The sequence below is a fragment of the Idiomarina sp. 017G genome, from assembly GCF_004362265.1.
GTDB classification, from domain to species: domain Bacteria; phylum Pseudomonadota; class Gammaproteobacteria; order Enterobacterales; family Alteromonadaceae; genus Idiomarina; species Idiomarina loihiensis.
The window spans coordinates 1-57671 of the sequence record NZ_SNWT01000003.1 but is presented as its reverse complement, the minus strand read 5'-3'; the positions used below and the strand labels follow the sequence as shown (position 1 = coordinate 57671).

Annotated in this window: 56 protein-coding genes (1 of these 56 running past the window's edge); 34 read left to right on the top strand and 22 right to left on the bottom strand. The window is 47.1% G+C overall.

The features are described from left to right. The 4 genes from cysE to DEU30_RS06315 form a co-directional block, all read right to left on the bottom strand. Nucleotides 1–535, bottom strand: partial view of a serine O-acetyltransferase gene (gene cysE / locus DEU30_RS06330; protein WP_110012866.1) — the 5' portion only. 293 nt of this gene lie to the left of the window's left edge; 535 of the gene's 828 nt are visible here — the first part of the coding sequence; the start codon lies at nucleotides 533–535; the stop codon falls past the left edge of the window. A gap of 9 nt (nucleotides 536–544) precedes the next feature. Beyond that, the gene (locus DEU30_RS06325; RefSeq protein ID WP_110012865.1) at nucleotides 545–1003 is read right to left on the bottom strand and encodes a DUF2489 domain-containing protein; all 459 of its coding nucleotides are present in this window, start codon (nucleotides 1001–1003) and stop codon (nucleotides 545–547) included. Beyond that, entirely contained in the window at nucleotides 1003–1416 is a 414-nt protein-coding gene (locus tag DEU30_RS06320; RefSeq protein ID WP_034819346.1) for a GTPase-activating protein, read from the bottom strand. Before DEU30_RS06320 ends, DEU30_RS06325 begins: the two co-directional genes overlap by 1 nt. 611 nt (nucleotides 1417–2027) lie before the next feature. Then, entirely contained in the window at nucleotides 2028–2654 is a 627-nt protein-coding gene (locus DEU30_RS06315) for a c-type cytochrome (protein WP_114981816.1), read from the bottom strand. A gap of 195 nt (nucleotides 2655–2849) precedes the next feature. Here DEU30_RS06315 and yihA point away from each other — a divergent pair, with 195 nt between their 5' ends. Both yihA and DEU30_RS06305 read left to right on the top strand, forming a co-directional pair. Then, nucleotides 2850–3470 carry a ribosome biogenesis GTP-binding protein YihA/YsxC gene (gene yihA, locus DEU30_RS06310; protein WP_011233291.1) on the top strand — a complete coding sequence of 207 codons (621 nt, stop codon included), beginning with the start codon at nucleotides 2850–2852 and terminating at the stop codon, nucleotides 3468–3470. Continuing rightward, entirely contained in the window at nucleotides 3457–4368 is a 912-nt protein-coding gene (locus DEU30_RS06305) for a DMT family transporter (RefSeq protein WP_114981817.1), read from the top strand. Before yihA ends, DEU30_RS06305 begins: the two co-directional genes overlap by 14 nt. A 127-nt stretch (nucleotides 4369–4495) precedes the next feature. Here the strand turns inward: DEU30_RS06305 and polA are convergent, their stop codons facing one another. From polA to dprA, 7 genes are all read right to left on the bottom strand, one after another. Then, nucleotides 4496–7261: a DNA polymerase I gene (polA, locus tag DEU30_RS06300; RefSeq protein WP_114981818.1), complete on the bottom strand. Its 2766-nt coding sequence runs from the start codon at nucleotides 7259–7261 to the stop codon at nucleotides 4496–4498. Between the two features lie 399 nt (nucleotides 7262–7660). Then, nucleotides 7661–8500: a shikimate dehydrogenase gene (gene aroE, locus DEU30_RS06295; protein ID WP_114981819.1), complete on the bottom strand. Its 840-nt coding sequence runs from the start codon at nucleotides 8498–8500 to the stop codon at nucleotides 7661–7663. After that, nucleotides 8497–9411 carry an oxygen-dependent coproporphyrinogen oxidase gene (hemF, locus tag DEU30_RS06290; protein WP_114981820.1) on the bottom strand — a complete coding sequence of 305 codons (915 nt, stop codon included), beginning with the start codon at nucleotides 9409–9411 and terminating at the stop codon, nucleotides 8497–8499. Before hemF ends, aroE begins: the two co-directional genes overlap by 4 nt. Beyond that, the gene (locus DEU30_RS06285) at nucleotides 9404–9964 is read right to left on the bottom strand and encodes an L-threonylcarbamoyladenylate synthase (protein WP_110012860.1); all 561 of its coding nucleotides are present in this window, start codon (nucleotides 9962–9964) and stop codon (nucleotides 9404–9406) included. Before DEU30_RS06285 ends, hemF begins: the two co-directional genes overlap by 8 nt. A gap of 27 nt (nucleotides 9965–9991) precedes the next feature. Continuing rightward, a complete protein-coding gene (locus tag DEU30_RS06280) occupies nucleotides 9992–10504 on the bottom strand; it encodes a type I DNA topoisomerase (protein ID WP_114981821.1) in 513 nt (170 codons plus the stop codon). After that, complete coding sequence (locus DEU30_RS06275; protein WP_011233284.1) at nucleotides 10504–10977, bottom strand: DUF494 family protein; 474 nt, start codon at nucleotides 10975–10977, stop codon at nucleotides 10504–10506. Before DEU30_RS06275 ends, DEU30_RS06280 begins: the two co-directional genes overlap by 1 nt. Before the next feature lie 3 nt (nucleotides 10978–10980). Next, a complete protein-coding gene (dprA, locus tag DEU30_RS06270) occupies nucleotides 10981–12018 on the bottom strand; it encodes a DNA-processing protein DprA (protein ID WP_227016336.1) in 1038 nt (345 codons plus the stop codon). Between the two features lie 62 nt (nucleotides 12019–12080). Between dprA and def the strand changes: the two genes are divergently transcribed. Genes def through trkA form a run of 4 tightly spaced genes read left to right on the top strand, consistent with a single transcriptional unit; the run spans nucleotide 12081 to nucleotide 16253 of the window. Beyond that, a complete protein-coding gene (def, locus tag DEU30_RS06265) occupies nucleotides 12081–12605 on the top strand; it encodes a peptide deformylase (RefSeq protein WP_011233282.1) in 525 nt (174 codons plus the stop codon). Further along, a complete protein-coding gene (fmt, locus tag DEU30_RS06260; protein ID WP_114981823.1) occupies nucleotides 12605–13555 on the top strand; it encodes a methionyl-tRNA formyltransferase in 951 nt (316 codons plus the stop codon). The genes def and fmt overlap by 1 nt, the downstream gene beginning before the upstream one ends. Next, entirely contained in the window at nucleotides 13552–14880 is a 1329-nt protein-coding gene (gene rsmB, locus DEU30_RS06255) for a 16S rRNA (cytosine(967)-C(5))-methyltransferase RsmB (protein WP_114981824.1), read from the top strand. Before fmt ends, rsmB begins: the two co-directional genes overlap by 4 nt. After that, on the top strand, nucleotides 14877–16253 hold the full coding sequence (gene trkA / locus DEU30_RS06250; protein WP_011233279.1) for a Trk system potassium transporter TrkA: 1377 nt from the start codon (nucleotides 14877–14879) through the stop codon (nucleotides 16251–16253). Before rsmB ends, trkA begins: the two co-directional genes overlap by 4 nt. On the opposite strand, the gene DEU30_RS06245 is transcribed toward trkA, so the two are convergent. From DEU30_RS06245 to DEU30_RS06235, 3 genes are read right to left on the bottom strand one after another with little or no spacing between them, the layout of a single operon-like run. Then, nucleotides 16250–16867 (bottom strand): YigZ family protein, encoded by a 618-nt coding sequence (locus DEU30_RS06245; protein WP_114981825.1) that lies wholly within the window; start codon nucleotides 16865–16867, stop codon nucleotides 16250–16252. The two genes, trkA and DEU30_RS06245, sit on opposite strands and share 4 nt — an antisense overlap. Next, nucleotides 16860–18218, bottom strand: coding sequence for a Xaa-Pro dipeptidase (gene pepQ / locus DEU30_RS06240; protein ID WP_110012854.1), 1359 nt, complete (start codon nucleotides 18216–18218; stop codon nucleotides 16860–16862). The genes DEU30_RS06245 and pepQ overlap by 8 nt, the downstream gene beginning before the upstream one ends. An 11-nt stretch (nucleotides 18219–18229) precedes the next feature. Next, the gene (locus DEU30_RS06235; protein ID WP_110012853.1) at nucleotides 18230–20179 is read right to left on the bottom strand and encodes a transglycosylase SLT domain-containing protein; all 1950 of its coding nucleotides are present in this window, start codon (nucleotides 20177–20179) and stop codon (nucleotides 18230–18232) included. A 135-nt stretch (nucleotides 20180–20314) separates the two neighbouring features. Here DEU30_RS06235 and fadB point away from each other — a divergent pair, with 135 nt between their 5' ends. The 3 genes from fadB (at nucleotide 20315) to tusA (ending at nucleotide 24164) form a co-directional block, all read left to right on the top strand. Continuing rightward, complete coding sequence (gene fadB, locus DEU30_RS06230) at nucleotides 20315–22471, top strand: fatty acid oxidation complex subunit alpha FadB (RefSeq protein ID WP_114981826.1); 2157 nt, start codon at nucleotides 20315–20317, stop codon at nucleotides 22469–22471. 20 nt (nucleotides 22472–22491) lie between these two features. Beyond that, entirely contained in the window at nucleotides 22492–23655 is a 1164-nt protein-coding gene (fadA, locus tag DEU30_RS06225; protein WP_011233274.1) for an acetyl-CoA C-acyltransferase FadA, read from the top strand. 269 nt (nucleotides 23656–23924) lie between these two features. Further along, nucleotides 23925–24164 (top strand): sulfurtransferase TusA, encoded by a 240-nt coding sequence (gene tusA, locus DEU30_RS06220; protein WP_011233273.1) that lies wholly within the window; start codon nucleotides 23925–23927, stop codon nucleotides 24162–24164. Between the two features lie 18 nt (nucleotides 24165–24182). On the opposite strand, the gene DEU30_RS06215 is transcribed toward tusA, so the two are convergent. Both DEU30_RS06215 and DEU30_RS06210 read right to left on the bottom strand, forming a co-directional pair. After that, complete coding sequence (locus tag DEU30_RS06215; protein WP_114981827.1) at nucleotides 24183–24674, bottom strand: GNAT family N-acetyltransferase; 492 nt, start codon at nucleotides 24672–24674, stop codon at nucleotides 24183–24185. A 16-nt stretch (nucleotides 24675–24690) separates the two neighbouring features. Continuing rightward, the gene (locus DEU30_RS06210) at nucleotides 24691–25290 is read right to left on the bottom strand and encodes a DNA-3-methyladenine glycosylase I (RefSeq protein ID WP_114981828.1); all 600 of its coding nucleotides are present in this window, start codon (nucleotides 25288–25290) and stop codon (nucleotides 24691–24693) included. 93 nt (nucleotides 25291–25383) lie between these two features. On the opposite strand from DEU30_RS06210, the gene glyQ reads away from it, so the two are divergent. Together glyQ and glyS are read left to right on the top strand one after the other, a co-directional pair. Then, complete coding sequence (gene glyQ, locus DEU30_RS06205) at nucleotides 25384–26304, top strand: glycine--tRNA ligase subunit alpha (RefSeq protein ID WP_016341241.1); 921 nt, start codon at nucleotides 25384–25386, stop codon at nucleotides 26302–26304. A gap of 12 nt (nucleotides 26305–26316) precedes the next feature. After that, entirely contained in the window at nucleotides 26317–28383 is a 2067-nt protein-coding gene (glyS, locus tag DEU30_RS06200; protein ID WP_114981829.1) for a glycine--tRNA ligase subunit beta, read from the top strand. A gap of 89 nt (nucleotides 28384–28472) precedes the next feature. On the opposite strand, the gene gyrB is transcribed toward glyS, so the two are convergent. The 4 genes from gyrB to dnaA are packed head-to-tail and all read right to left on the bottom strand — an operon-like array spanning nucleotide 28473 to nucleotide 34483. Then, entirely contained in the window at nucleotides 28473–30890 is a 2418-nt protein-coding gene (gene gyrB / locus DEU30_RS06195) for a DNA topoisomerase (ATP-hydrolyzing) subunit B (protein WP_114981830.1), read from the bottom strand. 15 nt (nucleotides 30891–30905) lie between these two features. Further along, nucleotides 30906–31970 (bottom strand): DNA replication/repair protein RecF, encoded by a 1065-nt coding sequence (recF, locus tag DEU30_RS06190; protein ID WP_114981831.1) that lies wholly within the window; start codon nucleotides 31968–31970, stop codon nucleotides 30906–30908. Nucleotides 31971–31983: 13 nt separating this feature from the next. Then, nucleotides 31984–33087 carry a DNA polymerase III subunit beta gene (gene dnaN / locus DEU30_RS06185; protein WP_011233266.1) on the bottom strand — a complete coding sequence of 368 codons (1104 nt, stop codon included), beginning with the start codon at nucleotides 33085–33087 and terminating at the stop codon, nucleotides 31984–31986. A 31-nt stretch (nucleotides 33088–33118) separates the two neighbouring features. Next, a complete protein-coding gene (gene dnaA / locus DEU30_RS06180; RefSeq protein WP_114981832.1) occupies nucleotides 33119–34483 on the bottom strand; it encodes a chromosomal replication initiator protein DnaA in 1365 nt (454 codons plus the stop codon). A 405-nt stretch (nucleotides 34484–34888) separates the two neighbouring features. Between dnaA and rpmH the strand changes: the two genes are divergently transcribed. From rpmH to DEU30_RS06150, 6 genes are read left to right on the top strand one after another with little or no spacing between them, the layout of a single operon-like run. Beyond that, complete coding sequence (rpmH, locus tag DEU30_RS06175; protein WP_011235863.1) at nucleotides 34889–35023, top strand: 50S ribosomal protein L34; 135 nt, start codon at nucleotides 34889–34891, stop codon at nucleotides 35021–35023. Further along, complete coding sequence (gene rnpA, locus DEU30_RS06170) at nucleotides 35016–35393, top strand: ribonuclease P protein component (RefSeq protein ID WP_110012843.1); 378 nt, start codon at nucleotides 35016–35018, stop codon at nucleotides 35391–35393. Before rpmH ends, rnpA begins: the two co-directional genes overlap by 8 nt. Next, nucleotides 35345–35656: a membrane protein insertion efficiency factor YidD gene (gene yidD, locus DEU30_RS06165; RefSeq protein WP_011235861.1), complete on the top strand. Its 312-nt coding sequence runs from the start codon at nucleotides 35345–35347 to the stop codon at nucleotides 35654–35656. Before rnpA ends, yidD begins: the two co-directional genes overlap by 49 nt. Next, nucleotides 35653–37314, top strand: coding sequence for a membrane protein insertase YidC (gene yidC / locus DEU30_RS06160; protein ID WP_114981833.1), 1662 nt, complete (start codon nucleotides 35653–35655; stop codon nucleotides 37312–37314). Before yidD ends, yidC begins: the two co-directional genes overlap by 4 nt. A gap of 55 nt (nucleotides 37315–37369) precedes the next feature. After that, a complete protein-coding gene (mnmE, locus tag DEU30_RS06155) occupies nucleotides 37370–38746 on the top strand; it encodes a tRNA uridine-5-carboxymethylaminomethyl(34) synthesis GTPase MnmE (RefSeq protein WP_114981834.1) in 1377 nt (458 codons plus the stop codon). A 34-nt stretch (nucleotides 38747–38780) separates the two neighbouring features. Next, the gene (locus DEU30_RS06150; protein ID WP_114981835.1) at nucleotides 38781–40460 is read left to right on the top strand and encodes an FUSC family protein; all 1680 of its coding nucleotides are present in this window, start codon (nucleotides 38781–38783) and stop codon (nucleotides 40458–40460) included. Here the strand turns inward: DEU30_RS06150 and DEU30_RS06145 are convergent. Further along, the gene (locus DEU30_RS06145; protein WP_114981836.1) at nucleotides 40443–40694 is read right to left on the bottom strand and encodes a GIY-YIG nuclease family protein; all 252 of its coding nucleotides are present in this window, start codon (nucleotides 40692–40694) and stop codon (nucleotides 40443–40445) included. The genes DEU30_RS06150 and DEU30_RS06145 overlap by 18 nt on opposite strands. 76 nt (nucleotides 40695–40770) lie before the next feature. On the opposite strand from DEU30_RS06145, the gene gloA reads away from it, so the two are divergent. Next, complete coding sequence (gloA, locus tag DEU30_RS06140; RefSeq protein WP_114981837.1) at nucleotides 40771–41325, top strand: lactoylglutathione lyase; 555 nt, start codon at nucleotides 40771–40773, stop codon at nucleotides 41323–41325. Nucleotides 41326–41372: 47 nt separating this feature from the next. On the opposite strand, the gene DEU30_RS06135 is transcribed toward gloA, so the two are convergent. Beyond that, nucleotides 41373–41867, bottom strand: a complete 495-nt coding sequence (locus tag DEU30_RS06135; RefSeq protein ID WP_114981838.1) for a sulfur transferase domain-containing protein — start codon at nucleotides 41865–41867, stop codon at nucleotides 41373–41375. A 58-nt stretch (nucleotides 41868–41925) separates the two neighbouring features. Here DEU30_RS06135 and DEU30_RS06130 point away from each other — a divergent pair, with 58 nt between their 5' ends. The 16 genes from DEU30_RS06130 (at nucleotide 41926) to glmS (ending at nucleotide 57468) form a co-directional block, all read left to right on the top strand. Continuing rightward, complete coding sequence (locus DEU30_RS06130; protein WP_110012835.1) at nucleotides 41926–42375, top strand: flavodoxin domain-containing protein; 450 nt, start codon at nucleotides 41926–41928, stop codon at nucleotides 42373–42375. Between the two features lie 393 nt (nucleotides 42376–42768). Further along, nucleotides 42769–44664, top strand: coding sequence for a tRNA uridine-5-carboxymethylaminomethyl(34) synthesis enzyme MnmG (mnmG, locus tag DEU30_RS06125; RefSeq protein ID WP_110012834.1), 1896 nt, complete (start codon nucleotides 42769–42771; stop codon nucleotides 44662–44664). 9 nt (nucleotides 44665–44673) lie between these two features. Further along, nucleotides 44674–45294, top strand: coding sequence for a 16S rRNA (guanine(527)-N(7))-methyltransferase RsmG (rsmG, locus tag DEU30_RS06120; RefSeq protein ID WP_034819462.1), 621 nt, complete (start codon nucleotides 44674–44676; stop codon nucleotides 45292–45294). Nucleotides 45295–45342: 48 nt separating this feature from the next. Then, nucleotides 45343–46134, top strand: coding sequence for a ParA family protein (locus tag DEU30_RS06115; protein WP_011235851.1), 792 nt, complete (start codon nucleotides 45343–45345; stop codon nucleotides 46132–46134). A 19-nt stretch (nucleotides 46135–46153) separates the two neighbouring features. Beyond that, nucleotides 46154–47029: a ParB/RepB/Spo0J family partition protein gene (locus DEU30_RS06110; RefSeq protein ID WP_011235850.1), complete on the top strand. Its 876-nt coding sequence runs from the start codon at nucleotides 46154–46156 to the stop codon at nucleotides 47027–47029. A 169-nt stretch (nucleotides 47030–47198) separates the two neighbouring features. Beyond that, nucleotides 47199–47585 (top strand): ATP synthase subunit I, encoded by a 387-nt coding sequence (locus DEU30_RS06105; RefSeq protein WP_114981839.1) that lies wholly within the window; start codon nucleotides 47199–47201, stop codon nucleotides 47583–47585. Between the two features lie 12 nt (nucleotides 47586–47597). Then, nucleotides 47598–48395, top strand: a complete 798-nt coding sequence (gene atpB, locus DEU30_RS06100) for a F0F1 ATP synthase subunit A (RefSeq protein WP_114981840.1) — start codon at nucleotides 47598–47600, stop codon at nucleotides 48393–48395. A gap of 64 nt (nucleotides 48396–48459) precedes the next feature. After that, a complete protein-coding gene (gene atpE / locus DEU30_RS06095; RefSeq protein WP_114981841.1) occupies nucleotides 48460–48747 on the top strand; it encodes a F0F1 ATP synthase subunit C in 288 nt (95 codons plus the stop codon). Between the two features lie 37 nt (nucleotides 48748–48784). After that, on the top strand, nucleotides 48785–49255 hold the full coding sequence (atpF, locus tag DEU30_RS06090; protein WP_011235846.1) for a F0F1 ATP synthase subunit B: 471 nt from the start codon (nucleotides 48785–48787) through the stop codon (nucleotides 49253–49255). A 17-nt stretch (nucleotides 49256–49272) separates the two neighbouring features. Continuing rightward, nucleotides 49273–49806 carry a F0F1 ATP synthase subunit delta gene (gene atpH / locus DEU30_RS06085; protein WP_114981842.1) on the top strand — a complete coding sequence of 178 codons (534 nt, stop codon included), beginning with the start codon at nucleotides 49273–49275 and terminating at the stop codon, nucleotides 49804–49806. Nucleotides 49807–49820: 14 nt separating this feature from the next. Continuing rightward, nucleotides 49821–51362, top strand: coding sequence for a F0F1 ATP synthase subunit alpha (gene atpA, locus DEU30_RS06080; protein ID WP_011235844.1), 1542 nt, complete (start codon nucleotides 49821–49823; stop codon nucleotides 51360–51362). Nucleotides 51363–51416: 54 nt separating this feature from the next. Continuing rightward, entirely contained in the window at nucleotides 51417–52280 is an 864-nt protein-coding gene (gene atpG, locus DEU30_RS06075) for a F0F1 ATP synthase subunit gamma (RefSeq protein ID WP_011235843.1), read from the top strand. Between the two features lie 42 nt (nucleotides 52281–52322). After that, a complete protein-coding gene (gene atpD / locus DEU30_RS06070; RefSeq protein ID WP_011235842.1) occupies nucleotides 52323–53708 on the top strand; it encodes a F0F1 ATP synthase subunit beta in 1386 nt (461 codons plus the stop codon). Nucleotides 53709–53725: 17 nt separating this feature from the next. Continuing rightward, nucleotides 53726–54142 (top strand): F0F1 ATP synthase subunit epsilon, encoded by a 417-nt coding sequence (locus DEU30_RS06065; protein WP_011235841.1) that lies wholly within the window; start codon nucleotides 53726–53728, stop codon nucleotides 54140–54142. Nucleotides 54143–54261: 119 nt separating this feature from the next. Continuing rightward, a complete protein-coding gene (gene glmU / locus DEU30_RS06060) occupies nucleotides 54262–55632 on the top strand; it encodes a bifunctional UDP-N-acetylglucosamine diphosphorylase/glucosamine-1-phosphate N-acetyltransferase GlmU (protein ID WP_114981843.1) in 1371 nt (456 codons plus the stop codon). A 3-nt stretch (nucleotides 55633–55635) separates the two neighbouring features. Continuing rightward, the gene (gene glmS, locus DEU30_RS06055; RefSeq protein ID WP_114981844.1) at nucleotides 55636–57468 is read left to right on the top strand and encodes a glutamine--fructose-6-phosphate transaminase (isomerizing); all 1833 of its coding nucleotides are present in this window, start codon (nucleotides 55636–55638) and stop codon (nucleotides 57466–57468) included. The last annotated feature ends 203 nt before the right edge of the window (nucleotides 57469–57671 follow it).

Genomic DNA, 57671 nt, shown 5'->3' with positions numbered 1-57671 from the left:
TCGTTTCTTTATCAACACCAGACTGAGCCACACGAGCCGGAATGCCTACAACCGTTGTTAACTCAGGTACGTCGCGGACAACAACAGCGTTAGAACCAATGCGGGCAGACTTTCCAACCGTAATGGGACCCAGTACTTTAGCGCCGGCACCAATAACCACACCGTCCTTTAATGTCGGGTGTCGCTTACCTTTATGCCAGCTTGTACCACCAAGAGTGACACCATGGTAAAGAGTAACATCGTCACCAATTTCCGCAGTTTCACCAATAACCACACCCATACCATGATCGATAAAGAATCGACGGCCAATTTTAGCCCCGGGATGGATCTCAATACCGGTAAGCCAGCGTGAAATATTAGAGACAAAACGGGCAAGCCAGTACAGTTTCCAGCCCCAAAGCTTATGGCTTACGCGATGAAACCAGGTAGCATGAAGCCCGGGATAGTGAAATAACACTTCCATGGTATTGCGCGCAGCCGGGTCTCTTGCAAAAACGCTGGCTATATCTTCTTTTACACCTTTAAAAAACGCCATGCCGCCTCCTCAGGCCGCCGGAAATTGCTTTAATAGCTTATCAACGTCAGCAAGAATAATATCGCGCATGGACTTCTCATAGCCTTCTCGCTCGTCGTCCATTTCCTTCACTTTCTTCTTAGGAAACTTCTTACGCGATTCATGCGTTGGCATATGTTTAATTTTCTCATACATACCGTGCATTGCAGGGTAGTCATTAGAGTAATCGTAATCGACCGCTTCGGGTCGATGATCAAGCAATACCACGATTCTCAGGCATCCTTCAGACAGCGGACATTGCTCCTGCTGCATTGCTTTAGCTATGGTAATAATGCTTTCATCAATACGGTCAACGCGCTTTTGCACCGCTGCTTCGCGAACTTGAGTCTGAGTACGCAGGCGCAACAGTAAAGTCGAAGCGTACCAGCCCAGAGCTACAATAATCAATACGCCTACAATGGCGATAATCCAATAGAATCCGCTGGACATTAGCTCTCCTCGTCGTCCCATTCTTCATCGAGTTCATAACCCAGTTTGGCAATCAGCTGCTCGTAACGCTCAGATTTCTCGTCCAGGTAGCTTTGCTCTTCTGCTGTCAGAGACTCATCGTTTTCAAAGCGTTCAGCCAGTAGCTGCAGTTTGGTATCTTCCTGCAACTGCTTCAGCTCCTGCTCAGGTGTCATCACCAAAGCTATTTTACGACGACTTCCATGGCGGGGATCTTTCTCATCTCCTTTTGTTTTGCTTTGTTGCAGAACTTTAGCCGATGAATGTCGCTGACCAGGCGCTTGTCCCTTTCCTTTTTTCTTACCCTTGGATGCCGCATCTGTTGCGCGTGCGTCTCTCGGAGTTTTAGGCTGTGCCAATGGTCCGGCCTTACGTGTCTTTTTCTGGCGAGTCATGGTCGCTCCTGAATAACAACTAATGTGGTCTATTGTAACGCAATAACGTGGATTACGTCAGTGGGGAGCAACGAATTACAAGTCTGAGATGATTTTTAGGCAAGAAAAAAGGCGATGCTTTCACATCGCCTGATTCTCTCATAACATTGGCAGCGCACTGCAACTATGAGAATGGTTGTCACTGTTTCCGAGTTTTTATTGCGGTTTTCCGTAACCTGTTTGCTTTTTATTATTGTTATTATTAAGTGGAGCAACCGCGAGCCTGTTGGCTTTACTCCCTGGATTATCGAGAAATAAGATAACATCTGACTTTTCGATAACCTCTCGACCTCTTGTTATTTTTTTGTGTCGAGTCAGCTGTATTTTTACAGTCTTTTTATTATTTTCTCAAGGGCTTTTAACATCTTTTTTTTATTTTTTTCTGTCTGGAAGCTCCCCGAGCGTTGTTAAGACTACTTGAACCAAATATTAATTCAATGATTTTATTGATCTAAAAAACCACTTTTTTATTACTTTTTATTAACAAGGCACAAAAAGGCATATTCCTCATAACATTTTTCATACCCATAAAAAAAGCGACCGAAGTCGCTTTTCTATTCGCAAATACAAATTTAATACAGGCCACTCAAGAACTTAGACAGCAACTCAATTTCTTCATCTGTCATTTTCTCTGTAACGCCCTGCATCATTCCATTCGGGTCGTTTGCGCGCTCACCGCTACGGAACATTTCTAGCTGAGACTTGGTGTATGCGGCATGCTGACCTGAAATGTCAGGAAAAGCAGCTAACCCCATACCGTTTCCACGAGGGCCGTGACAACCCGCACATGAAGGCATATTGGTTTCAGGGTTTCCACGGCGGAACAAGTCTTCACCTTTGGCAATAAGATCTTTAGGTGTTTCGCCTTTCGGTGAGTCCTTCGATGCATAAAACGCGGCAAGATCGGCCATGTCTTGTTTTGACAATGAAGCGACCTGCCCCATCATAATCGGGTTATTACGGCCTTCTTCACCGCCTGTTTCGGAGGCCCGTTTGAAATCTTTCAGCTGTTTCAACAAATATTTTTCGTGCTGACCGGCCAAATGCGGGTACATATCGGTCGGAGATTCACCATTGGGTCCATGGCAAGCCGCACAAACTTGCGATTTCTCTTTTCCGGCTTCAGCGTCGCCGCTTTGTGCTACTGCGATACCGGCGGTACCGAAGAAAAGTCCCAAAAAGATTGCGAATTTTTTCATGTTTGCTTCTCTTCTGTTCTGGATGGCGCCACGCGCCCCAATAAATCACCTTAAGCAGGTTGCTATTTTACACAAAACTTGTGTGGATTAAATGATTAAAACCGAATCAATTGCTAAATGATCATTGGAGATACTGTCCGGATACTTCATAATGCGCGTAGATGTTCCGTTTTTTCAATAAAAGTGACCTTAATAGTGGCAGATCAGCAATTAGATTACGCATCGGCAAAATTTGTGACCAGTGCACCAGATATCAGCAAACTGCCGCCGGACTCAGGCATTGAAGTTGCTTTCGCCGGCCGTTCTAACGCAGGGAAATCCAGTGCGTTAAACACTCTGACGCGTCAAAAAGCGTTGGCCCGCACCAGTAAAACGCCCGGACGGACTCAGTTAATTAACGTTTTTGAACTTACCACAGGTCAGCGACTGATAGATTTACCCGGCTACGGATTCGCTAAGGTTCCATTAGCTGTCAAAGAAAAGTGGCAACGCTCTTTAAGCGAGTACCTTCAGCAAAGGGACAGTTTAAAAGGCATCGTGGTATTAATGGATATTCGTCACCCTTTCCGCGAAACCGATCAGGAATTAATTTACTGGGCTGTAGACTGCGACCTGCCGGTACTGGCTTTATTAACTAAGGCTGACAAGCTCAAACAAGGCGCACGCAAATCAACCGTTTTGAAAGCCAAGCAAGCGGCAATAGCCTTCAACGGCGACGTCCAGGTTGAAGCCTTTTCCTCATTGAAGCGCATAGGTGTCGAGCAAGTCGAAGAGAAACTCAACCAGTGGTATAGCAAAGAGTATGACGACGAATAACACGCCACCGCTTAGTGCCTGGTTATTATTAGGGTTACTCGCATTAATTTGGGGTAGCTCTTTTTTGTTGATTAAAAAAGGCTTACTGGCCTTTGGTCCAATGGAAGTTGGCGCGCTACGCATTAGCTCAGCAGGGCTTGTACTTGCCCCTTTCATTGCCCGCCGACTGAATAAAATTACCCGCAAACATTGGTTAAAGCTTGCCAGTGTCGGACTGGTTGGCAGTCTTATTCCGGCTTTTATGTTTGCCATTGCCCAAACACAGCTGGCAAGCGGCGTTACCGGAGTTCTAAATGCGTTAACCCCTATCGCAACACTGGTTATCGGTGCGCTGTTCTTTCATCAGAAAGCGCGCATAGCACAGGTTATTGGCGTAGCCATTGGCTTGTTTGGTACTTTGCTTCTGGTTACGGCTTCGGCTAATGGCAGCTGGGACTTTAATCTGTACGCCTTGTTAGTCCTGGCCGCAACAGTTTGTTATGGCCTCAACCTGAACCTCATTAAACACAAAATCAGCGACTTATCGCCGTTAACCATTACCGGCATATCGTTGCTTATGGCTGCCGTTCCGGCAACAATCTACTTGTTTGCAGGAACGGAGTTTATTACTCAGGTTCAGCAGCCAGGCGCAATGTTGTCGCTGCTTTCTGTTCTGGCTCTGGGTATTGCAGGAACGGCAGGCGCCTTGGTTATTTTTAACCATGTCGTGCAGCTCACCAATACCGTTTTTACCAGTTCGGTCACCTACCTCATTCCCATTGTCGCTCTTATACTAGGGATACTTGATGGCGAAGAGTTTTGGTTGCAACAGGGAGTTGGAATGCTCGCCATTTTAGTTGGGGTTTGGTTCGCTAACCGCAGAGGCCGCTCCGGTATGGCTGGCATACCACAGAAATAGACAGAAAAAAGCCCGACTAAAAAGCCGGGCGAAAAGTAATCCAGGGAGAACAATTTTTTGAGGGAGGATTAATGCCCTCACTTGTTGTGACTAGACCCTTTATAAAAAGTTCAGACAATTCTTAAAATTAATGAGCTTCGTCCCAGTTATTACCTTTACCAGCTTCCGCTATTAAAGGCACATCAAGGCTTGCAGCCTTTTCCATTACTTCAGTTAATTGTTCAATATAATCCGTTAATTTCGACTCTTTTATTTCAAACACCAGTTCATCGTGAACTTGCATTAGCATGCGCACATCATCCTGACAGTTATTACGGTCAATCCAGTCGGCAACCTGCAGCATGGCTTTCTTAATGATGTCGGCTGCAGTGCCCTGCATTGGTGCATTGATAGCCGCACGTTCCGCCCCTTTTCTACGGGAGCCATTACTGGCTTTTATATCCGGCAAGGGTAAACGACGTCCAAACAAGGTTTTAACGTAGCCCTGCTCTTTTGCCTGCTTGCGAGTGTCTTCCATGTAACGCAAAACTCCAGGGAAGCGTTCAAAATACTTGTCCATATAGTGCTGAGCTTCATGACGGGCAATACCCAGTTGCCGCGCAAGCCCAAAGGCTGACATACCGTAAATTAGCCCGAAGTTCACCGCTTTTGCCTGACGCCTCTGGTCATTAGTGACTTCATCAGCCTTACAGCCAAACACTTCAGCCGCTGTCGCACGGTGAATATCCAGGCCTTCGGCAAAGGCTTTAAGCAAAGACTCATCTTGCGACAAGTGGGCCATAATACGCAGCTCAATCTGGCTGTAGTCGATAGCGACAATCTTGTAGCCTTGCTCGGGAATAAAAGCCTGACGCACTCTGCGCCCTTCAGCGGTGCGGATAGGGATATTCTGCAGGTTAGGGTCTGTTGAGGACAAGCGCCCGGTTGCAGTAACCGCCTGCTGATACGAGGTGTGTACTCGTCCCGTATCGGGGTTAATCATCTTAGGTAACTTGTCGGTATAGGTTGATTTGAGCTTCGACAAGCCACGGTGCTGCAGGATCACATCCGGCAAAGGATAGTCATGAGCCAGTTCGTGCAAAACTTCCTCAGCCGTTGACGGCGCGCCTTTTGGTGTTTTCTTCACAATTGGCAACTCAAGCTTTTCAAAGAATATGCGTTGCAGTTGTTTCGGCGAGCCCAGGTTGAACTCCTCGCCTGCAATCTCAAACGCCTTTTTCTCCAGCGCATCAAGCTTTTCCGCAATTTCCTGGCTTTGCTTACCCAGCAAGTTTGCGTCAATACGCACGCCGTATTGTTCCATATCGCACAAGACAGGCACTAACGGCACTTCAATGTCGGTAAGAACACTTTGCAGCTCGCTGCCGGTTTCTTTTACTTTATTCCAGAGCACATCATGCAATCGGTAGGTAATGTCGGCATCTTCAGCCGCGTAGGGCCCGGCCTGCTCTAAAGCAATCTGATTAAACGTTAGTTGCTTCGCGCCCTTACCTGCAATGTCTTCAAAGCTAATGGTTTTATGGTTCAGGTAATGAAGGCTTAAGGTATCCATATCGTGTCGCGATCCAACGCTGTTAAACACGTAGGAGGCAAGCATGGTGTCATTTAAAATTCCCGCCAGGCGAATTTTATAGCGACGCAGAATATGCGAGTCGTATTTCAGGTTTTGCCCCACTTTTTGGGGCTTTTCAGCTTCCAGTAAAGGCTTTAACTGCTCCAGTAACCAGTCCCGGCCCACCTGCTCCGGCGCTTCCATATAATCATGCCCGACAGGTATATACACAGCCTCGCCCGGCGCCATTGCTAAAGACACTCCAACCAGTTCAGCCTCCATATAATTAAGGCTGGTTGTTTCGGTATCAAAAGCAAAGTAATCGCATTTTTTCAGTTGCGTTATGTAATCGCTGACGTCTTTTTCAGTCATCAATACACGGTACGCGTCTCTGTTGATATCGCTGGTCGGCTTTTCGCCATCGGTTTCGCCCAGCGCCTGATCCGTTGCCGCCCCAGTTTCCATCAGCTCACCAAGCCACCGGCGGAATTCACAACGACTGTAGAGCTCCTGCAGTTTTTCGCTGTCTGCCGTCTGTATTTTCAACTCTTCCGGTTGTAAGTCCATTGCCACATCGAGCTTAATGGTCGCCAGCTCACGCGACATCAGCAGCTGTTCTTTATATTCATTAAGCTTAGCCGGCATAGACTTCGCACCACGAAAAGAGAGCTCAGTTACTGCATTCACATTTTCGTAAATAGCGTCAATGCTGGGAATACTTTGCAGCAGAGCCTGTGCCGTCTTTTCACCCACTTTGGGCAGCCCGGGAATGTTGTCCGAGCTGTCACCCATAAGCGCTAAATAATCGATAATCTGATTCGGTTTAACCCCGAACTTTTTCTCAACCCCTTCAGGGTCCATTAAAGTATCGGTCATGGTGTTAATGAGCATGACATGTTCATTGACCAGCTGAGCCATGTCTTTATCGCCGGTACTAATCAGCGTAAAGCGACCTTTGTCGCCGGCCTGCCGCGCCAGCGTGCCAATAACATCATCGGCTTCAACATCGTCAATACACAGCAGCGGTAAGCCCATAGCCTGGACAATGTCATGCAAAGGTTTGATCTGACTTCGCAGATCGTCTGGCATAGGTGGACGGTTTGCTTTGTAGTCCTGGTAAATGTCGCTACGAAAGGTTTTGCCTTTGGCATCAAAAACTACCGCCATATGGCTGGGTTTATAGCGCTTTAACAGGCTTCGAAGCATATTAACGACGCCATAAATAGCTCCGGTCGGTTCACCTTTTGAGTTGGTTAAATGCGGCGGCGCATGAAAAGCGCGGAACAAATAAGAAGAACCATCGACAAGGATAAAAGGATTTTCTGGAACAGATGTGGCCATAGTTAAGAACCTAAATTAAGCGTTACCTATAGGATGCCACAGAACGGCAATTCAGGCCACTGAACAGAGTGTGCATAACCTGTTAATAACTCTGTTAACAACGGTTCATGCCACAGCCGGAAGTTTAAATTTCCCCGTGTCCAAAATTTACTTAAGTTATTGATAGTATGGGATTTAAAACGGCAGGTTTCCCGAAATACCTAGTACTTTTTATTATTATGTTTCACTGTGGAAACTATTCTGCTCTTGTCCTTAAATGGAAGGAAATGCCTCAAAAGCAGGTCAGACAGATTACCATAAAATCAGCAATGATCTACTGACAAATTCAGTTTTTTTATAACCTTTTGTTCCTCATTTTTCTTTACTTATAAAAAGCAAAGAAAACCCCTTTTCAATCAATCAACTAGGAGTTCGCATTTCAGCCATAACAAATGCAGTATCGGGGCGTTCGCCTCCCATCCAAAGTTGGTAAGAGGACGCTGCCTGCTCAATCAACATGCCAAATCCATCGCTGACATTTTTACAGCCGGCCTGCGTCAGTTGCTCCATAAATACCGTTGGTTGGTCGGCATACATTAAGTCATAGCCAGAGGCATTTTCGGATAGCAGCGGAGGGAGCGTTAAACGCTGTCCATTCAAACTGCTGCTGGTGGCGTTAATTAACAGATCTATGGGTTCGTCAATTTCAGACGCAGAGGAACGTACCTGAATTCGGTTCGCTGCAACCAGCCCCAGTGTCTCTAGCTGAGATTTAAGTATTTCAGCTTTCTTTGCCGTTCGATTAACCAAATACAGACATCGCGGGTTTTGCTCCAGCAGAAGAGGTATTATTCCCCGCGCGGAGCCTCCGGCACCAAAAACAACAAGTGAGTGCTCACTTACTTCAAGGCCTTTATTTTTAAGGTCAATAATTAAACCTTCGCCATCAGTATTATCACCTAGTAGCTGACCATTGCCATAAGGAATTAAGGTGTTCACCGCCCCCGCTAACCGCGCACGATCGGACAGTTTAGTAACCAAGGATGCAGCCTGCTGTTTGAATGGCAAGGTGACATTGGCACCCTGCCCGCCGTGGCGGAAAAATTCAGCAACCCGGCGGGGAAAATGCCCAGGCGTGGATAAATAGCGTTGATAGTTAATTGAGTCTTGCCGAGTCTGCGCAAACAACGCATGAATACGCGGAGACAGGCTATGCGCTATGGGGTTCCCGAATACGCCCAGGCTGGTCACGGATTTCATACTGACAGCCAGTCTCTGGGTTTTAAATAATACTCGGTAAGCAGCTCTTCCGCAGAACCCGGCTGAGCTTGCCAGTCGTATTCCCAACGCGCCAGCGGCGGCATCGACATTAAAATAGACTCCGTTCTGCCACCGGTTTGCAGACCAAACAAAGTTCCCCGATCCCAGACCAGATTAAATTCCACATAACGCCCGCGGCGATATAACTGGAAGTCTCTTTGTTGCTGAGTATAAGCTAGGTTTTTGCGGCGTTCGACAATAGGCAGATAAGCTTTGGTGAAAGCATCACCGACCGCTTTTATCACCGAAAAGCACTCGTCAAATGAACGGTCGTTAAGGTCATCAAAAAATATACCACCTACACCGCGCGCTTCGTCGCGATGCTTAAGGAAAAAGTAATCGTCGCACCAGGCTTTATACTCCGGATAGAGCTTTTCATCGACGCTATCGAGCGCGTTTTTCGCCTGTTGATGCCATTCAATAATGTCTTGATCAAAAGGATAAAACGGCGTTAAATCGAAGCCACCGCCAAACCACCAAACCGGTTCTTCACCTTCTTTTTGCGCAATAAAAAAACGCACATTCATATGGACCGTCGGTACCATAGGATTTTCCGGGTGCATTACCAGAGAAACACCACAGGCATTGAAGTCGCGACCTTCCAGCTCTGGTCGGTGTGCCGTTGCCGAGGCAGGCATTTTCTCACCGTACACGTGCGAAAAGCCCACACCACCCTGTTCAAAAACCGCACCGTTTTTTATGATCCTCGAGCGACCACCGCCGCCTCCCGGCCGGTCCCAGCTGTCTTCCTGAAAGATCTGCTCACCGTCCGCCTGCGCCAGCTGCTGACAAATAGCATCCTGCAACGACATCAGGTAGCTTTTTACCTGCTTCAAGTAATCATTATGCATCGTCTCTGAGAACCTGATTATTTAATGGGTTTATGATTCGAGTCGGGTTCGCAGCTCCACCGGTGCTTTCATCCATTATCCAGTCCACACTGTCACCAAATTGCTGACGAACTTCTGCCGCAGTTCGGGCGGGTTCCTGCCCGGTTAAATTGGCGCTGGTAGAGACTAACGCGTGGCCCAGTTCGCGGCACAACGCTCTGGCAGGTTCATGTGCAGTCACTCGCACAGCAATGGTATCGCGGCCGCCCGTCAATAAGGTTGATACGCCCTTTCTTACCGGCAGAATCAATGTAACCGGCCCCGGCCAATGTGACAAAACGCTGAATCGTTTGTCCTGCGCAATAGCGGAGTCTTCAACATAGGGAAGTAACTGACTGTAATCGGCGGCAATTAATATAAGACCTTTCTCGGCAGGTCGCTGTTTCAGGCTTAATAGCCTCTGAACAGCAACCTCATTGCGGGGGTCGCATCCCAGTCCAAATACCGCCTCGGTCGGATAGGCAATAATGCCCGTTTTTATAGCGCTGTGCGCTGCTTCCCATGTATCTGCCATAATCACTCCTCAACTCAATGAGTCGGATTATAACGCGTCCGACTTATAGTCGCATTGCTTTTGCGGGCAGACTTTGCGAATTCCGGCGGCGGTTTTCTTTTTCACCAGCAGCGGGTACTGGCATTTGGGGCAGACTTCATCGACCGGGGGCTGATTCACGGTAAATTCACATTTCGGGTATTGGTCGCAAGCGTAGAATACGGTACCGCGCCGCGATGTTTTTTGGTGTAACTGGCCTTTGCCGCATTCCGGGCAGCGAATCGTCTCTTCTTCCTCAACGTTAGGTTCAGTAACGAACTCGCATTCAGGAAAACCGCTACAGCCAACAAATAAGCCATAACGACCACTCTTTAACTGCAGTTCCTGGCCACACTCAGGACAGGGAACGCCGAGATCTTCGGGCTCAATTTCAGATTGCTCCCGAAGGCCTCGCTTATAATCGCAGTCCGGGTAACCGGTACAGCCTAAAAAGCTGTTATGCCCAACATGTTTAATAACCAGTGGTCGCTCACAACGGGGGCAGCGCTCATCTGATGACATTAATGCAGGGGTCCTTCAGCTTCCTCAAACAGCAAACCTTCCATTTGGTCGTACGCAGCTTCCTGACCCGGAACATTAAACAGCACCATAAGTACAACCCATTTCAGGTCATCCAGAGTAAAGTTCGGCGTTTCCAGTTCCATCACACGGTCAATGACTACTTCTCGTGTAGCAAAATCAAGCACACCCAGGTTTTCCAGGTACATCAGAAAACCCCGGCTCTGGCTGTCCAAACGAGTCATCTCTGCCGCGGTATAAATACGGGTAGACTGCTGCGGAGCAACATCCAGATAAGACTTGGTTTCCATTTGCTGCAAATCGGCCAGGCGTTCTAACCACGCCAAAGCCTTCTGGATTTCCTGATGACGGAAACCAGCCCGGGTAAGTTCATTGGTTAACTCATCGTGATCAACTACAACTTCCATTTCCGAATGAATGTAGTTTTCAAACAAGTACATGAGGATATCAAACATACTTTAGCGCCTCCCCACTTTGATATAACCGCCTGGTACGGCTGCCACTAGCCCTTCTAATTCGAGTAACACTACTTTCTCCATGACTTCAGCAACCTCGAGTCCGGACAATTGTACCATGTCATCAATTGTTCGTGGCTCTGAACTCAGACTAGCGAACAATCGATTGTTTGCCAAGCTTTCATCGCGACATTCGGTATCACCTTCTATGGCAACCTCAGTATCGTCAACCGAGAACCAGTCAAGAATGTCCTGCGGCGTATTAATTAACTTAGCGCCCTGTTGAATTAACCAGTGGCAGCCCTGATGCTCAGGCAACAACACCGATCCCGGAACAGCTCCAACTTCACGCCCTTCGTTCAAAGCGTGTATTGCCGTTGAAAGCGAACCGCTTTTGCGCGCCGCTTCAACCACCACCACGGCCTGACTGATACCACTAATAATACGGTTACGGCGGGGAAAATGATCGATTCGCGCGGTTTGCCCGGGCGGAAATTCGGAAATCAGCAATCCCTGATGTGCAATAAAGTCCTGTAAGGCTTTGTTTCTTCTGGGGTAGTACTGGTCGATACCAGTACCTAAAACCGCTATGGTTTTTCCTTTATCGGCTGCGGTTTTATGTGCTTGAGCGTCAATGCCCATCGCCAGACCGCTAACCACCACAACACCCGCCGCAACTAAGCGCTCGCTAAACCAGTCAGCAATTTGTAAACCACTGTGAGTGGCTTTGCGGCTGCCAACAATAGCCACACTAACTCCTTGCAAAAGCTCTTTACGACCCCGGTAATAAAGTAACCAGGGCGGATTAGCTATGGCTTTTAACGCAGTTGGATAATCTTCACTAAAGTAAGAAATAACGCCCTGATAGTCACTACGACACCAATTTTCAGCTGCATTTAACCAACGCGCCTCGACCGGTTTTAGCGATTGCCCCCATCGTTCAAAAATGGCATCCCAGCTGGTACATTCCCGAGCAGCTTTCTGTACCTTGTTTGATGCGCGTGTCATCCCCATTAATACACATAGTTCCTGTGTGTTCACAGACTGTCCTTGACCTACCAATTTAAGGTAAACTAAGGGTAGATGAAGAATTGGAGGTTCTAATGGCAAAAATGACGGTTCTGCAATATCCGGACGAACGTTTGCGCAAAGTCGCACAGAAGATTGAAAAGGTAGATGACAATATCCGCTCGGTTATCGACGATATGTTTGAAACCATGTACGAAGAACAAGGCGTAGGCCTTGCGGCAACTCAGGTTGACGTGCACAGACGGCTGTTTGTTTCTGATTGCAGCGAAGATCAAAACGAACCGCTGGTGTTCATTAACCCGGAAATTACCGAAGCAGAAGGCCACTTTAAGAACGATGAAGGCTGTCTGTCGTTTCCCGGCGTTTACGCCAAAGTTGAACGCGCTGAGAGAATTACCGTTACTGCACTAGATAAAAACGGCGAGCGTTTCAGCCGTTCCGCTGAAGGGCTACTGGCCATTTGTATTCAGCATGAAATAGACCACTTAGACGGTAAACTCTTTGTTGATTATCTATCGCCGCTGAAGCGCGAACGTATTCGCAAAAAACTAGAGAAAGAGCAACGTTTAGCTGAGAAGCAAGCGGCGGAAGCACAATAATGCGAATTGTCTTTGCCGGTACTCCGGACTTTGCAGCACAACACTTACAACAATTGCTTGATGAGTCTCATCAGGTAGTGGGCGTTTATACACAGCCCGACAGGCCTGCAGGGCGAGGCAAAAAGCCACAACCCAGTGCAGTTAAGAAGCTTGCGCTTGAGCACCAGCTTCCGGTTTATCAGCCCGAGTCTTTAAAGTCGGATGAGGATCAGGCTGCACTAGCCGAGCTAAAACCTGACGTTATGGTAGTGGTGGCTTATGGCTTACTGCTTCCGCAGGCGGTATTGGATATTCCCGCAAAAGGCTGCCTGAACGTACACGGTTCTTTGTTGCCCCGCTGGCGAGGTGCCGCTCCAATTCAACGCGCGATATGGGCTGGCGATTTAGAATCCGGTGTCTGCATTATGCAAATGGAAGCCGGCCTGGATACCGGTCCGGTGCTGCACGAAGAACGCTGCGCTATCAGTCCGGACGAAACCTCGGCTTCGCTTTATCACAAGCTTGAAAGTCTGGGGCCTGAGGCGTTAATTAAAGTATTGAAAGATCTCGACGGCTATCAGAGCCAGGCTAAGCCGCAAAGTGACGCCAATGCCACTTATGCGAAAAAGCTAACCAAGCAGGAAGGTAAAATAGACTGGACCCAACCGGCGGCCTTTATCGAACGCTGCGTACGAGCGTTTAACCCCTGGCCAATGAGCTGGTGCCAGTCAGAAAATTTAAAAGCCGGACAGAACACACTCAAAATTCACGCAGCTGAACTTATTCAGGGCGCAAGCAATAAAGGTCCGGGAACGATTATTAATGGTACACACGAAGGCATCGACGTGGTAACCGGGGACGGTATTTTACGTATCACTCAGGCGCAGATGCCGGGCAAAAAGGCTCAGCCAGCCAGTACCTTAGTAAACGGCTACAGTAATGTCTTTAGCCCGGGACTGGAATTACAATGAGCCGGCAGAAAAATTCAGAAAACGGTGGTCAGGGAGCAACTAGCCGGGCCGCCGCTGCAACCGCTATCTTTCATGTATTAGAGAAAGGCGAGTCGCTTTCCGCGGCTTTACCCCACGCCACCGGTAAACTCTCTGACACAGATAAGCGTCTTGCCAGTGCAATTAGCTACGGTGTTTTAAGGGTTCTGCCCAGCCTTAACAAGCTGGTTGGGGCTAAACTGGATAAGCCACTTAAAGGTAAGCTTAAAGTATTGCACTACTTACTACTGGTAGGTGCCTATCAGCTTTATTGTCTTCGTATTAAAGACCACGCTGCCGTTAGCGCCACAGTAGAAGCAGCGCGTATTCTGGGCAAACGTAATCACAAAGGTCTGGTAAACGGTATACTGCGTCAATTACTGCGCGAAGCGCCTGCGGCAGATGAGTCACAGCAGCGCGAGCTACCTGTTGACGCGATGCAAAATCATCCGCGCTGGTTGTTTGAAGCAATTCAGGCAGACCACCCACAACAAGCCAGCGACATTCTCATTGAGAACAACGCACACCCGCCCATGTGGTTACGTGTGAATCGTCGTTTTTTCAATCGCGATGACTATTTAAGACAACTGGAAGACAGCGGTATTGCCGCCGAAGGCGATACTCTGGCTGGCGATGCGATTCGTCTGCATTCGCCTGTTCCGGTTGAACGGCTTCCGGGGTTTGACCGGGGCCACGCATCGGTACAGGACCGTTCGGCCCAGTTAGCTGCGGATTACCTGAACGCAAAGGCTTCCCACCGCGTACTCGATTGTTGCGCCGCTCCGGGAGGCAAGCTATTGCACCTGCTTGAGCGAAATGACTTTGAACAACCAGTTCAGGCCATTGATATCGATGCTAAACGTCTTGAGCGAGTGGACGAAAATCTGGAGCGCGCCGGTTTAAGTGCCGTAGTTCATTGCGCCGATGTTGCTTCAACTGATGATTGGTGGGACGGCGAGCAATTTGACCGCATACTACTGGACGCGCCCTGCTCGGCAACGGGCGTGATACGCCGCCACCCTGATATTAAGTGGCTGCGTCGCGCTGAGGACATTGATGAGCTCGCGCAATTGCAAAGTCAGATACTAAATTCGCTTTGGCCTTTACTTAAATCCGGCGGAGAGCTGCTTTACGCAACCTGCTCTATTCTAAGCCAGGAAAACCAAACTCAAATTGAGTCTTTTCTAAAACAGCAATCGGGTGCTAGTCTGATACCTATTGATGAAAAGCAGAAAACTCTGCAACTGCTCCCGGGTGAACATAACGGGGATGGTTTCTTTTACGCGAGATTGAAAAAAGTCGAATGAAAATTATCATACTCGGTGTTGGCCAGGTTGGCGGCACATTAGCAGAAAATCTGGTTGGCGAACGTAACGATATCACCATAGTTGATACCAACAACGATTTACTGGACGATTTGCAGGATAAATATGACCTGCGGGTCGTCGTTGGTAACGGAGCCCATCCTGATGTTTTACGTCGCGCGGGTGCCGACGATGCGGACTTGCTTATTGCAGTAACCAGCAGCGACGAAACTAATATGATTGCCTGTCAGGTTGCTTACTCGATATTTAATACGCCAAAGAAAATAGCCAGAATTCGCTCTGAAGAATACATCCGCTATAAAGATCAGCTTTTTCATAATCAGGATGCCCCAGTTGACCACATTATTTCACCGGAACAACTGGTAACCAGCTATATTCGCCGACTTATTGATTACCCCGGCGCACTGCAAGTGATGGAGTTCGCCAACGGACGAGCCAGCCTGGTCGCAGTAAAGGCCTACTACGGCGGGAAGCTCGTTGGCCATGCTATCTCAACACTGCGGGAACATATTCCCAATATCGACACCCGGGTTGCGGCTATTTATCGTCAGGGTAAGCCTATACGCCCTACCGGAACCACAATCATCGAAGCCGATGATGAAGTTTTCTTCATTGCCGACACCCGCCACATTAGTACCGTAATGCAGGAACTGCAAAAGCTGGAAGACAAATACCGCAGAATAATGATTGTTGGTGGCGGCAACATTGGTGCCGGCCTGGCGAAACAACTGGAAGTTGATCACCGGGTTAAGCTAATAGAGCGTTCAGAAACCCGCGCGGAAGAGCTTTCGCAAAGCCTTGAGCATACCTTAATTTTCCGTGGTGACGCGTCCGACCAAAAGTTGCTGGAAGAAGAGCACGTTGAAGACATCGACGTGTTTATTGCGGTTACCAACGACGACGAAGCGAACATTATGTCAGCCATGCTGGCTAAACGTATGGGCGCCCGTAAAACTATGGTGCTCATTCAGCGTAGCGCCTATGTTGACTTGGTGCAGGGAGGCGAAATTGATATTGCCATTTCACCGCAACGTGCGACTGTTTCAGCTCTACTAACTCACGTACGCCGTGGCGATATTGTTAACGTTTACTCACTACGAAAAGGTGCCGCCGAAGCTATTGAGGCAATTGCACATGGTGATGAAGACACGTCCCGAGTGGTGGGTAAAGCCATTAAAGATATCAAGCTTCCGCCGGGAACCACCATTGGTGCGGTTGTCCGGGGACAAGAAGTGCTTATGGCGCACAGTGAAACCATCATTCACTCCGACGACCACGTGATTCTTTTCTTGCTGGATAAAAAGTACATTGATCAGGTTGAAAAAGTCTTCCAGCCAAGTGCTATGTTCTTTTAGTCCAGTTCTTTCAACTGCACCCGGCCACGGGTGGCAGCTTGTAGCTTCTTCTGCAGCGCCCCAACATTCACGGGGCGTAGCAACACCTTAAGCCGCACACTTTCCTCGTACTCCGAAGATTCCGTTTCAGCATTGGCCTCAAGCAAAAGCGGTTCAACATCGCCCTGGTCAGTATAAGCAAAGTTTAACTGAAAGCGTTGTTTAAAAACCCTTTGCTCTTTTTCAAGCTCAGCTAATGCGGCGACTGTCGCGTCGGTATAGGCTCGCTGAAGTCCGCCCGTTCCCAATTTCACCCCACCAAAATATCGCACGACTATAGCGGTAACCTCGCCGACGCCGCTATTTTGTAGCGCCATAAGCATAGGTCGCCCCGCTGTTCCCGAGGGTTCTCCGTCGTCGCTGTAAGCCATACTCTGGCTGTTATTAGGTGCTGAAAAAAGCGACGCAGAGCAATAGTGAGAGGCCTTAGGCCAGCGCCTTTTTATCACGGCCAGAAACTCTGATGCGCTGTCGACGTTTGCTGTATGTGCCAGGCACGCAATAAAGCGGCTGCCTTTAACTTCTATTTCGACTTCCGTTTCCGAAGCCGGAATGTCGTAATCCTGATCATGCAAGACGGGTAACCTTTTTCACGTAAGCATCTAATGCAGTTTGGCGTGTAAGGTTATCATTTCGCTCGCGGTAAACCACAATATTATCCTCGATTCGCACTCCACCAAAGGGTTTAAACTCATCCACTCTGCGCCAGTTAATTAAATGCTTATTGCGTGAATTCGCTAATTTCTGCAGCAAAGGCTCAATAAAGTAGATTCCGGGTTCAATGGTATAAACCTGTCGGGGCTCTACGGTACGAGTGGTTTTTAGCGTAAGGTGACCACTAGGTGGCGCTATCGGCGTGCCTCTTTCATCAGCCTGCGCAGCACCAACGTCGTGTACCTGCAAGCCCAAGGGGTGCCCTAAGCCATGCGGAAGAAACACCGTGGTTATTCCGTCTTCAATCATTTGTTCAGGACTGCAACTGACAAAACCAAAAGCAAAAAGCACATTAGCAATTTGTTCATGAGCCAACTGGTGCAGCGCCGGGAATTCAACGCCCGGCTTCATTTTATCAATTAAAGCCAATGTAATTTGGTCAAGTGCAGCTATCAGCTCTTCGTATTCATTATGTTGTTTAGACCAGGTACGGCTAATGTCGGCGGCATAACCACAAACCTCAGCACCCGCATCAACCAACATCGACTTAAGCGAGCCTGAAACTTTTTTATCAGGCATCCAGTGATGCAAAACACTGGCGTTTTCATTTTGTCCAATAATGTGATTATAAGGCACTTCGTTCTGCCCTTGCCGAGTAGCCGCCATATATTTCAGCAGACAATCAAACTCCGACTCACCGTTAAAAAAGGCGTCAGCGGCCGCAATATGGCCTTCAGCCGCAATATGGTTTGCCTGGGTCAAACAGGCAATTTCATAGTCGGTTTTAAACAAGCGATGATAATGAAAAAAGTGAAGAACAGGATCTGGGTTTATATTCTCAAAACCCAGAGCCTTGGCAACCTCAATATGTTCACCAAGGTAAGCCGCGCTTTTCTTATCGTAAGGAAGTAGTTTTTCAATGGCCTCTGGCGAGCTGATGTGTTCCACGTGGAACTCTTCTAACCAAGGAGCTCCCTCGAGGCTTGCTGTCGTGTGCCAAAAATCTGGAGAACTTAATAGAACTAAGGTTGGCCGGGTGTTCGGCTTTAAAATAACCCAGGCATTAGCCAACTGAGTTTCCGGACACCAAGCCTTAAAGTGAGGGTTCGCACGAAACGGATAGTTCATATCATCCAAAAACCAACGTTTTTGCTGGCCCGAATGAATGGCAACTAAATCTAAATTTTCTCGTTTAAAAAGTCGTTCAGCACGAGTCTGAAGCTGCTTTATATGGTCAGGAAACAACGGCCACAAATCTGCTGTCGCAGTCATATTGGATCGCCTTATTCAGTATCAACAATTGTCATATCAACAACTTGCTCAAACAAATTATCCTCGTTACCACCCAACATCCTATAAATTTGCTGATAACTCAATACTGCTTTTACATAATCTCTGGTTTCATGGTACGGAATGGTTTCGACCCACACATCGGCAGCAACAGGCTCGTCAGGTAACCACTCTTTAACTCGATAGTAGCCTGCATTATAGCTTGCCGTAGCTAATAACCAATTATTCTCAAAGCGGTGTTTCAGTCGACTTAAATAGTCCGTGCCCAGGCGCACATTGACGGCAGGGTCATTCAACCGCCGCCAGCTATTATTCTTAGTATCCAGTTGCTTTGCAGTACCAGGCAGAATCTGCATTAGTCCCCTTGCACCAGCACTTGAATACGCGTCGTGCCGAAAGTTACTTTCCCGGCGCGTAATAGCTAAAGCCCAGTTTTCATCAATTCCGGCAGCCTGTGACGCCCGCCCTAGTATGTCTTTGTAAGCTAAAGGGAAACGAATCCCCACAGCGTCAAAGTGCCCTATTTGCGCAAGTGTCCATATTGCCTGATCGTGCCATCCCCATTCGCTCGCCAGATATGCCGCAACCTTTTGTTCCTCGCCATCAAGCTGCGTTAATAAATGGTTCCATTCGCGTCGGGCGTCGACCCAACGCTCCAGTTGAATCAATTCGTATGCACGTTGCACGCTAGGATGATTACGAATTTGCTCAAGCTGAACAACACTGACTTCAAGTTTCTCCTGCTCAAGACTCACCGGCTTTTGCAACCGCGCGGCCGCCAGAAACCCGTAGTAATGGCGCTCATCGGCTAAATCTTCATACAGCTCTTGTGCGGCCAAAGCATTACCGGTTACCTCCTGGGAGCGAGCCAGCCAGTAACGCCATTGGTTACCCTGCCGAATGGCAACCGGCAAGCTTTGAATCGCGTCTCTAAGGCCTTCGTAATCTTTGTCCTTAAGATAAATAGCCAAACGCCACTGTAAAACCCGTTCATTTAGCGCGGTTACCGGAACGCGATCATGCCAGACACGAGCTTCGGGATGAGAGTTTAAGCTTAACGCAACAGCAAATTCTTCGGCGATGCGGCCCTCTTGCTGTTCGGTAAAGGGCAGTTGTGAACTCAGCTTTTTATAGCTTCGCAGAGCAATGTTTTCATCACGCCAAACCAGCTTGGTTAAAGCATAGGTAACTATTTGTGCCTCTTTTCCAGGGTAGCGCCCTTTGTACCAGGAGCCGTCTTCAATGGCAGCCGGTGAGTACCTCACTTTATGATAAAACTCCCCAAGATACTGCTGTAACTCAGGTAATAAGTCGGTTAAATACGGGAGCAGAGTCGGGTTACCGTGCTCAGCAGCCAATTCCAATCGTTCCCACACTTTTTCTTCGGTGCGCCCACCCAACTTCGTCCATTCGTCCAAAATAGGGTCACAAGCCGACGGAAGCGAAAATCCATGCTTCCAGATAGCATCCACCTGCCGCCTAAAAGGCCCGTCCCCCAAACCCGTTTTACGTTGAGACTCTATAAATTGACAACGATGAGTTAGGGTTCCCGGATGCCGGAAATCCCGAATAAAGCGTGAATATTCATTTTGTCCCGCCAGATAGGTAAGCCAGGGTTGTCTTAATTGCCAGTCGAGGGGAGTCTTTTCATACTTTTCGAGAAAATCCAGCACGCGGTCTTCATTGGCCAGATATCCAACTTGCTCCAGCCGGGCCAATTCCAGATACGGCACTAAAGGATAACCCTCCAGCTTTTCAAGTAATAGCCGGTATTCGCCCAAGCGGCCACGTTTAGCCGCGTACTCCGCTTTTTTGAATAGCTCACGCTGCTGCTCCCGTTGTTTTGTATCAACAGGTTCAGACTGAACCGCACCACTGCTTAGCAGGAACAACACGAAAAACAATGGCGCACTGTAACGTATGATAAACGACTGCTTTTTCATTGATTCAAACGCATGTTTAAATAACCGTTGAAAAATTGGCGTATTCGCGCCAAACTCTGTCTACCTTAACCCAAAGCTATAGCAGAATCAGTTTCTTTATAGCAACAAATTAATGGAAGTCGTGGGAGACCCAAGATGATCTATCAAGGTGAAAGCATTCGGGTCGATTTTATCGAACCAGGTTTCGCAGAATTACAATTTGATGCGAAAGGCTCGGTTAATAAATTCGACCAGGCTACATTAGAAGAATTCAGTGAAGCACTGACAAAATTACAGAACACTGACGATTTACGTGGCGTTATTGTTACCAGCAGCAAGTCGACCTTTATTGTCGGCGCTGACATTACCGAGTTCCTGACGCTATTCTCTGATCAGGAAAAAACCCGCAGCTGGGTGGCAAAAGCCTCACGCGTGTTTGATCAATTAGAAGACCTGCCAGTTCCAACCGTTGGAGCCGTAACCGGATTCGCACTGGGCGGCGGTTGTGAAGCATTGTTAGCTTGTGACTACCGTGTTGCGGACACCACAGCAACTATCGGCCTGCCAGAAGTTAAACTGGGTCTTATCCCTGGCTTTGGCGGCACCATGCGCTTACCTCGCGTGATTGGTCCGGACAACGCGCTTGAGTGGATAACCACAGGTAAAAACAACAAAGCCCTTGATGCGCTGAAAGTTGGTGCTGTGGATGCGGTTGTTGAACCGGAAAACCTGACTAAAGCCGCACTCAACTTAGCTAAAGCCGCAGCAGCCGGCCAGCAGGACTGGAAAGCCAAGCGCCAGCCTAAGTTAGAGCCGCTGAAAGCTAACGACACCGAACTGATGATGTCGCTGGTTACCGCCAAAGGCATGATTACGGCAAAAGCAGGCAAACATTACCCGGCGCCTCATAAAGCCTTAGAAGCCATTGAAAACGGTGCCCGCGAGCATCGTGAAGGCGCGCTAACAGCTGAAAACAACGCGTTTTTCGACCTCACCCAAACCGAGGCTTGTCAGGCTCAAGTTGGTATCTTCCTGGCGGATCAGGCAGTTAAAAGTAAGTCGAAAAAATACGCTAAAGCAGCAACCAAAGAAATTAAGACAGCAGGTGTTTTAGGTGCCGGCATTATGGGCGGCGGTATCGCTTACCAGTCAGCGCTTAAAGGCGTACCGGCTGTTATGAAAGACATTAAGCAAGACGCTTTAGACTTAGGCATGAAAGAAGCCGGCAAGATCCTGAAAAAAGGTGTTGAGCGCGGTAAGGTAAACAACGAGAAGATGATTAAAATCTTGTCTTCTATTACGCCTACGTTGCTGAATGACGCAGTCAAAGACGTCGATATTGTCGTAGAAGCCGTTGTCGAAAACCCGAAAGTTAAAGGCTCGGTGCTGGCTGAAATTGAAGGCGTAATTGGCGATGATGCCATTTTGACTTCAAATACCTCGACCATTTCTATTACTGAACTGGCTAAAAACCTGAAGCGCCCTGAGAAATTCTGCGGAATGCACTTTTTCAACCCGGTACACAAAATGCCATTGGTTGAAATTATCCGTGGCGAGAAAACCTCAGATGACACTGTTAATGCGGTAGTCGCTTATGCACTTAAGCTGGGCAAAACTCCTATCGTTGTTAACGACTGCCCGGGCTTCTTAGTAAACCGCGTATTATTCCCTTACCTGGCAGGCTTTGCTGGCATGGTTGATGAAGGCGTTGATTTCGTCGGCATCGACAAGGTTATGGAGAAGCAATTCGGTTGGCCAATGGGTCCTGCGTACTTAAGCGATGTTGTTGGTATTGACACAGCTGATCATTGTACCGTTGTTATGGAAGCAGGCTTCCCGACCCGCATGAAACGCGACGAGTCCAGCGCCATTGCTAAACTGGCAGCTGCTGAGCGTTACGGTCAGAAAAACGGCAAAGGCTTCTATGTTTACGGCACCGACAAAAAAGGAAAGCCAACCAAAGAAGCGGATCCTGCCACTTACGAGCTATTAGGCTGTGAGCAAGGCAAGAAACTGGATGCTGATGAAGTCATTGCGCGCTGCATGATCCCTATGGTGAACGAAGTGGTTCGCTGTCTGGAAGAAGACATTGTTGGCTCTGCTGCCGAAGCAGACATGGCGCTGCTTTATGGCTTAGGCTTCCCTCCATTCCGCGGCGGCCCTTTCCGTTATCTGGAAACGCTTGGCATGGACAACTTTATTCAACTGGCAGACAAGTACGCGCACCTGGGTGAAATTTATCAGGTTACCGACGGCATGCGCGAAATGGCTAAAGCCGGTAAATCTTACTTTGACACAACCAGCGCGAAGTAAGGCTTGAGGAGGTTATTAAAATGAAAGACATCGTCATAGTAGATTGTATTCGTACGCCAATGGGGCGTTCAAAAAATGGTGTTTTCCGCCATACTCGTGCCGAAGACCTCTCAGCTGCGCTGATGAAGGGCTTACTTGAGCGTAACCCGGAAGTTGACCCGGAAGAACTGGAAGACATTTACTGGGGTTGTGTACAACAAACCTTAGAGCAAGGTTTTAACATTGCGCGTAATTCAGCATTAATAGCCGGTATTCCGCATAAAGTGGCCGGTGTAACGGTTAACCGTTTGTGTGGCTCTTCAATGCAGGCATTGCACGACGCTACGCGCGCTATTATGAACGGCGACGGCGATATCTTTATGGCTGGAGGTGTTGAGCACATGGGTCACGTACCAATGACTCACGGAATTGACTTTCACCCGGGCATGAACAAGTCTGTAGCGAAAGCCTCTGGCAGCATGGGTATGACCGCTGAACTGTTATCTCGTAAGTTCGGTATTACCCGCGAACAACAAGACGAATTTGGTGCACGCTCTCACAGAAAAGCGCACGAGGCGACGGTTGAAGGCCGCTTTGCTAAAGAGATTTACGCAATGAATGGCCACAACGCCGACGGCGAACTGGTACGTGTTACTGAAGACGAAGTGATTCGCCCAGAAACCACTGCTGAAGGCTTGTCACAGCTTCGCCCAGTGTTTGACCCTGCTAACGGTACGGTAACCGCTGGTACCTCGTCAGCCTTGTCAGACGGCGCCGCAGCCATGTTGGTTATGTCTGCCGACAAAGCCAAAGAACTGGGTCTGACGCCACGCGTTAAAATCCGCTCAATGGCCGTTGCAGGTTGCGATCCGTCCATTATGGGTTACGGACCGGTTCCGGCAACAGAAAAAGCGCTGAAGCGTGCTGGTGTGTCTATTGACGACATCGACGTTGTTGAACTGAACGAAGCCTTTGCCGCGCAGTCACTGCCTGTACTTAAAGGTTTAAAACTGTTCGACAAGATGGAAGAGAAAGTGAACCTGAACGGCGGTGCTATCGCTTTAGGTCACCCATTAGGCTGTTCTGGCGCTCGTATCTCAACGACGCTAATCAACTTAATGGAAGAGAAAGACGCGAAGCTTGGCTTAGCAACCATGTGCATTGGCCTTGGCCAGGGTATTGCTACTGTCTTCGAACGCGTTTAAAAGAAACAGAAAAATTAGGGCGGTTTAACACTTTAACTGCTCAGAGGAAGGGGGGAGCGAAGGCTCGCCCCTTTTTATTGTCAGGAAAGACTCAGAAACACGCCGTGAACCCATCCTTGGGGGCTTGACTGCAGCCATCCATGGCTGCAGACAGTTTCTGAGTCTTTCCCGCCAACAAACAGCGGCGCAATCCATCACTCCCCCTCACCTATTAAGCGCGAAAGTGTTAAACTGCTCGGCAATTTCGCTTAACATCGTTGAAAGAAGTCATGACCCAGATTAACTGCGACAAAGAACTCGATACCTTAGGCCTTAAATGCCCAGAGCCCGTAATGTTAGTTCGTGCGGCTATTCGTAAAATGGATGTTGGTCAGGTGTTACTGATTATTGCGGATGATCCCGCAACAACCCGGGATATTCCGGGCTTTTGCGAGTTTATGGAGCATGAATTGGTTGGTTCTGAAACCGAAGAAATCCCCTACCGCTACTGGGTTAGGAAATCTCATTAATAGCCTGACGCTTAGATGTCAGGCTTTGTCTTTATTTAAGTACATTTCCCAAAACTCGGCCTGACCTACGTCACCTAATTCATAAGGTGCAAAGCCGAAGTTCTCATAGGCTTTTTTCGCCCGGTCATTGTTTTCAAGCACTTCCAGTGTCAGCTTCACGCAGCCGCGAAATTCCGCCAGCGTTTTCACTTCTTCTAAAAGCTTTTTAGCAACGCCCTGACCCCGATATTCGGGAATAACGGCTATGTCATGAATATTCATTAGTGGTTTTGCTGCGAAGGTTGAAAAGCCTTCTACACAGTTTGCAACGCCAACCGGAGTGTCGCCATCGTAGGCCAGCAAAGAAAACACATGGTCTCGTTTTGCCATTTCGTCTATCAAGCTTTCTTTAACGTCATCAGATATGCCCTCACCGCCACCCATTGGGTCTTTGGCATAAGCGTCTAACATAGCAATAACGGCATTACGGTGTTTGGGGTTGCTATAGTCCGCTAGAGTAATTTCTATCATTCTTCCTTCGCTCATTTTACAACGTAAACTGTTTCATTCGGTCAGCAACAGGCTGATAGCAATGACAGCTAGTAACATGGTCGTTCACCATACCAACTGCTTCCATAAAAGCATAGCAAATGGTCGGTCCGACAAACTTAAAGCCTTCCTTTTTTAACGCTTTTGCCATGCTTTGGGAAGCCTTGGTTTCTGTTGGGATCTCACTTTGCGTCGGGTACGCATTAATAATCGGTGAGCCACCTACAAACTCCCACAGCCACTGCTCAAACTTAACGCCCTTTTCTTCCATTCTTAAATACGCTTCAGCGTTAGTAAAAATGGCATCAATTTTGGCCTTGCTACGGATAATATCACGGTTGCTGTACAACAATTCACGATCAGCGTCACTCATAGCCACAATAGCTTGTGGGTCAAAGCCTAAAAAGGCTTTCTCGTAACCACTCTGTTTGCGCAGAATAGTTAACCAACTTAGTCCCGCCTGCTGCCCGTCTAGGCACAATTTAGCAAAAAGTTCTATCGGGTCGCTTACCGGACGCCCCCACACATTGTCATGATAAGCGCGGTAGTCGTCAGCAGATTCACACCAGGAACACCGTTCTGGCTGATTATTTGTCATGCCTTCCCCTATAACCAAGGCGATTCAGAGGGTATAATCTACGCATATTTTTCGACCTTCGGTCAACCACAAATAACAAAGCAGAGAATGCGTATGTCGACGTACGATGTGAAAACCTTTCAGGGGCTTATTCTTGCTCTTCAGGATTACTGGGCTCAGCAAGGCTGTGCCGTGGTTCAACCACTGGATATGGAGGTTGGTGCGGGTACCTTTCATCCAATGACCTTTCTGCGCTCATTAGGTCCGGAGCCAGCCAGTTTTGCCTATGTGCAACCCTGCCGCCGCCCGACCGATGGCCGGTATGGTGAAAACCCGAACCGCCTGCAGCACTATTATCAGTTTCAGGTCATTATGAAACCATCGCCTAAGGACATTCAGGAGCTTTATCTGGGGTCTTTAGAAATGCTGGGCTTTGACACACTAACTCACGACATACGCTTTGTAGAAGACAACTGGGAATCGCCTACTCTGGGTGCCTGGGGTCTGGGCTGGGAAGTCTGGCTTAACGGTATGGAGGTCACTCAGTTTACTTATTTCCAGCAGGTAGGCGGTATCGAATGTCGCCCCGTGGCCGGAGAAATCACCTACGGCCTTGAGCGTTTAGCTATGTACATTCAGGGCGTGGACAGCATCTACGACCTGGTCTGGACCGACGGCCCGCGCGGTAAAATCTTGTATCGGGATGTTTTCCATCAGAACGAAGTTGAGCAATCGACGTACAACTTTGAATATGCCGATGTTGACGTGTTGTTCCGCCGCTTCGACGACTGCGAAAAAGAATGTGAGCTGTTAATAGAGAAGTCTCTGGCTTTACCCGCGTACGAGCAGGTTATGCGGGCATCTCACGCATTTAACCTGCTCGATGCCAGACACGCGATATCTGTAACCGAAAGACAGCGCTACATACTTCGCGTCAGAACCATGGCAAAAGCCGTTGCCGAAGTCTATTACCAGACGCGCGAAGCTCTTGGCTTCCCTTTAGCCGACGATAAAAACAAACCAGCAGCGAACTAAGGAGAGCAGAGCGTGCAAAAAGAAAACTTATTAATTGAGTTAGGTACTGAAGAGCTTCCTCCAAAAGCCTTAAAGTCGCTGCGTGACAGCTTAAAGTCGGGTATTGAGTCAGGCTTAAAAAACGCAGAACTCAGTTTTGATAGCATCGAGGCGTATGCAACCCCTCGCCGACTAGCCGTTCTGGTGAAACAAGTTGAAACCGAACAGCAGGACAAAGAAGTCGAGAAGCGCGGGCCAGCAATAAATGTGGCCTTTGACGATACCGGCAAGCCAACTAAAGCTGCCGAAGGCTGGGCTCGCTCCAACGGCATTACTGTAGAGCAGGCTGACCGGCTTAAAACAGACAAAGGCGAATGGTTACTGCATAAGGCGACAGTAAAAGGTCAGGCGCTATCTGTCTTAGTTCAGGGTATCTTGGAAGCAGCAATTAAAGCTCTGCCTATTCCGAAACCGATGCGTTGGGGCGACAGCACCGCGCAATTTATTCGTCCTGTGCACACACTCACTGTCATGCTGGGCAGCGAACTTATTGAAGCCGAAATTCTGGAAACGAAGAGTGCTCGTTTTATCCAGGGCCACCGCTTTCATTCACCCCAAGGTTTTGAGCTCGATCATGTCGACAACTACTTATCTAAGCTCCGTGAAGCGAAAGTGATCGCTAACTTCGAAGAGCGTATTGAAATCATTCAGTCGGAAGTATCACGTCTTGCCTCAGAACTCGGCGGCCAGGTTATTCAGGATGACGAGTTAGTTGAGGAAGTTGCAGCCCTGGTGGAATGGCCGGTAGCTTTAACAGCCAGTTTCGATCAAGGTTTCCTCGCGGTACCAAAAGAGCCGCTTATCGTTACCATGAAAGACGACCAACGTTACTTTCCGGTAGAAGATGGCAAAGGTAACTTACTGCCACAGTTTATTTTCATTACCAATATTGAAAGCCGTGACCCTCAGCAGATCATTAAAGGTAACGAAAAAGTCGTTCGCCCTCGCCTGGCGGATGCACAGTTTTTCTTTGAGTCTGACAAAAAGGTGACTCTGGAATCACGAGTTGCTGCGCTGGACTCTGTTCTGTTCCAAAAACAACTGGGCAGTATTGGCGACAAAGCTCGTCGTATATCGGTGTTAGCAGGGAAAATTGCAAACCAGTTAACTGCCGACGTAAAAGCATCAGAACGAGCAGGTTTGCTGTGCAAGGCTGACCTGGTTTCCGATATGGTTTCTGAGTTCCCTGAAACCCAGGGCGTTATGGGTAAACACTATGCCTTGAACGATGGCGAAAGCCCGGTTGTTGCTGAAGCAATAGAACAACACTACTGGCCTCGTTTTTCCGGTGACGAACTGCCTTTAACTAAAGAGGCTTGTGCCGTCGCTTTAGCGGACAAACTCGACACACTGGTCGGTATATTCGGTATTGGTCAGGTACCTAAAGGTGACCGTGACCCATTCGCTCTGCGCCGCGCCGCTCTTGGTTTGCTGCGTACTCTGGTAGAACGTAAGCTTTCATTAGACTTACATGAACTGTTAGCGGCATCCGTCGAAGGCTTTGGTGACAAGCTATCGAATAACACTGTCGCTACTGATGTTTTTGATTTTCTACTCGGTCGTTTTCGTCCCTGGTATCAGGATCAAGGCATTACCGTCGATGTTATTCAGTCGGTACTTGCCCGTTCCCCCTCTAAGCCAACGGACTTCGACCAAAGAGTAAAGGCTGTTCAGTCATTTAAGTCTATGGATTCTGCAGCCAGCCTTGCCGCAGCCAATAAGCGCGTAGGTAATATTCTGGCAAAATCAGACGAGGAGATATCCGGTAACGTGGATGAAGCTCTTCTACAGGAAGAGTCTGAAACAACACTTTATCGTTTGGTTAAACAAACGGAAGGCGCTGTTAAGCCACTGATTGCCGCTGGTAAATACAGTGACGCTCTCACGCATTTATCAGAGCTTAAAGAGCCTGTGGATGCGTTTTTTGAGCATGTCATGGTCAATGCCGACGACGATAAAGTCCGAATTAACCGCCTCAACTTGCTGTTCCGCTTGCGTCAGCTGTTCTTAGAAATAGCGGATATTTCTTTGCTTCAGTAACTAACGCTTTGATTTTTAATAAATAAAAAGCCGGCTTCATTTTCATGAGCCGGCTTTTTTGTTGCCTGTTGCTAACATCGCTGTTAAGCCTAGACGTCCAAATTGGCAACCTTAAGAGCATTGGATTCAATAAAGGCTCTACGCGGTTCAACTTCATCACCCATTAACGTGGTGAACAGCTGATCTGCGCCAATAGCGTCCTCAATAGTTACCTGAAGCATACGGCGAGTATCAGGGTCCATCGTAGTTTCCCACAGCTGGTCAGGGTTCATTTCGCCCAGACCTTTATAACGCTGAACGTATAAACCTCGCTTGGATTCACCAATAAGCCATTCCACAGCTTCAACGAAGTGTGTAACTGGCTGCTTCTTCTCACCGCGAAGCACATAGCCACCCGGCTCAACCAAAGAGTCGATCTCTTCGCCAAGCGTCACTATTTGTTCGTAGTCTTTAGACATTAAGAATTCATAGTTCAGCGGGTAATCTGTGTCGACACCGTGTTGACGAATCGTCGTCGAAGGTAACCACATCTTGCGTTCAGTATCTTCATGCAAAGAAACGGTATAAGTTGCCGAATTAATTTCACGGGCAGTTAGGTCATCGTTTAATGTTTTAACCCACTTCTCCATGTAATCTTTATCTTTCAAACGATCATCCGTTAAACGAGGCGCATAGAACAGACGCTGTAAGAAACGCTCAGGCATACGACGACTTAAACGCTTAATATTTTCCTGCGCCATCTGATAGCCGTTAACCAAAGTTTCGAGCTTTTCACCAGAAATACCTGGTGCGGTTTCGTTAACATGTAAAGATGCATTATCCAGAGCTAAACTGGTTAAGTAGCGAATCAACGCAGGGTCATCTTTAATATAAACTTCCTGCTTGCCCTTCTTCACTTTGTACAGCGGGGGCTGAGCAATATAGATGTATCCGCGCTCGATAATTTCAGGCATTTGACGATAGAAGAACGTCAATAACAAAGTACGAATGTGTGATCCGTCAACGTCGGCATCCGTCATAATAATAATACGGTGATAACGTGTTTTATCCGGGTTGTACTCATCACGGCCAATACCACAGCCCATAGCAGTAATTAATGTACCAACCTCGACAGAAGACAGCATTTTGTCAAAACGCGCTTTTTCTACGTTAAGAATTTTACCTTTAAGTGGCAAAATCGCCTGGTTTTTACGGTTACGACCCTGCTTAGCGGAACCGCCTGCAGAGTCACCCTCCACAATATAAAGTTCAGACAGTGCCGGGTCTTTTTCCTGACAATCGGCCAACTTACCAGGTAAGCCCGCAATATCCAGAGCACCTTTACGGCGTGTCATTTCACGTGCTTTACGAGCGGCTTCACGAGCTCTTGCTGCATCAATAATTTTATTGATGATAAGTTTCGCTTCGCCCGGGTTTTCTAATAAATAGTCCGCTAATTGCTCGTTCATTGTCTGCTCAACAGCAGATTTCACTTCTGAAGAAACCAGCTTGTCTTTTGTTTGAGACGAAAACTTAGGATCAGGCACTTTAACAGAAATAATGGCGGTCAGACCTTCACGCGCATCGTCACCCGTTGCAGAGGTTTTTGATTTTTTATTATAACCCTCTTTCTCCATGTAGGTGTTCAGTGTACGCGTCAAAGCAGCACGGAAGCCGGCTAAGTGTGTACCACCATCACGCTGCGGAATATTGTTGGTAAAACAATAGATGTTTTCCTGGAATGAATCATTCCACTGCATGCTGACTTCAACACCAATACCGTCTTCTCTTTGTATTGTGAAGTAAAATGCTTTCTGGTGAATTGGCGTTTTATTCTTATTCAAATAATTAACAAAGGCAGCAATACCGCCTTCGTATTTAAATAAATCTTCGCGGTCGTCACGCTCATCGCGCAACCGAATGCCAACACCAGAGTTCAGGAACGAAAGTTCGCGCAGGCGCTTGGCCAGAATATCGTAGTGAAATTCAGTATTGGTAAAAGTTTCATGGCTAGGCCAAAAACGTAGTTCTGTACCCGTTGTATCAGTATCGCCAACAGGTTTTACATCGCTGTCAGGCTCACCCATATGATAAGTCTGCTCGTAAACCTGGCCTTGTCGACGAATGGTCAACTGCAGTTTTTCAGATAGCGCGTTTACAACAGAGATACCAACCCCGTGCAAACCACCGGATACTTTATAAGAGTTATCGTCGAACTTACCGCCGGCGTGCAGTACGGTCATAATAACCTGAGCAGCTGAAACACCCTCTTCTTCATGTATATCAACTGGAATTCCACGACCATCATCTTTCACACTAACAGAACCGTCAGAGTGGATGATAACCATAATTTCTGAACAGTGACCAGCTAAGGCTTCGTCAATAGAGTTATCGACAACTTCAAAAACCATGTGGTGCAAACCAGTTCCATCATCCGTGTCACCAATGTACATACCTGGGCGTTTGCGAACCGCATCCAACCCTTTCAGAACCTTGATACTCGATGAACCGTAATTATTTTCTTCCATAGTATTATCTCGATATCATTCGTTTATTACCCCATGTTCCACGTGGAACATTCGAGGTGATTTTTGAAATTTATCCGACAACTGCTTTCCAGTAATTGCGGTGATAAACACTTGTGCGTCTAGATTTTCTAACTCACGACAGAGTAACGCTTGGTTTCTTGAATCAAGCTCTGACGTTAAATCATCGACTAAATAAATGCAGGGTTGCCTTTTTATTTTTTGGTAATGCTTCCCTTGCGCTAACTTTAAAGCGGTTATCGCGGTCTTTAATTGTCCGCGAGACAGGCGATGTTTTACTTCCACCCCGTCCGCTATCACTTTTATATCTGCCTTATGTGCCCCAACTGAGGTAAAGCCGTATTTCTTATCTTTCTCTGTATGGCTTTCTAAGGCGTCAAATAAGCTTTGGCTAGTATCCCAGCCCGATTTTAATCGAACCTCCATTGTAACATCGGAGAGAAAAGATTTCGCTAGTTCTTGTATATAATCATTCAGTTCTTCTAGGTATTTTTCGCGACTTTTACTAATGCGCTCGCCATAATAGGCTAACTGCTCCTTCCAATATCGATCTTCTCTTACAGGAAGCGAGCGCTGCTTAAGTAAACTGTTTCTTTGCTTGAGGAGCTGCGTGTACGCAACCCAGTCAGAATAAAAGGAGTGTTCCACGTGGAACACTCCCCAATCTATAAACTGTCTTCTCTGCCCAGGACCTTCCAACAAAATATCGACGGACTCAGGCGTTAATAGTTGTACCGGTACCAAGCGGGCGACATCTGACATGCGTTGAACGTTGGCGCCATTCAACCTAAGCGACTGTTCACCATCGGTACTACGTCTTACACCTATAGCGTAATCTTGAGAACGGCAAAATACAGTAAAGCCCGGGTTCCCATCTTTAATTAACTGACGAAAACCACCCGGCCGAAAAGAACGACCAAAACCGAGTAAATAGATAGCTTCAAGCAAACTGGTTTTTCCGGAACCATTATCGCCGGTTATGATATTAATTTTGGGGCTGGGAGATAGAGCCACTTCCTCGAAATTTCGGAAGTGGCTTAAATTCAACGTCTCAATGAACATTTACGAGGCAGGGTTACAAACGCATCGGCATAATAACGTAACAGCAAGACTCGTCATGCTGAGGTTCAATTAATGCACTACTATTTGAGTCAGACAGAGTAAAGGAAACTTGTTCGTCATCAATGTTATTTAAGACATCTAGCAAATAGCTAACGTTGAAGCCAATTTCCAGATCATCGCCTTGATAATCCACTTCTATCACTTCTTCCGCTTGTTCTTGCTCGGGGTTCGTTGCCGTAATGCAAAGTTCACCACTACTCAAGTTCAAACGCACACCGCGAAACTTTTCATTAGAGAGAATGGATGCACGCCCAAAGGACTGCCGCAACGCATCGCGATGGGCAACAATAACTTTGTCTCCACCGCTCGGTAAGACACGACGGTAATCAGGGAAACGACCATCTACCAGCTTACTTGTAAAAACAAGCTCTGGCGTTTCGACACGAATATGGTTATTTCCTATCGACACTGACACTTCCTGGTCGTCATCACCTAGCAAGCGAAGTAATTCGACTACACCTTTACGCGGAACAATCACCTGGCGTTGGGCCAAACCTGGCTGGTCAATAGCACAAGTGCTCATGGCTAAACGGTGGCCGTCGGTCGCTACGGAACGCAACATACCGTTATCGGTTTCGAACAACATGCCGTTTAGATAATAGCGCACGTCCTGATTCGCCATGGAGAAATGCGTTTTCAACATTAAATCTTTTAATACCGCCTGCTCTGTTACCAGATGGATGTCGCTTTTCCAGTCGTCGATATTTGGAAAGTCATCTGAAGACAAGGTACTCAATTTAAATTTACTGCGACCAGATTTAACTGTGGCACTGTCTTCCTGCGAGGTAAACTCGATGGTCGAGCCTTCAGGCAGACTGCGCACAATATCCAGCAACTTCTTGGCCGGTACAGTAACAGCCGCATCCATATCGGCAGATTCAAGTGGCACAGCCGAAACCAGTTCAACCTCAAGGTCTGTTCCGGTTAGTTTAAGCTGGCCATTATCGACCTGAAGCAACAAATTCGACAAAATTGGTAAGGTATGCCGCCGTTCAACAGCGCCACTTACAACCTGCAGCGGCTTTAAAAAAGCATCGCGGTTAATTGAAAATTTCATGACTGAGTCCCCTGTTTATAACGACATACTTTTATGACGACAATGTACGAATTAGATTTCGATAATCTTCTTTAATGTCGTGCTGCGCATCTTTTAATTCTTGTATCTTCCGACAAGCATGCAAAACCGTTGTGTGATCACGACCGCCGAACGCGTCGCCTATTTCCGGTAAGCTATGATTGGTCAATTCCTTAGCTAACGCCATCGCTAACTGGCGCGGGCGCGCTACAGAGCGGCTACGGCGTTTTGATAAAATATCGGCTAACTTAATATTGTAGTATTCCGCTACCGTCTTCTGAATATTATCAATAGTAACTAATTTTTCCTGGGCGGCAATTAAGTCACGCAAAGCTTCACGGACAAAGTCTATAGTTATAGGCCGTCCTGTGAGTTGCACATTAGCCACAACCCGGTTCAATGCGCCTTCCAGCTCCCGAACATTTGAACGCAAACGTTTAGCAATGAAAAACGCCACTTCGTGAGGCATATGCAAACCACGTTCATCAGCTTTACGCATTAAAATGGCCACCCGGGTTTCTAATTCCGGGGGCTCAATGGCAATGGTAAGACCCCAGCCAAAACGTGACTTCAACCGATCTTCTACTCCGTCTATTTCTTTCGGGTAAAGATCGCTGGTCATAATAATTTGCTGGTTACCTTCCAACAACGCATTAAAGGTATGGAAAAACTCTTCCTGCGAACCTTTTTTATTCGCAAAGAAGTGAATGTCATCAATCAATAACGCATCGACCGAACGATAGTAACGCTTAAACTCGTTGGTTGAACTGTTACGAATAGAGTTCACCATGTCCTGCACAAAACGCTCAGCCCGAATGTAAAACACCTTGGCGTCCTTTTTGTGCGCCATAATGCCATTACCAACCGCATGCAAAAGGTGAGTTTTACCTAAACCGGTACCACCATAAACAAACAGAGGGTTATAAACGCCGCCAGGATTCTCTGCCACCTGAATAGCGGCCGCACGCGCCAACTGGTTTGATTTACCCTCAACAAAGTTATCGAAGGTGTATTCCGGATGAATATTGCTTTCAAAAGGCACTTCCACATCGGTGTTACCTGATGAGAAGTTAGGTGTTTTTCTGCGGGTTGCAGCTGCGCGTTGCGGTGAGCCGCTGTCACGTTGTGTCGGCGACGCTTCCCCAACTTTTAAAACCACGTTAGGCACTTTGTCATCGCACAAAACTTCTAAATAGGTATTAATGGTTTTCAGGTATTTATCACGCACCCAGTCTACCGAATAAATATTCGGAGCAAACAAGGTTAATGTTTCGCCATTGAGTTTGGCTTGTAGGGGTCTGATCCACGTGTTGAACTGCTGTAACGGTAACTCCGATTGCAGTCGCTCTGCACATTGTTGCCAAAGCGAATTATTCACACTCTTCTCCTGGATCGTTTCTTTATAAACATAACCAAAGATTGTACTTCACTCAGCTAATATTCGCTAGCATAAACTGCCTGAAAACAGCGTCAATAAAGGAGTTAAAAAATTGCCATTGAAACCAAAACTGGCGCATAAATTGCTTAAAAGGCCACATTGCCTCAAAATCGGAAAATAAAGCAAATAGTGAATAACTGTTATTTTATCCACATTATTAATGTTATAATCTCAACAGATTGTGGATGATATTATTTTAGGATTTATTGCCTAAAAAAGCCTCTGGTCATTGACTCAACGAGAAAAGATCGGTAAGATCCGCGCTCTAAAAAATTCCGTTCACGTTTGGTTTCAACTTATTCGGCCAGCGTGGGAAATAGCAAACTGACCGATGGAATATTAGTTATGAAAAGAACATTTCAACCAAGCGTATTAAAGCGCAAGCGTTCACACGGTTTCCGTGCTCGCATGGCAACAAAAAATGGCCGCAAAGTACTGGCTCGTCGCCGTGCACGTGGTCGTAAAGTACTGAGTGCATAAAAGTATCTCATACGGAAGGGAGTTACGTCTGTTAACTCCCTCTCATTTCCAGACTGTATTCTCAAACCCTCCTGTAAAAGCCGTTACTGCTCATGTCACTATGTTGGCAACCCCCAATGAGTTAGGCCATCCACGTATTGGTGTTACCGTCAGCAAAAAGCGAGCTAAGCGCGCAGTTGACCGAAACCGCATAAAACGACAAATACGTGAAACCTTCCGTTTAAGCCAACATAAAATTCCCGCTTTCGACATTGTAATTATTGCTAAGCAGGGTATTGTCGAGCAGGATAACGCCGCATTACGGGATACGTTGAATTATTTATGGCGAAAATTAGCAAAGCGTTGCGAACAATACCAATCGCGTTCATAAAGGTTTATCAGTGGTTTATCAGTCCACTGCTGGGCCCGCGTTGTCGTTTTTATCCATCTTGCTCACATTATGCCTGTGAGGCCATACAAAAACACGGTACAATCCGTGGCATTGGCCTTGCTGCAGTAAGAATCAGTAAATGTCACCCAGCTCATGAGGGCGGCTACGACCCGGTTCCACTTGCTAAGCAAGACGCCAAGCCAGAAAATAACAGCGAATCCGAATCTTTACTAAATCAGCCAACAGAGACGAAATCACTATGAATTCGCCACGCACGATATTATTTATTGCCTTTTTAGTGGTGTCTTTCTTCCTATACCAGAATTGGATGGTGGAAACCGCACCCGGAACAAAAGCACCTGAAAACGTTACCTCAACACAATCGAGCAATAACGCTGAAAACAGCGATGTGCCCTCAGGCAGTTCAGCCGTTTCGGCAGACGTCCCGGAAAGTGATCAGCCGGTTGTAGCTCAGCGGGCTGAAACCACAGTTCACGTTCGCACCGACGTGTTAGATGTTGAGATAGATACCCGCGGTGGTGATGTTGTTTCGACTCACTTACTCAAATTTGCGAAAACTCAGGGTTCTGAAGAACGCTTTCAGCTTCTGCAAAACAGTTCAAACAACGTTTACGTCGCTCAGTCAGGCCTAATTGGCCCGGACGGAATTGATGGCAAAGACGGCCGCCCTTCTTATAACTACGAACAAGAAAGCTACGAGTCTACAAGCGAGGTTATTGAAGTTCCTTTAACCTATACGGCTGAGAACGGCGCTGTTTATCGTAAAGTATTTACCTTCACGCCAGGAAAATACACTGTTGACGTTCGGTACGAAGTAGAAAATAACACCAGCAAAACGCTTGAAACCCAATTTTACGGCCAATTAAAACGTTCCGTACACTCAGGCGAAAGTGGCAGTATGATCATGCCTACCTATTTTGGTGCAGCTTATTCCTACGATGAAGACAAGTTCGAAAAATACGATTTCGACAGCATGCAGGACAAAAAGCTGAACGTTACTTCGCAAACTGGTTGGGTCGGAATGCTTGAGCACTATTTCGTGTCAGCCTGGGTGCCGAAACAAGGTCAGAAAAATCGTCTTTATTCTCGAGTAGCCAATGGCAGCCAGGCAATTATCGGTGTCATTTATCCAATGACTGATATTCAGCCAGGCAGCTCCAAAACGATTGAGTCTCAAGTATTTCTGGGTCCAAAAGACCAAGACGCCATGGCTGAAGTCGTCGAGTATCTGGACTTAACCGTCGACTATGGTTTCCTATGGTGGTTAGCTCAACCGATATTCAAACTGCTGCAGTTCTTACAAAGCATCGTTATTAACTGGGGTCTGGCTATTATCCTGACCACAGTTATTGTTAAAGCGCTATTGTTCCCGCTAACTAAGGCACAATACGTTTCAATGGCTAAGATGCGCATGCTGCAGCCAAAAATGACGGCTCTGCGTGAACGTTATGGTGACGACAGACAGAAGATGTCAGGCGCCATGATGAAGCTCTACAAAGAGGAAAAAGTAAATCCTCTGGGCGGCTGTCTGCCTATGCTGTTGCAGCTTCCAATCTTCCTGGCGCTATACTGGGTGCTATTGGAAAGTGTTGAGCTGCGCCATTCTGCTTTTGTGTTCTGGATACAGGATCTGTCAACCAAAGACCCATACTACATCCTGCCTATTTTAATGGGTGCCAGTATGTTCTTAATGCAGCGACTGCAGCCAACACCGACGGCTGACCCAATGCAACAGAAACTGTTTCAGTATATGCCGGTTATCTTTACCGTATTCTTCCTGTGGTTCCCATCGGGTCTGGTATTGTACTGGCTGGTCAGTAACTTGATTACCATTGCACAAATGCTGATCATTTACCGTGGGTTAGAAAAGAAAGGGATTAACGTTCGAAACAAGAAGTAGTCCAGCATTAAGGCCCGGCTAATGCCGGGCTTTAGTCCTTTTGGGAGCAGCAAAAATGCAAACTGAAACAGATTTTGACGACACCATAGTAGCTCAGGCAACGCCTCCCGGACGCGGCGGTGTTGGTATTGTTCGCGTGAGCGGAAAAGCCTGTAAAGAGGTTGCAGAAAAGCTGTTAGGTCACTGCCCCAAGCCTCGTAAAGCAGAGTACCTGCCGTTTTACGATTTACAGAAACAACTGTTGGACGAAGGCATAGCGCTCTTTTTCCTGGGTCCAAACTCCTTTACCGGAGAAGATGTCTTAGAACTGCAAGGCCATGGTGGGCCGGTTATTATCGATATGATAATTCGAGCAATACTGGAAATTCCCGGTATTCGCCCTGCTCGTCCCGGTGAGTTTAGCGAACGAGCATTCTTAAACGACAAGCTCGATCTCACCCAGGCAGAAGCCATTGCCGACCTAATTGATACCAACTCAGAGCAGGCCGCAAAAGCCGCCTTACAAAGCCTAAAAGGTGAGTTTTCTCATAAAATTGATCAGTTGGTAGACGCCGTTATTCACCTGAGAATATACGTTGAAGCGGCTATCGACTTTCCTGATGAAGAAATCGATTTTCTTTCCGATGGCAAAGTATCCGGCGATTTAGCTGAAATTATCGACCAGCTGTTCCACATAGAACAGGAAGCCAAGCAAGGCACGCTCATGCGCGAAGGCATGCGCATTGTTATTGCCGGACGCCCCAATGCGGGTAAGTCCAGCTTGCTTAACGCGCTGGCGGGTCGTGAATCAGCTATTGTAACGGAAATAGCAGGAACCACTCGCGATGTTCTGCGGGAGCACATTCAAATAGACGGTATGCCGCTGCATATTATCGATACCGCAGGTTTACGCGAAAGCCCTGACCATGTTGAGAAAATTGGTATTGAACGCGCCTGGGATGAAATACGCCAGGCTGACCGCGTGCTGTTTATGGTCGACAGTCAGGAAACCTCTGCCATTCATCCCGACGATATTTGGCCAGAGTTTTTCGCTCAGCTACCAGAAGATATGCCCTACACCGTTATTCGCAATAAAGTCGATTTATCGGAAGAGCCCACGGGTATCGATGAACATAACGGCATTCCAGTTATTCATTTATCTGCCAAAACAGGGCACGGTATTGAGTTGCTGCGTGAGCACCTGAAACACTGTGTTGGCTATAACACCACTGCGGAAGGCAGTTTCATGGCAAGACGCCGCCATTTAGAGGCTCTAGCTAAAGCGAAAGTACATCTACTGCAAGGTCAGGAACAGTTAGAAGCCAATATGGCAGGTGAAATACTGGCAGAAGAACTTCGCCTAACTCAGCAGCACCTCAATGAAATTACCGGCGAATTCACTTCTGATGACCTCCTTGGCCAGATTTTTGGTTCGTTTTGTATCGGTAAATAAAGCTTTTTCTTAGTCGTACAACTAAGGAGCACCAGTGAAAGACAAGTTAGCGCAATGGGGGTTTGACTATGTTCGCCTGCGGTTTGGCTTTCGAACCGGCGTTGCTGCCTGCTTATCTCTTATTATTGCCTGGGCTATGGGCTTAGAGCATCCTCAATGGTCTGCTATGACAGTTTGGGCTGTTTCCCAGCCAACTCGTGGTCTTCTTATAGAAAAAGCCGCATACCGAGCTTTAGGCACTCTTTTAGGGACTATGTTCGGTATGGTGCTGGTAGTTACTGCCGGCGGTGAGATCATTTGGCTGGTGGCCGGCTTAACTCTTTGGGTATCGCTTTGTGTTTACACTGGTAATTTACTGCACGGGCTCATTTCTTACGGCACCATACTTGCCGGGTATTCGGCATCCATGGTGGTGTTGCTAACACAAAACCCTGACGCACTTATGCCCCTCGGAATTGACCGCCTACTCACGGTTTTTGTCGGCATTATGACATCACTCGTTATTGGCTGGGCTTTTACTTATAAAAGAGCGGAACAAAGCTTAATTAACCAACTTCGCCGACAAACCGCAGCTAACTTGCACGATATTAGTCGTTACTTCGCCGAACCGGATAATAACGATTTAAACCTTGCCGATAAGTTATCAAAACTGGCGGCCCTCGAAGCTCAACTACTCGATCACGGCACCGGCTCTGTCAGTGCTCATGAATCGGCCAAAACGTTACGCTTGGTCATTAACAGCCAACTGGGATTTCTGGCTGAACTGAATATTCAGGAGCCAGAAAAAAACAAAAAAGTAAGCGATTACTTACTCGACGCGTCAAATAAATTAAATGCTTCCGCTAAACGTTCCGAAATTGTAGAACCTCTCAAAACTGCTCTGGAATCCATTAAAAACACCGCGTTGAAAAAGCGCTTTAATGAATTCGTTGAAGCAACCAATGACCGGTTATCTTTTCGTGATTCGGGCAAAACTGCTACTTCCACCTTACTCAGCAAAACCATTTTGCACCGCGACTGGTTGGGTGCACGCCAAGCCGCCATACGAACGTTAGTTATTATGGGGCTCATTGGCGCAAGCTGGTGGTATACCGGATTATTTCAGTTCGCTTATTTAATGCTGGGCGCATCGGTTATGTTGACGTTGTTTTCCACCGCAGACAACCCTGCATTAACCATGAGATATGTGTTTTTCGGGCAGTGTGCTGGCGCGCTGACAGCAGTACTTATTCAGGCAACGGTCTGGCAATATCAGGATTCCATTTTATGGATGCTGGTGGCTTTAATGCCGGTTATTTTGCTGGCGGGTTTTCCTATGGCTCATCAAAAAACGGCGAACGGCAGTATGGATTTCAACCTGGTCTTTCTACTGTTAATGCAGCCGTCTTTAGGTTACTCGTTCCATCTGGGTCATTCAGTAAGTGTTGCTCTGGCCGTGGTCGCCGCCCCGCTGCTTTCGTTAGTTGCTTATCGGCTTATTTATCCAACCAATTTAAAAGCACGTTATCTAAGCTTACTGCAAACTCTTACCGAAGAAATTGACCAGCTGAACAAAACAAAACTCACCGAAAGCCAGTACAACCGACGCAAAGCACGTTTCTACCATCGCGTAATAAAGCTTACCCAAATTAGCGACAAACTGGGCATGAAAGACAAAAACGCCATTCTCGAGCACCTTTTAACCGGTCAAAAGAGGCTAAATTCCACCAGCTAACTCAACCTTTTTAGCGCGCGGCCAACGTTTAATTTCATATTCCCGCTGGCATGCTTTAGCTCTGTTTGGGTGTTCTTCACTCCAGACAAGCGCCACCGGACGACGCGCCCTGGTGTATTTAGCGCCTTTTTTATCGTCCGTATTATGCTCAGTCACACGCCGTTTAATGTCGGTTGTGACACCGGTATAAAACGTATTGTCTGCACATTTAATTAGATAAACCGACCAGCTCACGGCTTGAACTCTCTCCAGCTAAACCCAATACATAGTGTAACAACAGTTACTCAATGAACCGACTAAGGATGACATTATGAGCAGACATTTTGATGAAGCCAAGGGTCTGTCTGAACAACACGACCCCGCAACACACGACTTTGTATTTAACCAGACCATGTTCCGCATTAAAGACCCGGAGCGCACCTTAAAATTTTACAGTGAAGTTCTGGGCATGACATTGGTTAAGCGCTTCGACTTCCCGGAAATGGAGTTTACGCTGTATTTCATGGCTGCCATGTCGCCGCAACAACGTAAAGACTGGTCAACCGATAACGACAAACGCATTGAACAGACCTTTGGTCGGCCGGCCATGCTGGAACTGACTCACAACTGGGGCGACGAGAACGACGACTCGGTGTCTTACCACAGTGGTAACGAAGAGCCCAAAGGTTTTGGTCACATAGGTTTCGCCGTTCCAGATATAGATGCCGCCTGTGAGCGTTTCGATAAAATGGGCGTAGAATTTCAAAAACGCCCGAACGACGGGAAAATGAAAGGCATTGCTTTTATTAAAGACCCGGATGGCTACTGGATTGAAATATTCACACCAGAACGTCAGCCGGAATTGCTGAAAGAGCATTTAAAATAACGACGCCAAAAGGCCAGTTCATTTGCATGAGCTGGCCTTATTTTTTACTACTCTGAAAGCATCGACTTCACTTTAGTTTCCAGAGACGTCATTCCATGCTCGCGTCCAACCTCTACCGCGTTTTCTGCCGACATGCCATCTAACCAACCGGAACGTAATGCCATTAACGCACCAACACGGTTGCTGGAAGCACAATGAATCAGTACGGTTTTATCGCTGTTCTTTAATAAAATACGATCGACAAGGCGTGCATTAGAAAACGTTACTCCATCCGCTCCATTGACCGGAACATGGTAATACGCCATACCATTACGAGTAACCACAGCGGCTTCCTCGCTGTCGGCCATTTCTTTTTGTGAAAGCAGATTAATAACAACCTCACCACCTTCATCAGCAAAGTCAGTCAATTGCTCGTTTGATGGTGTGCCCATCACCCATAACTTCTCCGACACCTGTTTGGGTGACTCAATGCCGGCAAAAACATTCGTTGAAACTATTGCTACACTAAAAGCGACTAATACATTAACCAGAGCTTTTACCATTTGGGTTCTCCTGTATGATTCTCGTGTTTTTAATAGTAGCAAATGAGTTAGAAATTTTATGACTGTCTTACATCTTTTAGTGGGTACAACTTCCGGAAATACCGAATTTTTAGCCGATACTGTCAGCGAAAAATTAAATCAGCAGGGCATTGAAACCGAGCTTCATTACGAACCGGAGTTTGAGAAGCTACCCAGCGATCAACCCTGGTTAATTTTTCTCGCTAGCCATGGTGCGGGCGATTATGCCGACTCCATGCTCGATTTCTACGACGAAATAAAGGATCCTCAAAGCCCTGATTTAGCCGGACTGAACTATGCCGTAGTGGCGGTTGGTGAATCCTGTTATGACACCTTCTGCGAAGCCGGTCGACATTGCGATAAACGCTTACAGGAATTAGGCGGGACACAAATGACCGATCGTTTAGAAATCGACATGCTGGAAGACGATCCGGAAGAGAAAGCATTAAACTGGTTGCCCGCGATCGCTGATGCTGTAAAGGCTCTGTGATCATACCCACAGGCTTGTGCACAAGGATTTCAGCTTGTGACTAAGGTTGGAATAAGATCACTTAAGCGCTGTCAGTGAAGTGGGTATAACACTGGGGATAAACTGATCTGTGTATAACTACCCTACTTATCCACGATCTATGATCCCGGTTCAAGGGCACTTATCTACAAAGAGTGATCTTGCTCCAGGATATATTTAAAAAGGGCTTCAGCGATCTATTCACAGAAATCCGCTGACTAGTAGTAATAGTAATAAAAGATCTAAATAAGATCCTTTACTGATCTTCTTTAAGATCTTTAACAGCGCTGAACGAAATTTAACCATTTAGATTTAAGTGAAATCGCGTTAAAATAATCGGCTAACTTCCTATTCTTCAAACAAAGGTCACTTTGCATGTCACAACAGAGCCAACAACACTTTGACGTTATTGTTGTCGGTGGAGGACACGCCGGAACAGAAGCTGCGTTAGCCGCCGCTCGTTTAGGTGTTAAAACCCTATTGCTTACGCATAATATTGATACTTTAGGGCAAATGTCCTGCAACCCAGCCATTGGGGGAATAGGAAAAGGTCATTTAGTAAAAGAGATCGATGCACTTGGCGGCGTTATGGCCAAAGCAGCTGATAAAGCCGGAATTCAATTCAGAACACTGAATTCATCCAAAGGCCCGGCAGTGCGTGCAACCAGAGCTCAGGCTGACCGACAGCTTTACAAACAAGCGATCCGCTACGCACTGGAAACCCAACCGAATCTGTCAATATTCCAACAAGGTTGTGACGATCTGATCGTCGAGAACGATCGCGTTACTGGCGTTGTTACCCAAATGGGTCTTAAATTTACGGCAAAAACCGTGGTGCTAACCGTAGGAACATTCCTCGGCGGACAAATCCATATTGGTCTGGATAACTACCAGGGCGGTCGCGCAGGCGATCCTCCATCAAACGCATTAGCTAAACGATTACGTGCATTGCCGTTACGAGTTGAACGTTTAAAAACCGGTACGCCACCGCGTATAGCCAGTCACAGCGTTGATTTTTCCGTTATGCAGGAACAACCGGGCGATAATCCGACTCCGGTATTTTCTTACATGGGTTCTCGTTCTGATCACCCGCAACAAATTCCGTGTTACATCACGCACACCAACGAAAATACCCACGAAATTATTCGTTCAGGGCTTGATCGTTCACCCATGTATTCTGGTGTGATTGAAGGCGTAGGACCACGTTACTGTCCTTCAATTGAAGATAAAATTGTGCGTTTTGCTGACAAAGGCTCGCATCAAATTTTTGTTGAACCAGAAGGCTTAAATACCTTTGAAATTTACCCTAATGGCATTTCAACCAGCTTGCCGTTTGATGTTCAGCAACGTCTCGTTCAGTCAATTAAAGGCTTTGAAAATGCGCATATCACACGACCAGGTTATGCGATCGAATACGATTACTTTGATCCCCGAGATCTGAAACAATCTCTGGAAACCAAAGTCATTAACGGCTTGTTCTTCGCTGGCCAAATTAACGGCACAACAGGCTATGAAGAAGCCGGTGCGCAAGGGCTTATTGCCGGTTTAAATGCCGCGTTGCAGGCTCAGGACAAAGAATCCTGGGCACCACGACGCGATCAGGCCTACATGGGTGTGTTGATCGATGATTTATCGACTTTGGGCACTCAGGAACCTTACCGTATGTTCACTTCGCGCGCTGAATATCGCCTGTTGCTGCGTGAAGATAACGCTGATATGCGATTAACTGAAATTGGTCGTAATCTCGGTTTAGTGGATGATGAACGCTGGGCCGCGTTTAATAAGAAAATGGAATCAGTCGAGCAGGAAAAACAACGTTTAAAAACTACCTGGGTGCATAAAGATCATGCATCTGTAGAGCAAATTAACGCGCTGGTTAAAAGCCCTGTCACCAAAGAAGTCAGTGGCGAAGAACTATTACGCCGCCCGGAAATTCATTACAAAGATTTAGCCTTAACTGACTTTTTTGCGCCGGGGTTAGACGATCCTTTAGCGGCAGAACAGGTTGAGATCCAAATTAAATATGCGGGCTATATAACGCGTCAGCAGGAAGAAATAGCAAAACAACAGCGTCATGAAAATACCTTGCTGCCCTCGCCTTTCGATTACGCTAAAATTAAGGGGTTATCGAACGAAGTGGTTGCGAAATTAAATGATCATCAGCCTGAGACCGTTGGTAAAGCAGCGCGTATTTCCGGAATTACTCCGGCGGCTGTTTCAATGTTATTGGTTCACCTGAAAAAACAGGGTTTATTGCGTAAAAGTGCTTAAGGAAGAAATGTGAAAGAGCAGTTAAAGGGATTATTAGATCAGGCACAAATAAACCTGTCAGAAGCACAGATTGAGCAACAACTGGCGTTAGTAGGCTTACTGGATAAATGGAATAAAGCTTATAACCTGACCAGCGTGAGAAACCCGAAGGATATGCTGACCCGACATATTATGGACAGCCTGGCTGTTCGTAAGTATTTACACGGGCAGCGCTTCATCGATGTCGGTACAGGACCAGGGCTACCGGGTTTACCCTTAGCCATAGCCGAACCGGATAATGAATTTGTTTTACTCGATAGTTTAGGCAAGCGAATCCGTTTTATTCGTCAGGTTTGTCATGAGCTAAAACTAACCAATGTTACGGCTGTGCAGGCGCGGGTGGAAGACTATCAGGACGAAAAGCAGTTTGATGGTGTAATCAGTAGAGCCTTTGCCTCGCTTAATGATATGCTTTCGTGGTGTGAACATTTACCGGCTGAAAACGGTCGGTTTTATGCGTTGAAAGGGCTGTATCCGCAAGACGAACTGGAGCAGTTGCCCGAGCAATATAAAATTGAAAGTATTGAGCAAATTAACGTTCCCGGCATTGACGCGAGCCGGCATATCGTCATTATAAGCAAACGGTCATAAAACAACCGACAGTCGACTATCCGACAACAACAAGAGGTTATAAAACCCGTGGCTAGAACCATTGCTATTGCGAATCAAAAAGGCGGAGTAGGAAAAACAACTACAGCAGTTAACTTAGCTGCGTCCATGGCTGCTACCCGTCGCAAAGTGTTGTTGATTGACCTGGACCCTCAGGGTAACGCGACTATGGGCAGTGGCGTTGATAAGTACGATGTTGAAAATACCATTTACGAATTGCTGATTGAAGAAAAGCCAGTCGGCGACGTTGCCGTAAAAGACACCAACGGTAAATATCATTTAATAGCGGCTAATGCCGATGCTACAGCTGCAGAAATTAAGTTAATGGAAGTTTTTGCACGCGAATTGCGTTTACGTAATGCACTTAAAGCCGTTCAGGATAGCTACGACTATATTTTTATCGATTGTCCGCCATCGCTGAATATGTTGACCGTTAACGGCATGGCCGCCGCTGACTCTATTCTGGTGCCCATGCAGTGCGAGTATTATGCACTGGAAGGTCTTACCGCATTAATGGAAACTATTCGTCAGCTGGCCGACGTGGTTAATCCTGGGCTGGAAATTGAAGGTATTTTGCGGACTATGTACGATCCGCGTAATCGTCTGGCTAACGATGTTTCAGAACAGCTCAAAAACCACTTTGGTGAGAAAGTTTACCGGACCGTAATTCCACGTAACGTCCGTTTAGCCGAAGCACCTTCATTTGGTGCGCCGGCTATGTACTACGACAAGTCATCCACCGGGTCAAAGGCCTATTTAGCCTTAGCGGGTGAACTTATCCGACGTTCTGAAAATCGTAAAGAAGTAGCAAAAGAATCATAACAAGGGAATAAAGCGAATCATGTCGGCAAAAAAACGAGGTTTAGGTCGCGGTCTGGATGCCTTACTGACCAGTAATCAGCAAAACTCTGACCGTCAATCAGAGCAAGTGACGGAAGAAGTTAAAGGTGAATTACAGAAGCTGCCGGTTGAGTTTTTAAAGCCTGGTCGCTATCAACCTCGTAAAGACATGTCACCCGAAGCTTTGGAAGATTTAGCCGCTTCGGTAAAAGCTCAGGGGATAATCCAGCCCATTGTTGTACGCCCTGTTGGCAAAGACGAATATGAGATTATTGCGGGTGAGCGTCGTTGGCGTGCGGCGCAACTGGCAAAGCTTGAACTGGTTCCTTGCCTGATTAAAGACGTACCTGATGAAGCCGCAGTAGCTATCGCATTAATTGAAAACATTCAGCGTGAAGATTTAAACGCAATGGAAGAAGCCACTGCGTTACAACGTTTGTTGGTCGAGTTTCAGATGACTCACCAGGACGTTGCTCAGGCAGTGGGTAAATCACGGACTACGGTGACCAATTTGCTGCGCCTTAATAACTTGCAGGACGGCGTTAAAGTGTTACTTGAGCGTGGTGATATTGAACTTGGCCATGCCAAGTTGTTACTTGCGCTGGAAGGCGAACAACAAGCCGACGTAGCACAACAGATTGTCGCAAAAGATATGACCGTACGTGACGCAGAAAAACTCGTCAGACGTACAATAGACCCTCCCAAAGAAACCGAAAAACCAGAGCCAGACGCTAATATTGAACATTTAGAAACCAAGTTGTCTGAAACCCTGGGAGCCAAAGTTTCCATTAATCATGGTCGTAAAGGAAAAGGTAAACTGGTTATCAGTTACACCAACCTGGACGAACTGGATGGAATTCTGACTCACATCAAATAATAATTTCCAATGCATTGATTGTTGTAGAACTTTTGTTAAATGGCATAGAAACCGTCGCCTACAGGCAAATTTGTTTGCAATTACATGGCAGATCTTTATACTAGCGCGAGTTTCGTTGTGGCTGGTTGAAAGCCTCAAAAAAATAGCCGCCAGTTAAAAGGTTTTAGTCGTGACACAGGCACTTAATGCGGTAGGTAAAAAGCTGGCAGGAAAAGTTGTAGGTACACAATTTATAGCGGTTTTGATAGCCGCACTTGTCACGATAGCAGTTTCAAATACACAGTCGGCTTTGGGTATTCTGTGTGGCGGATTAACCGCCGTAATACCAAGCGCTCTATTTGCACTTATTGCTTTTAGACACGCGGGAGCGCGCGCTAATCAGAAAGTTGTACAAAGTTTCTTTTTAGGCGAAGGCGTTAAGCTACTGCTTACAGCAGTGTTGTTAACAATCGCATTGCTGGTAACAAATTTATATCCTGTGTGGTTATTGGTCGGGTTTGTCATCGCCGTCACCATGCAGTGGATAGCACCGGTTTTATTTTTAAAATCAACCTAACTGGGAAACAACATGATAAGTGGAGAACAAACTCCGACTCAGTATATCAAGCATCACCTCCTAAACTGGACGGTTGGTGAAGGATTCTGGGCGGTGAACGTTGATACTATCTTCTGGTCCGTGTTACTGGGTGCGCTGTTTCTGTGGAGTTTCCGCAGAGTAGCCAAAAAATCCTCTGCTGGGGTACCTGGTAAATGGCAATGCTTTGTCGAAATGATTGTCGAGTTTGTTGACAACAGCGTCAAAGAATCCTTTCACGGTAAAGATAAACTGATAGCACCTCTGGCATTAACCATCTTTGTCTGGATATTCCTGATGAACCTGATGGACTTAATTCCGGTTGACTGGTTACCAACAGCTGCTATGTATGGTGGTTATTGGTTAGGCTTTGTTGACGACCCGCATGATGTGTACATGAAAGTGGTACCAACAACAGACCTGAATACAACCTTTGCATTGAGTTTAAGCGTATTTGCGCTAATTATTATCTACTCAATCAAATACAAAGGCGTGAAAGGTTTCGCTAAAGAAATGACTTTCACTCCGTTTAATCACTGGGCATTAATACCAGTGAACTTTGTACTGGAAAGTATTACTTTATTGGCAAAACCAGCGTCACTGGCCCTGCGTTTGTTCGGTAACATGTATGCGGGTGAGTTGATATTTATTCTTATTGCAATGATTGGATTCTGGCAGCTACCGGCGCACTTTGCGTGGGCAGTATTCCATATTCTGGTTATTACATTGCAAGCGTTTATTTTCATGATGCTGACCATTGTTTACTTAAGCATGGCGTCATCTGAACACTAGTGTTCGAAACAAAAGTTTTTAGCTTTACTTTTAACTTTAATCTACTGAAAAACTGGAGAAATCAATGGAAACTGTAGTTGCTTTTACTGCTATCGCTGTATCAATCATGATCGGTCTGGCTGCACTGGGTACTGCCCTGGGCTTTGGTATTCTGGGTGGTAAATTCCTGGAAGCTGCTGCTCGTCAACCAGAACTGGCACCACAGCTGCAAGTTAAAATGTTCATCGTTGCAGGTCTTATCGATGCTATCGCGATGATCGGTGTTGCTGTTGCATTGCTGTTCACGTTTGCTAGCCCGTTCACAGGCCAGTTCATTGAAGGAATGAACACTTTACAACAGGTAGCAGGCTAATCGCTATTCGACGGTCACCAACTGAAGGAGGTCCGTTGTGAATATCAACGCTACTCTAATTGGACAAACGATCGCGTTTATCGTGTTCGTGTGGTTCTGCATGAAATTTGTATGGCCACCGATCATCAAAGCTATCGAGGAACGTCAGAAGAAAATTGCTGACGGCCTTAATGCCGGTGAACGTGCTCAAAAAGATTTAGAGAAAGCCCAGCAAGAAATTGCCGAGCAGCTCAAAGAAGCGAAACAGCAAGCCGCTGAAATCATTGAACAGTCGAAAAAACGTGGTGCAAAAATTGTTGAGGAAGAAACTCAACGTGGCCACGAAGAACGTGAAAAAATCGTTGCGGCTGGACATGAAGAAGTTGCTGCTGAGCGCAATCGCGTTCGCGAAGAGCTGCGTAAGCAGGTTGCCGTACTTGCGGTGTCTGGGGCTCAGAAAATCATTGAGCGTGAAATTGATAAAGACGCTCATAGTGACATTGTTGAAAAACTGGTCGCTGAACTTTAATAAAGGGGTTTGAGCTTATGTCAGAACTGACTACGGTCGCTCGCCCTTACGCAAAAGCAGCTTTTGATTTTGCTTTAGAACAGGGAGCGCTCGATAAGTGGGCAGAAATGCTTAGCTTCGCTGCTGCGGTAGCGCAAGACGAGACTATTGCCTCATTTTTGAGTAGCTCCTCGACTGTTGGGAAAACAACAGACGTTTTCTTAGGTGTTTGCGGCGACGAGCTCGACGACAACGCTAAGAACTTCGTTAAAGTACTGGCTGAAAATGAACGTCTGCCAGTGCTGCCAGCGGTTAGTGAGCTCTATCAGACGCTTCGTGCTGAACATGACAAAGAAGTCACTGTAGATGTTAAGTCAGCAGTTAAACTGCTGAAAGCACAACAAACGGCTTTGATTAAAGCACTTGAGAAGCGCCTGCAACGCAAAATTAAGCTGAACTGCAGTGTCGACAAGTCCATTATTGGCGGACTTGTTATAGAAGCTGGTGATACCGTTATTGACGGCACCTTGCGCGGCAAGCTCGACAGACTTGCTTACGCACTGCAATCCTAATTGGGGACTTGAGCATGCAATTGAATTCAAATGAAATCGCAGAACTGATCAAACAGCGAATTGAGAAGTTCGAAGTCACCAGCGAAGCTCGCAACGAAGGTACCATCATGTCTGTTCAAGACGGTATCATTCGCATCCACGGACTTGCAGACTGTCTGCAAGGTGAAATGGTTGAGCTACCTGGTAATCGTTACGCTATCGCACTAAACCTTGAACGTGATTCTGTAGGTGCGGTTGTTATGGGCCCTTATGCAGACTTGCAGGAAGGCACCAAAGTAAAATCAACCGGTCGTATCCTTGAAGTTCCGGTTGGCGAAAAACTGTTGGGTCGTGTGGTTAACACACTAGGCCAGCCTATCGACGGTAAAGGTCCTATCGAAGCTGACGGCTATGAGCCAGTCGAGAAAATCGCACCGGGCGTTATTGAACGTCAGTCAGTTGATCAGCCAGTACAAACGGGTTACAAGTCAATTGACTCGATGATTCCGGTTGGTCGTGGTCAGCGTGAGCTTATCATCGGTGACCGTCAGACAGGTAAAACGGCTTTAGCAGTAGACGCTATTATCAACCAGAAAGATTCTGGTATTAAGTGTGTTTACGTAGCTATTGGTCAGAAGAACTCGACCATTTCAGCGGTTGTACGTAAGTTAGAAGAGCACGGCGCAATGGAAAACACCATTGTAGTTGCAGCTTCTGCTTCTGAATCCGCAGCCCTGCAATATCTGGCAGCTTACTCTGGTTGTACCATGGGTGAATACTTCCGTGACCGCGGTGAAGACGCTCTGATTGTCTACGATGACTTGTCTAAACAGGCTGTCGCTTATCGCCAAATTTCACTGTTGTTGCGTCGTCCTCCGGGTCGTGAAGCATTCCCTGGTGACGTTTTCTACCTTCACTCTCGTCTACTTGAGCGTGCTGCGCGTGTTAACGCTGACTACGTAGAAAAATTCACTGACGGTAAAGTGAAAGGCCAGACCGGCTCATTAACTGCCTTACCTATCATTGAAACTCAGGCAGGTGACGTATCGGCATTCGTACCGACTAACGTTATCTCTATCACCGATGGTCAGATCTTCCTTGAAACTGACTTATTTAACTCAGGTATTCGTCCTGCGGTTAACGCTGGTGTCTCGGTTTCACGTGTTGGTGGTTCAGCACAAACGAAAATCATCAAGAAACTGGGTGGCGGTATCCGTCTTGCCCTGGCTCAGTATCGTGAATTGGCAGCGTTCGCTCAGTTCGCATCTGACCTTGATGAATCGACTCGTTCACAGTTAGAGCACGGTCAGCGTGTTACTGAACTGATGAAACAGAAACAGTACAAGCCTATGAGCGTGGCTCAAATGGCTGTATCAATTTATGCCGTTGAAAAAGGCTTCTTGAAAGACGTAGAAATCGACAAAATCATGGATTTTGAAGAATCTCTGCAATCTTTCATGGCGAGCGAATACGCCGAGCTAATGGCTGAGATTGATAAAACTGGCAACTATAACGACGACATCGATGCGCAATTGAAAGCTGCGCTTGAGAAATTCAAGCAAACGCAATCATGGTAATCGCACCTGGCCGCAATAGCGGCCATTTGTCGTTGAGTTAACAGGAGAATCGTCATGGCCAGCGGTAAAGAGATAAAAACTCAGATCTCGAGTATCGGTAATACTCAGAAGATCACCAGTGCTATGGAAATGGTCGCTGCGTCGAAAATGAAAAAGGCGCAGGAACGTATGGAGGCAAGTCGCCCCTATGCGGACACCATTCGCAAGGTGATTGGTCATGTGGCGCGCGGTAACCTCGAGTATCGTCATCCATTTATGGAAGAACGTCAGGTTAAGCGTGTGGGTTACATCATTGTGTCTACCGATCGTGGTTTGTGTGGCGGCTTGAACGGTAATGAGTTCAAAAAAGTCGTTAAACACGCTAACGAATGGAAAGAGCAGGATGTTGAAGCGGATTTTGCCGCTATAGGCAGCAAAGGAACCAGTTTCTTCAAGCGTTTTGGTAAGTTGAAAGCGCAGGTTTCAGGTATGGGCGATAAGCCAGAACTGAAGGAAATTACCGGTTCTATCCAGGTTATGCTGGATGCTTTTGAAGAAGGCAAAATCGATCGCTTGTACGTTGTATTCAACAAATTTGTGAATACGATGACCCAGGAGCCGACCATTCATCAATTGTTGCCATTGCCGCAAGCAGGATCGGAAGAAGATGTGCAGACAGGTAGCTGGGATTACCTGTATGAGCCGAATCCGGAAAGTATCCTCGATACGCTAATTCGTCGCTTCGTAGAAATGCAAGTGTACCAAGGCGTAGTGGATAACTTTGCTAGTGAGCAAGCCGCTCGGATGATTGCTATGAAAGCTGCAACCGACAATGCCGAAGACATTATTGACCAATTACAATTGCGATATAACAAGGCGCGTCAGGCAGCAATTACGCAAGAAATTTCGGAAATCGTGTCCGGCGCCGAAGCGGTATAACGCGGCAACGGTTAACAGAATTGAAGAGTTAGAGGAAACGTCATGAGTCAAGGTAAGGTCGTACAAATTATCGGCGCCGTTGTGGATTTAGAATTTCCACAAGACGCTGTACCAAAAGTATACGACGCACTGAAAGTGACCGAAGGTGGCTTAGAAGGTTTGGTTCTGGAAGTTCAGCAGCAGCTGGGCGGCGGAATCGTACGTGCCATCGCAATGGGTACAACTGACGGTCTGCGTCGTGGTATCACCGCTAAAAATACCGGTGAATCAATCATGGTTCCAGTGGGTAAGAAAACCCTGGGTCGTATTATGGATGTATTGGGTAACCCAATTGATGAAGCGGGCCCTATCGGTGAAGAAGAGAAAATGTCTATTCACCGTGCGGCACCAAGCTACGAAGAACAGTCAAACACTAACGAACTGTTAGAAACCGGTATCAAAGTCATCGACTTGATTTGCCCGTTTGCTAAAGGTGGTAAAGTTGGTCTGTTCGGTGGTGCTGGTGTTGGTAAAACCGTTAACATGATGGAGCTTATCCGTAACATCGCTATCGAGCACAGCGGCTACTCAGTATTCGCTGGTGTTGGTGAGCGTACTCGTGAAGGTAACGACTTCTATCACGAGATGAACGATTCAAACGTTCTGGATAAAGTATCACTGGTTTATGGTCAGATGAACGAGCCACCGGGTAACCGTTTACGTGTTGCTCTGACTGGTTTGACTATCGCTGAGAAATTCCGTGACGAAGGTCGCGATGTACTTTTCTTCGTTGATAACATCTACCGTTACACCTTGGCCGGTACTGAGGTATCAGCACTGTTAGGCCGTATGCCTTCAGCGGTTGGTTATCAGCCTACCCTGGCCGAAGAAATGGGTGTTCTGCAGGAACGTATCACCTCTACTAAGACAGGTTCAATCACGTCTGTACAGGCCGTTTATGTACCAGCGGATGACTTGACTGACCCATCTCCGGCAACAACCTTCGCTCACTTGGATGCGACTGTTGTACTTAACCGTGACATCGCGTCACTGGGTATCTACCCTGCGGTTGACCCGTTGGACTCAACGTCACGTCAGTTGGATCCACAGGTTATCGGTGATGAGCACTACGACACAGCAATGGGTGTTCAGGAAGTACTGCAACGCTATAAAGAGCTGAAAGACATCATTGCGATTCTGGGTATGGACGAGCTGTCTGAAGAAGACAAATTGTCAGTATCTCGTGCTCGTAAAATTCAGCGCTTCTTGTCGCAGCCTTTCTTCGTAGCCGAAGTATTCACTGGTGCGCCAGGTAAATACGTATCTTTGAAAGATACTATTGCCGGCTTTAAAGGCATTTTGGATGGTGATTACGACGATATGCCAGAGCAGGCCTTCTACATGGTTGGTACCATCGAAGAAGCGGTAGAAAAAGCCAAAAACCTGTAACCGACCGGGAGGTTTGAATGGCAACACAAACATTAAATCTGGACGTTGTCAGCGCTGAAGACAAGTTGTTCTCAGGCGTTGTACAAACGGTTCAGGTCACTGGTAGCGAAGGTGAGCTGGGTATTTACCCAGGTCACGCGCCCCTGCTGACTAAAATCAAACCAGGTATGGTTCGTTATGTCAGTGAAGCGGGCGACGAAGAGCTTCTGTATGTTGCCGGTGGTGTGTTAGAAGTACAGCCTGGTCACGTTATTGTTCTTGCGGACGTTGCTGTTCGTGGTGACGAGCTTGACTTGCAGGAAGCCGAAGCAGCGAAGAAACGTGCTGAAGAAGCCATTGCCGATTCAGGTTCTGATGTGACCTATGCAGAAGCGATTGCTGAGCTATCGCGTGCGTTAGCTCAAATCGATATTATTCGTAAGCTTAAGCGCTAAAACTTCTGCGTTAAAATACGTAAAAGGCCTTGTTGTTAGTGCAACAAGGCCTTTTTTGTCGTTACAATAAGCTAATGCAATAAGGCTTACGCCAGCGATTGAATTAAGGACCCATTAATATGAAGTTACGCGTTGTTATTCTGGCCGCAGGAAAAGGAACCCGCATGCGATCGGAGCTGCCAAAGGTGCTGCATAAAGTGGCTAATAAACCTATGGTAGAGCATGTTATTGATACAGCCAGGTCGCTAAAGCCTGACGCCATTAATTTAATTTACGGCCATGGCGGCGATCAGCTTAAACAGGCGATAGCAGGTGATGACTTAACCTGGGTTGAACAACGCGAACAATTGGGTACAGGACATGCGGTTCAGCAGGTTATTCCGCACCTGAAAAGCAGTGAAAAAGTCATTATTTTGTATGGTGACGTGCCGCTGCTGACCGAATCCACCTTAATTAAATTGGTAACCGCCAGCGCAAACACTTCGCTTGGCCTGCTGACTATGAAGCTTGCGGAGCCTACAGGTTATGGCCGTATTGTGCGTAATGAACGCCGCAGCGTTACCGGCATTGTTGAGCAAAAAGATGCCAACGCGCAGCAATTAGCGATTAATGAAGTGAACACCGGCATTATGATTGCCGACAGCGATAAATTAAAAAGCTGGCTTGAGCAACTGAGCAATGATAATGCGCAAAAAGAATATTACCTGACCGATATTGTCGCAATGGCCGCGCGGGAAGGCGTTAATATTGCCACTGCACAGCCTGACAACGCGCAGGAAGTGGAAGGTGCGAATAACCGCCAGCAATTAGCCTCTCTAGAGAGAGCACTGCAGCAGCGTCAGGCTGAAGAGCTCATGACCCAGGGCGTTACCTTAATTGACCCTGCCCGCTTCGATTGTCGCGGTAAACTGAGTGCCGGCAGTGATGTCACTATTGATATTAACGCAGTGTTTGAAGGCAACGTGGTTCTGGGTGACCGGGTTGTTATTGAACCAAACTGTGTCATAAGAAACTCCGTTATTGGTGATGACACCGTTATTCGCGCGAACTCCCATATTGAAGACGCAAAAGTTGCTAAAGGCTGTAAAGTTGGTCCTTTCGCGCGTTTGCGCCCTGGTGCGGAACTTGCGGATGAAGCGCAGGTCGGAAACTTTGTCGAGATGAAAAAAAGCCGCCTGGGTAAAGGTTCTAAAGCCAGCCATTTAACCTATTTGGGCGACACTCAGGTGGGTGAATACGCAAACATTGGTGCAGGTACCATTACCTGCAATTACGATGGTGTGAATAAAGCACTCACCGAAATTGGTGACGGCGCTTTTATAGGCTCAAACAGCTCTCTGGTTGCGCCTGTCGCCATTGGTAAGAATGCAACCGTTGGCGCCGGCTCGGTTATTACCCGGGCGGTAGCGGACGAAGAACTGGCTGTAGCCCGGGGCAAGCAGCGTAATATCAGCGGATGGCAACGTCCACAGTCGAAAAAAGGAAGTTAATTTATGTGCGGTATTGTTGGTGCTACGTCGGAACGTCGGGTAACAGGTATTTTGCTGGAAGGTTTAAAACGACTGGAATACCGGGGTTATGACTCGGCTGGTGCGGCTGTTATCGACGCTGATAATCACCTTAAAAGCGTACGCCGTACCGGTAAGGTACAGGAATTAAAAGACGCCATAGACAAGAACCCCTTAGACGGCACTATTGGTATTGCCCATACACGTTGGGCAACGCATGGCGGGGTTACGGAAGCGAACGCCCACCCGCACCGTTCAGAAGACGAAATTGCCGTAGTGCATAATGGCATTATCGAAAACCACGAACGCCTACGCGAAGAGCTGCAAGCCGAAGGTTATGTCTTTAATTCGCAGACTGACACCGAAGTAATCGCTCACTTAATTCATCATGAGCGTAAAACTCATGGCGATTTATTGGCTGCGGTTAAGTCGGCAGTACGTCAGCTGGAAGGTGCTTACGGTACTGTGGTTATGGATACCCAATACCCGGAGCGTTTAGTGGTTGCCCGTTCCGGTAGTCCTCTGGTTATTGGTGTGGGTATTGGCGAGAACTTTGTGGCTTCCGATCAGCTTGCTTTATTGCCGGTAACCCGTAAGTTTATCTATCTGGAAGAAGGCGATGTTGCGGATATTAACCGCACTGAAATCGACATTTATGACTCTGAAGGTAGCGCGGTAGAGCGCGAGGTTGTTGAATCTGACGTAAGCTACGACGCGGGTGGTAAAGGCCAGTATCGGCATTTTATGCTGAAAGAAATTTACGAGCAGCCTATTGCCGTGCGTAACACGCTGGAAGGCCGTTTGTCTGAAACTACTGTGTTGGATAACGCTTTTGGTGAATATGCGGCAAGTATCTTAAAAGACATTGAACACGTTCAAATTGTCGCCTGCGGTACCAGTTACCATGCGGGTATGGTGGCGCGCTACTGGCTGGAGTCCATGGCAAACGTGTCATGCAACGTTGAAATAGCCTCAGAGTTTCGTTACCGCAAGTCCTATGTTCATCCTAACAGCCTGTTGGTGACCATCTCTCAAAGCGGTGAAACCGCCGATACCCTGGCGGCACTGCGCCTATCCAAAGAGCTTGGCTACAAAAGCAGCCTGACCATTTGTAACGTGGGCTCCTCGTCTATGGTGCGCGAATCTGATCTGGCGTTTTTAACCCGTGCCGGCGCAGAAATTGGTGTGGCGTCGACCAAAGCCTTTACCACCCAGTTAACCGGCCTGCTTATGCTGACCTTGGGTATTGGCAAATACAGAGGCATGCCAGAGCAGCAGCAAGAAGCTGTTGTTCATGCCCTACAAGCGTTGCCAACTAAGCTGGAAGAAGCGGTATCCTTAGCCGATGAAATTGAAGAGTTAGCACAAGACTTTGCGAACAAAGAGCACAGCCTGTTCCTGGGGCGTGGTAACCAATACCCCATTGCTATGGAAGGCGCATTAAAACTGAAAGAAATTTCATACATTCACGCCGAAGCCTATGCCGCTGGTGAGTTAAAACACGGCCCGTTAGCGCTTATTGATGAAGAAATGCCGGTTATTGTCGTGGCACCGAATAACGACTTACTGGAAAAACTGAAATCGAACGTTGAAGAAGTGCGTGCCCGCGGCGGTCTGATGTACGTTTTTGCCGACAAAAACGCCCGCTTCAAAGGCGATGAGTCGTTAACCGTACTTAACGTCAGCCATTGCGACGAAGTGATAGCCCCTATTGTCTATACCGTTCCGTTGCAGCTGTTGTCCTATTACGTAGCTTTGATAAAAGGTACCGATGTGGACCAGCCAAGGAACTTGGCCAAGTCAGTTACTGTGGAATAAGGAAGGGCCGAAAGGCCCTTTTTTTTGTCGGCGTACATTAAAGTTCTTAATAAACATTAAAGATCTTAAATGAGACATTAAAGTCATTAAATTTTAATGTTTCAAGGAGGTAGTGTTCAGAATTCTGTGTCATTTCGTTAAACTAAGCAAAAAAGAGATGACATATGACCAAAACCAATTTCGACATGGATGCCGCTTTAAAG

Bases quoted from the DNA above. Each gene is read 5' to 3' on its own strand.
- fadB (WP_114981826.1), top strand. From the start codon at position 20,315: ATGATCTATCAAGGTGAAAGCATTCGGGTCGATTTTATCGAACCAGGT.
- glmS (WP_114981844.1), top strand. From the start codon at position 55,636: ATGTGCGGTATTGTTGGTGCTACGTCGGAACGTCGGGTAACAGGTATT.
- DEU30_RS06130 (WP_110012835.1), top strand. From the start codon at position 41,926: ATGACTGTCTTACATCTTTTAGTGGGTACAACTTCCGGAAATACCGAA.
- fadA (WP_011233274.1), top strand. From the start codon at position 22,492: ATGAAAGACATCGTCATAGTAGATTGTATTCGTACGCCAATGGGGCGT.
- tusA (WP_011233273.1), top strand. From the start codon at position 23,925: ATGACCCAGATTAACTGCGACAAAGAACTCGATACCTTAGGCCTTAAA.
- mnmG (WP_110012834.1), top strand. From the start codon at position 42,769: ATGTCACAACAGAGCCAACAACACTTTGACGTTATTGTTGTCGGTGGA.
- DEU30_RS06305 (WP_114981817.1), top strand. From the start codon at position 3,457: ATGACGACGAATAACACGCCACCGCTTAGTGCCTGGTTATTATTAGGG.
- dnaN (WP_011233266.1), bottom strand. From the start codon at position 33,087: ATGAAATTTTCAATTAACCGCGATGCTTTTTTAAAGCCGCTGCAGGTT.
- trkA (WP_011233279.1), top strand. From the start codon at position 14,877: ATGAAAATTATCATACTCGGTGTTGGCCAGGTTGGCGGCACATTAGCA.
- DEU30_RS06325 (WP_110012865.1), bottom strand. From the start codon at position 1,003: ATGTCCAGCGGATTCTATTGGATTATCGCCATTGTAGGCGTATTGATT.
- DEU30_RS06235 (WP_110012853.1), bottom strand. From the start codon at position 20,179: ATGAAAAAGCAGTCGTTTATCATACGTTACAGTGCGCCATTGTTTTTC.
- fmt (WP_114981823.1), top strand. From the start codon at position 12,605: ATGCGAATTGTCTTTGCCGGTACTCCGGACTTTGCAGCACAACACTTA.
- gloA (WP_114981837.1), top strand. From the start codon at position 40,771: ATGAGCAGACATTTTGATGAAGCCAAGGGTCTGTCTGAACAACACGAC.
- pepQ (WP_110012854.1), bottom strand. From the start codon at position 18,218: ATGACTGCGACAGCAGATTTGTGGCCGTTGTTTCCTGACCATATAAAG.
- DEU30_RS06110 (WP_011235850.1), top strand. From the start codon at position 46,154: ATGTCGGCAAAAAAACGAGGTTTAGGTCGCGGTCTGGATGCCTTACTG.
- rpmH (WP_011235863.1), top strand. From the start codon at position 34,889: ATGAAAAGAACATTTCAACCAAGCGTATTAAAGCGCAAGCGTTCACAC.
- mnmE (WP_114981834.1), top strand. From the start codon at position 37,370: ATGCAAACTGAAACAGATTTTGACGACACCATAGTAGCTCAGGCAACG.
- DEU30_RS06210 (WP_114981828.1), bottom strand. From the start codon at position 25,290: ATGACAAATAATCAGCCAGAACGGTGTTCCTGGTGTGAATCTGCTGAC.
- DEU30_RS06135 (WP_114981838.1), bottom strand. From the start codon at position 41,867: ATGGTAAAAGCTCTGGTTAATGTATTAGTCGCTTTTAGTGTAGCAATA.
- DEU30_RS06315 (WP_114981816.1), bottom strand. From the start codon at position 2,654: ATGAAAAAATTCGCAATCTTTTTGGGACTTTTCTTCGGTACCGCCGGT.
- atpD (WP_011235842.1), top strand. From the start codon at position 52,323: ATGAGTCAAGGTAAGGTCGTACAAATTATCGGCGCCGTTGTGGATTTA.
- atpA (WP_011235844.1), top strand. From the start codon at position 49,821: ATGCAATTGAATTCAAATGAAATCGCAGAACTGATCAAACAGCGAATT.
- def (WP_011233282.1), top strand. From the start codon at position 12,081: ATGGCAAAAATGACGGTTCTGCAATATCCGGACGAACGTTTGCGCAAA.
- glyQ (WP_016341241.1), top strand. From the start codon at position 25,384: ATGTCGACGTACGATGTGAAAACCTTTCAGGGGCTTATTCTTGCTCTT.
- DEU30_RS06320 (WP_034819346.1), bottom strand. From the start codon at position 1,416: ATGACTCGCCAGAAAAAGACACGTAAGGCCGGACCATTGGCACAGCCT.
- recF (WP_114981831.1), bottom strand. From the start codon at position 31,970: ATGTTCATTGAGACGTTGAATTTAAGCCACTTCCGAAATTTCGAGGAA.
- atpE (WP_114981841.1), top strand. From the start codon at position 48,460: ATGGAAACTGTAGTTGCTTTTACTGCTATCGCTGTATCAATCATGATC.
- atpG (WP_011235843.1), top strand. From the start codon at position 51,417: ATGGCCAGCGGTAAAGAGATAAAAACTCAGATCTCGAGTATCGGTAAT.
- yidC (WP_114981833.1), top strand. From the start codon at position 35,653: ATGAATTCGCCACGCACGATATTATTTATTGCCTTTTTAGTGGTGTCT.
- DEU30_RS06065 (WP_011235841.1), top strand. From the start codon at position 53,726: ATGGCAACACAAACATTAAATCTGGACGTTGTCAGCGCTGAAGACAAG.
- DEU30_RS06285 (WP_110012860.1), bottom strand. From the start codon at position 9,964: ATGGCAGATACATGGGAAGCAGCGCACAGCGCTATAAAAACGGGCATT.
- rsmB (WP_114981824.1), top strand. From the start codon at position 13,552: ATGAGCCGGCAGAAAAATTCAGAAAACGGTGGTCAGGGAGCAACTAGC.
- hemF (WP_114981820.1), bottom strand. From the start codon at position 9,411: ATGCATAATGATTACTTGAAGCAGGTAAAAAGCTACCTGATGTCGTTG.
- DEU30_RS06280 (WP_114981821.1), bottom strand. From the start codon at position 10,504: ATGTCATCAGATGAGCGCTGCCCCCGTTGTGAGCGACCACTGGTTATT.
- gyrB (WP_114981830.1), bottom strand. From the start codon at position 30,890: ATGGAAGAAAATAATTACGGTTCATCGAGTATCAAGGTTCTGAAAGGG.
- atpH (WP_114981842.1), top strand. From the start codon at position 49,273: ATGTCAGAACTGACTACGGTCGCTCGCCCTTACGCAAAAGCAGCTTTT.
- DEU30_RS06215 (WP_114981827.1), bottom strand. From the start codon at position 24,674: ATGATAGAAATTACTCTAGCGGACTATAGCAACCCCAAACACCGTAAT.
- glmU (WP_114981843.1), top strand. From the start codon at position 54,262: ATGAAGTTACGCGTTGTTATTCTGGCCGCAGGAAAAGGAACCCGCATG.
- polA (WP_114981818.1), bottom strand. From the start codon at position 7,261: ATGGCCACATCTGTTCCAGAAAATCCTTTTATCCTTGTCGATGGTTCT.
- atpB (WP_114981840.1), top strand. From the start codon at position 47,598: ATGATAAGTGGAGAACAAACTCCGACTCAGTATATCAAGCATCACCTC.
- DEU30_RS06275 (WP_011233284.1), bottom strand. From the start codon at position 10,977: ATGTTTGATATCCTCATGTACTTGTTTGAAAACTACATTCATTCGGAA.
- aroE (WP_114981819.1), bottom strand. From the start codon at position 8,500: ATGAAATCCGTGACCAGCCTGGGCGTATTCGGGAACCCCATAGCGCAT.
- yidD (WP_011235861.1), top strand. From the start codon at position 35,345: ATGGCGAAAATTAGCAAAGCGTTGCGAACAATACCAATCGCGTTCATA.